Raw genomic sequence first — 56,687 nt, 5'->3', positions numbered from 1 at the left:
TGATCACGCCGGCGATCTTGTCCAGCGGGAAGGTCGGATGGGCAACGTAGTACTTCGAACCCAGCAGGCCGGATTCTTCCAGGGTCACCGCCAGGAACACTACCGAACGCTCCGGCTTCGGATCCTGGTGGGCCATGGCTTCGGCCACTTCGAGGATGCCGGCCACGCCGGTCGCGTTGTCGACCGCACCGTTGTAGATGTTGTCGCCGGTTTCACCCTCGTGCTTGCCCAGGTGGTCCCAGTGCGCCATGTACAGCACGGCCTCGTCAGCGCGCTTGCTGCCCGGCAGCACGCCCACCACGTTGCGCGACTGCTTCTGCGCGATCTGGCTCTTCAGGTCGACCGCAGCGGTGGCCTTCAGCGGCACCGGCTTGAAGCCGCGCTTGCTCGCATCCTTGTAAGCCTGCGCCAGGTCCAGGCCGGCACCGGCAAACAGCGCCTTGGCGGCGTCGGCGCTCAGCCAGCCCTGTACCGGGATGCGGGCTTCCGGGTCATCCTTGGCCGGCAGGTCGTACTGCGGGCCGGCCCAGGAGTTCTTCACCACGTCCCAGCCATAGGATGCGCCGGCGGTGTCGTGCACGATCAGTGCCGCGGCGGCGCCCTTGCGCGCGGCCTCCTCGAACTTGTAGGTCCAGCGGCCGTAATAGGTCATGCGCTTGCCGTCGAACAGCGCCGGGTCGTCGACGTGGAAACCCGGGTCGTTGACGAACATCACGACCGTCTTGCCCTTCCAGTCCTGGCCGGCGTAGTCGTTCCACTTCTGTTCCGGTGCGTCGACGCCGTAGCCGACGAACACCAGGTCGCTGGCATCGATCTTGACCTCCGCCTGGCCGGTCCGGGTACCCACCACCATGTCGGTGCCGAACTTCAGTTCGGTGGTCTTGCCGCCCTGGGTGATCTTCAGCACGGTCGATTCGTCGGCCGTGGTCTCGGTCATCGGCACGTCCTGGAACCAGCTGTCACCGTTGCCGGGCTGCAGGCCGATGCGCTGCATCTGGTCGCGGATGTAGTTGACCGTCAGTTCTTCGCCCTTGCTGCCCGGGGCGCGGCCCTCGAACTCATCCGAGGCCAGGGTCTTGACCATCTCGGCGAAGTCGCCGGCATTGATTTCCGGCGAGAACTGGTGGGCGGCGGGCTTCGCCGCAGCGGTATCGGTGGCCGGCGCGGTGGCCGGCGTGTCTTCGCCTTTGCAGGCGCTGAGCGCGGCCGCAGCGGCCAGGCACAGGAGGAGTTTGCGGGGCATCGTCGATTCCTGGAAAACAAAGGGCGGCCGCACCCAGGCGCGGCCGGTACACGCGAGTATCACCGAAGCGGCGGTTCCGGCGGGTTCAGTCGGCCGGGGCGGTTTCGCTGTCGAACGGGATCGGCTCGGCACCGGTGACTGGGCCGATGCGCGCGGTGCGATGCACGTACAGCACAACTTCGCGCTCGAACTGCAGCGGGCCACGGACCACCGCGTTGGGGCCGATGATCACGCGGGGCTTGCGGCTGGCGGTCAGCGAGATGCTGAAGTTCGGCTTGCGCACATGCACGCCGCCGTTGACCTGCGAACCGATACCGACGGTGATGTCACCATTGACGGTCTCCACATCCTTGCCGACGCGGCTCTCGACCAGGCCGATGCCGCCGTTGACGGTCTCGACGCCGCCTTCGATCTGGCTGCCGCGATCGCTGAAGATGCTGCCGTTGACGGTGCTGACACCGCCGCTGGCAATCACCTCGCGCCCCAGCCGCACACCGCCGTTGACCGTTTCGATCTTGCCGGTGCGGGCGCGGTCGGCAACCTTCACCCCACCGTTGACGGTGTCGATGCTGCCGGTCTCTACGCCTTCGCCGATGCGGATGCCGCCGTTGACGGTGTCCAGCTTGCCGTAGCGTTGACCCGGTTCGGCGCTGATGCTGCCGTTGACCTTGCTGATGTTCTCCTGGGCACAGACCGGCCCGGTGGCCAGCAGTACGCCCAACAGCAGCGGAATGGAAAGAGTTTTCATGGAGACCTCGAGAGATGTGCGGCTGGCAGGCCGCGTGCGGAGATGTCACCATTCCCCGGTAGCCCCCGCAACTGCCTGAAGTCACTGGAAAGCCCTTGCGCGACAACGTCTTCCCATCACGCCGACATCACATCGCCGCTGCCCGCGGCGGTCGCTGCCTGCTGCTGGGGCTGGCCATGGCGCTGGCCCTGCCGCTGCCGGGTGCTGCGCAGACCACCCGCGAGACCGAGCGCAAGCTGCAGAAGCTGCGTACCGAACTGAAGGGCGTGGCGCAGGAGCGACGGCAGATCGAGGGCCAGCGCGGGCAGGCGTCGCAGCAGCTGCGCGAGGCCGACGAGAAGGTGGCACGCACCGGGCGCGCGCTTGCGCAGACCGAAGCGGCGCTGCGCGAGCAGGCCCAGGCCCTGGCCCAGGCCGAGCAGCGCCGCAGCACCCTGCAGAGCAACCTCGCCCAGCAGCACCGCGAACTGGCCGGACTGCTGCGCGCGGCTTATCAGCTGGGCAACCACGCACCGCTGAAACTGCTGCTGTCGCAGGACACCGTGGCCGATGCGAATCGTGCCCTGGCCTACCATCGTTACCTGCAGCGCGAGCGGGCACAGCGCATCACCGCGTTGACCACTGACCTGAAGGAGCTGGAAGCGCTGCAGGCGCAGATCGCCGAGCGCAAGCAGAAGCTGCAGGGCGCGCACCAGGACCAGAAGCAGCAGGCTGCGGCGCTGGAGGCCGACCGTCGCGATCGCGCCAGGACCGTGGCCTCGCTGGACGAGCGCTTCAAGGACCAGCGCGAGAAGGAACAGGCGCTGGGCCAGGACGCCAAGGCGCTGGAAACACTGCTGGCCAACCTGCGTGCTGCTGCGGCCCGTGCGGAGGCCGAGCGCCGGGCCGCTGCGCGCCGCGCGGCTGCGGAGAAGGCCGCCGCCGAGCGTGCCGCGCGCCAGGCCGCGGCACAGGGCCGGCCACCGCCGCCGCCGACCAAGGTGCCGCCTGCGGTGGCATCGGCACCGGCGCCGAAGGTCGGTGGCCTGGGCTGGCCGTTGTCCGGCAACCTGCTGGCGCGCTACGGCGGCAAGCTGCCCGACGGCCGCACCAGCAGCGGCGTGCTGATCGGCGCGCCAGCCGGCAGCACGGTCACGGCCGTGGCCGATGGCACCGTCGTGTTCTCCGACTGGATGACCGGCTACGGCATGATCCTGATCGTCGACCACGGCAACGGCTACATGAGCCTGTACGCGCACAACGACACCCTGCTGAAGGATGCCGGCGCACGGGTCAGCCGTGGCGATGCGGTGGCCAAGGTCGGCAATTCCGGCGGCCAGGGCGTGACCGCGCTGTACTTCGAGCTGCGCCGTGGCGGGCAGCCGGTCAATCCGGACAGCTGGCTGCAGCGGCGCTGAACCCGGGCTCGCCGCATGCACGGCGGATTCAACGGGAATTTAGCCGTGCTTCGCGCATAATCGGCCCATGTGCCTTGAGCACGATGCCAACGTCGACAGGAGTGCTCCATGCGCGCAGCCCGTACCGCCACCCTCTTGCTGGCCCTGTTGCCAGCGCTGTCCTGGGCGCAGCAGACCGCGCCCGCTCCGAGCCAGGAAACCGGCGGGCAGGCAGCGAACAGCGAGGAGGCGGTGACCTCGAAGGTGCCGCTGGAGGAAATCCGCCGCTTCGTGGCCGTCTACAACGCGGTGCGTGCGGCCTATGTCGATCCGGTCGATGACAAGAAGCTGATGCAGTCGGCCGTGCGTGGCCTGCTGCTCGACCTCGATCCGCACAGCACCTACTTCAACAAGGAAGATGCGCAGGCCTTCGACGAGCAGGCCAATGGCGCCTACGAAGGCATCGGTGTCGAGCTGCAGCAGCAGCCGGACAACGCCAGCATGAAGGTGATTTCGCCGATCGACGACACGCCGGCGGCCAAGGCCGGCATCCTTGCCGGTGACCTGATCATCGCCATCGACGGCAAGCCGATCAGTGCGATCGATGCCAGCGAGCCGTTGCGCGGCCCGGCCGGCAGCAAGGTGGTGCTGACCATCGTGCGCGAAGGCAGGCCCAAGCCGTTCGATGTCAGCCTCACCCGCCAGACCATCCGCGTGACCAGCGTGCGCAGCCGCCTGCTCGAGCCGGGCTATGGCTATATCCGCCTGAGCACGTTCCAGGCCGATACCGGTTCGGACTTCCAGAAGCACGTGCAGCAGCTGCAGAAGCAGTCGGGTGGCCAGCTCAAGGGCCTGGTGCTGGATCTGCGTAGCAACCCGGGTGGCCTGCTGACGGCCGCCGTGCAGGTGGCCGACGATCTGCTCGACAAGGGCAACATCGTCAGCACCCGTGGCCGGATCAGCATCAGCGACGCCCGTTTCGACGCGACCCCGGGCGACCTGCTGAAGGGCGCGCCGGTCGTAGTGCTGGCCGATGCCGGCTCGGCCAGTGCATCGGAAGTGCTGGCCGGTGCGCTGCGCGACAACAAGCGCGCGCGCGTGGTCGGCAGCCGCACCTTCGGCAAGGGCTCGGTGCAGACGGTGCTGCCGCTGGACAATGGCGATTCGGTGAAGCTGACCACCGCGCGCTATTACACGCCCAGCGGCAAATCGATCCAGGCCACCGGCATCGTGCCGGACGTCGAGCTGAAACCCGCCGCCACGCCGGCCGAGGATGCACTGCCGGCCAGCCTGAGCGACTACAGCGAAGCCACCCTGCCGGGCCATCTGCGCGGCGATGACGAAGGCACCGAGGGCTACCACGCCGGTGCGGTGCTGCCGGGCGACGGCCCGATCAACGACGCGCTGGCCGAGCTGAAGAACCCCGGTTCGGTGGCCGCACGGTTGAAGGCCGAAGCCGCGAAGGCGGATGCGGCCAAGGCGGCGAAGGCCGCTGCGGCGAAGCCGGAAGCGAAGGTCGAACCTAAGCCGGAAGCAAAGCCGGAAGCAAAGCCGGAAGCAAAGCCGGAAGCAAAGCCCGCACCGGCCCCGGCCAAGCCCTGACGGTAGCGCCGGGCCGTGCCCGGCGGACGCCCTGTTCATCCGCAAGGCGGCGCAGCCGAGGTGTCGCCCGATAGAATCGGTCCATGGATCATTCGAACCTCGCGACCACGATCAGCCAACTGCTTGGTCGCGATCCGTTGCCGGTTGACCGGGCCGTTGCGCTGCTGGAATCCCTGGCGGGTCGCCACGGAATCGATCCGCGCCGTGTTTATTGGTGGGCGGGCATAGCGACGGCTGATCAGACCATCCAATACGACGACAGCGATGAAGGCCTTTCCTGCTTGGCAGAACTGCTGGTGGAAGTGAACGGCGAAATGTGTCTGGTAGCGTCAGACGAGCGCGCATTGCCGTGGCCAATCTGGACTCTGCAGGCAAGTGAACTGATTCCCTTGCTCGGCGAATTGCCGTTCTTCGAATATTTCGTGGTGCTGGATGGCGGAGCCACGCTGCTGTTCGATACCCACCACAATGCGTTGGTGGTCAGTCGCGAGTGACGCTTTCGGCCTCATCACGGACCGAGCAGATCCATATCAATGAAGGAGTCGAGCACGCATAACGCCACGGGGAGTGGCTGAGCGTGGAGCCGGCCAGCGGCCGGCACTACCAGGGGTCAGAAGTGGAGCCGGCCAGCGGCCGGCACTACCAGGGGTCAGAAGTGGAGCCGGCCAGCGGCCGGCACTACCAGGGGTCAGAACCCGTGGCGCTTGCGCAGGCGGCGCGCGATCGCAGCCCGCACGTAGACTCCGTACACGACGCCGAACACGAAACCGCCGATGTGCGCCCACCACGCCACCATGCCGAAGCTGGGACCGATGTGGGCGAACACCACCTGCAGCGCGGCCCAGACACCGATCAGCAGGTAGGCCGGGGCCCGTACGAACTCCAGGAACAGCCCGAGCGGAATCACCACGCCCAGCCGCGCACCCGGGAACAGGGCCAGATACGCGCCGATCAGCGCCGACACCGCGCCGCTGGCGCCGATGATGATCTGGTCCGGGCTGCCCATGGTGTAGATCGCCACCAGGTTCGACACCGCGCCGCCGACCAGGAACAGCAGCAGCAGCCGCCACGGCCCCAGCACCCGCTCGGCCGGCAGGCCGAAGATCAGCAGGAACACCAGGTTGCCCAGCAGGTGCGACCAGTCGGCGTGCAGGAACAGGGCGGTGAACAGGCGCAGCACGCTGCCGTCCTGCAGGGTCGCCCACCAGTCCAGCGGGTGGGTCAGGCCGGTGGACAGGGCGCCCCAGTCCAGCCAGAGGCTGTTGCGGGCGTCGTCCGGGCGCGAGATCGACCACAGGAACGCCAGCCACAGTGACGCGAACAGCACGGGCGTGGCCCAGCGCAGGGCCGCCTTCTTGCGGGACGGGAGCGAGACGAACATGCCAATAGCCTAGCGTGCGCCGCTTTCGGCGGGGACGGTCCTGTTCAGCTTTCGAGACGGGAAAACCGCCTGCGCTGTTATTGTTTCATTAACGGCTCTGGGTAATACTCGCATACGGCGTCGTATGTCGGGAGGGGAATCCGGCGCGCTCCGAAGGGCTTCAGGGCCGGCCGGGCGCAGGCGCACTCAGAGCACCATCACCGCTTACCGGAGAGAGAGAACTACGATGCAAACCGCTTCCACCATTGCCCGACTGACCCTGCTGGCCGTCGGCGTTGCCGGTGCGCTGGCCGCCGCCGATGCCAATGCTGCCGCCTTCCAGCTGAAGGAAAACAGCGCCAAGGGCCTGGGCCGCGCGTTCGCCGGCTCCACCTCGACCGAAGGTGACGCCTCGGTCATCGCCACCAACCCGGCGTCCATGCGCCTGCTCGACGGCACCCTGGTCCAGGGCGACGTCAGCGCCATCAGCTTCGGCGCCAAGTTCCGCGGCCAGGGCCAGTACGCCAACGGCGCGCCGATTTCCGGCGGCAACGGCGGCGACGCCGGCATGATCGCCCCGGTTCCGGCCGCGTACTTCCACGTGCCGTTCGGCGAGAACGACAACATGCACTTCGGTGCTTCGCTGACCGTGCCGTTCGGTTTCAAGACCGAATACGACCGCGACTGGGTCGGCCGCTACAACGGCGTCAAGACCGAGCTGCAGGCCATCGACCTGGGCGTGGCGTTCTCCTATGACGTCAACCCGTACCTGTCGTTCGGTGCTTCGGTGTTCGCCGAGCGCCTGAACGTCGACCTGACCAACGCTGTCGACACCGGCACCGCGATCAACGCCACTGCCCAGCGCACCGCTGCGGCGCGTGTGCTGGCTGCCGGCGGCACCGCGGCCCAGGCTGCGGCGGCGTCGCAGGCGGCTGCACGCCAGGCCGCCCAGCTCGGCTTCTCGCCGGGCACCGCCGATGGCTACCTGCGCATCAAGGGCGATGAAGTGTCGGTCGGCTACACCCTGGGCATGACCGTCACCCCGGTGGAAGGCACCAACATCGCCTTCAGCTACCGCTCGAAGGTCGAGCACAAGATCACCGACGGCAAGGCGGACTTCACCATTCCGCAGAATGCGGCGGCCTTCCTGGCCACGGCTGCCCCGGGTACCTTCATCGACAGCAATGGTCGCGCGACCATCACCCTGCCGGCCAGCGCCACCGTGGGCTTCACCCACCGCGTGAACGACCAGTGGCAGATCATGGCTGAAGTCACGCGCACCGCGTGGAGCAAGTTCGACCAGGTCGTCGTCGATTACGACTCCAACCAGCCGGACAGCGTGCTGCCGTTCCACTACCGTGACACCACCTTCGCGTCGATCGGTACCGATTTCCGCGTGAACGACAAGCTGACCCTGCGCGGCGGCCTGGCCTATGACCAGACCCCGACCACCGATGCCCACCGCGACGTGCGCGTGCCGGACACCACCCGCAAGTGGCTGTCGCTGGGCATGACCTACGCCGCTTCGGACAAGATGGAATACAGCGTGGGCTACACCCACCTGTTCACCAAGGATCCGAACATCACCTCGACCTCGGCCACCGGCAACACCGTGACCGGCAAGTACAAGGTCAGCGGCGACGTGCTGGCGGCTTCGCTGCAGTACAAGTTCTGATTCGGGCGATGGCCTGACGCAGCACACGGAGGGCCCCGCGCGAGCGGGGCCTTTTTTTCGTCAATGCCAAGCCTTGAGGTCAACGAACGTTCTTCCGTCGTTCGTTCCAATGAACCAGCGGCCGTCATTGGAATGGATACCTATGTCAGTCCTGCCGTCCCTGTTCCAGTCACCGGCAAATGGTGTGAATGGAGCACCGCCAGGGTCGGACAGATCATCGCCAAAGCCGCTCAGAACCTGACGGGTAGCGATGAAGCTCAGGCCATCCCCGTCGGCAAGAAACCATCTTCCATCACGGGACTTCACGCCGACATCGGCCTTGCCATCGCCGTTCCAATCACCAACAACAGGCAGGAATGGCGCTCCTGCGGGGTCGAGCAGATCATTGCCGAAATTCGCGAGCGCAAGACGCTCATAAGTAAACCCTGTGCCAGTGCTGGTTGCCATGTACCAACGACCGTCCGAGGTCTTTGCGCCTAGGTCCGTGCGTCCGTCACCATTCCAATCGCCGCTGAGCACATGAACGCCCCCCCCTCCATTGTCGATGTTCTCGTTAAGGAAGTTGGAGAGCACAAGTGCGGGGTTTCTGAATCTGCTACCGTCGCTGAAGGCGACGTACCAACGCCCGTCCCTTGCCTTCATGCCGATATCTGTGAGTCCGTCGCCATTCCAATCTCCTGCAATCGCTACGAAGTCCCCTGCAGGGTCGGAATGGGTGTTGCCAAATCCAATCAGCCATTCGCCGGGCCTGCCAAACTTCCGGCCATCGCCCAATGCCACGAACCAGCGTCCATCCTGACCCTTCACTGCGATATCCGTGGTTCCGTCGCCATTGAAATCTCCAGTGAGTCGCTGGAAGGGTGCAGCACCCGGGTCCTTTTGATTGTCACCGAATTCCGAGAACCACTGCGCGGGGACCGAGGGCGAATTCCCAATGAGCGAGACTTGCCAGGTCCCTCGATCCGACGCAGCAAGCAGGTCGGAGCGCCCATCCCCATTGAAATCGCCGGTCATAGGCTTCCAGTGGAAGCGCGCATCGTTTGCTCCCATCATGTCCTGTGCGCTCGTTAGCACATGGATAATGTCGTTGTCCTCGCCAGGATCGATGCTGTACTGGACCATCTCAGGGTGATAGCCGGGCCGGCCATACTCGCGCGATTCCCAGTTCCAGGCTGTTGCCAGGTCTATGCCAAGGTAGTGCCTTGCAAGGATGGTGGACATTGGAGTGTCGTGCAGGTTGTTGCTCGACCAAGCCGTTCCACCGGGCACGCCAAACTCGCCGATCCAGAGCGGCTTTCCCATCGTTACGGCAATGCCATTGAAGTACCTGAGAATCTCCCCGGCATTCAATGTCCTACCGCTAACGTCCTGCAAGTCGAACTGGCTGTAAAGATGTACGGTGACGATATCGACATTGGGGCTGGCGTTGTAGTAACGGAAGTAGTCGCCAGCATCGTTGAACGTCCCGGCAACATCCCCCAGAGGAAGGTCTCCGTCTCCTTCCTGCATTGCGCCGGTTGCGATCAGGTGATTGCCATCGATGGCCTTGATGGCGGCAGCCAGTTCATCGAAATACTCCCTGATCTGTTCGCGAGTGACGCAGAGATCCTGGGGATTCCTGTGCTTTGCGGCAAGATTGCCCTCGTTGGTGAGCTCCCAGAACAGGACGACCCGAGAGTCACGATAGCGACTGACCAGGCCCAGAGCGAACGACTTCATACCAGCGCGATTCTCGCTACCCGGTAGCATTGGAAGAGAGAAAGGGTAGCGTGCACAGGCCCAGCCCGAGGGACGCAGCCGCTCATCAGGATCGTAGTAGCCGGTGACAAGAGCGGGGACCAGCACGATCCCAAGTACTTCGGCATCCTGCACGAGTTGGTCGTACGCTGCGAAGTACCCGGCCCGCGTATCTGCAGATTTCCAGCGCTCAACCGCAGGGAATCGGGTCGTGGCTTCGTTGTATGTGCCAGCAGCAAAGAAGCGGACCATCCGGAAGCCAGCGGCCCGCGCTCGGGTCAGTTTTGCCCGCCCTGATGCAGGCTCGGTCATGTACAAGTGAACAAGATCAAACATGTTGATCGATGGGAGCTCAGGAATGGTTCCGTCGATATCGAGCGCGCCGTTGGTCACCCGTAGAAAGCCAGTGCTAGTGGCCTTTCCCACGTCGGCCGCGAGAGCCGCAAATGGAGCAGATAGCGAGAGCGCGACTGCCAGCACTCCCATACCAAAACGATGCATTCCGTCGTCCTCGTTGGTTGGAGTATTGAGTCTCCAAGGGATCTCGAGGGAGTTCAAGGTCTGGAACTCGTGATTCCGCCAGATGACACGTGGGCGTATTCTGCGCAGCACGGGCGGGTGACAATGGCGCCATGAACCTGTCCGATCCGAACTTCCAGCTGGAGCTGGCTGCCAACATCGCCGTTGCCGGCTCGATCCTGCTGGCCGGCCGCAACAACGTGCATACCTGGTGGCTGGGCATCGTTGGCTGCGCACTGTTCGCCGCCGTGTTCGAACGCTCGCACCTGTACGCGGACATGGTGCTGCAGTTCTTCTTCATCGCCATCAGCGTGCTGGGCTGGTGGCAATGGCTGCGTGGTGACCATGGCGCGCCGCTGCCGATCACCGCGCTGCGCCCACGTGCCTGGGCCTGGCTGGCGCCGCTGGCGGTAGTGGCCACCTTAGGCTACGGCTGGATGCTGACCCGACTGACCAACGCCTATGCGCCCTACATCGATTCGGCAGTGCTGGTGTTGAGCGTGATCGCGCAGATCCTGATGATGCGACGCAAGCTGGAATCGTGGTGGGTGTGGCTGCTGGTGAACACCGTGGCGGTGCCGCTGTACTACAGCCGTGGCCTGCACCTGACCTCGATCCTCTACATCGGTTTCTGGATAAACGCGCTGGTCGCCCTGCGCCATTGGCGCCATCTGATGCAGACCGAGGCCAAGGCAGCCGATGCCGCCGCCTGAGCGCGTTGCCCGCGGCCTGGTGGTGGGCAAGTTCTGCCCGCTGCACCTTGGCCACGAGCGCCTGATCGAATTCGCTTCCACCCGTTGCCAGCAGCTGCTGGTGATCGGGTGGTCGCAGCCGGGCTTCCCCGGCTACAGCGCTGTGCGCCGCGAGCGTTGGCTGCGCGCCCGGTTTCCGCAGGCCACGGTGGCGGTGCTTGACGATGTTCGACTGGCGGCATTTTGCGTGCAGCGGGGCGCAGCGGTTCGCACGTTGCCGCAGGACAGCGACGATGAGCACGTGCAGCGCGAGTTCACCGCTTGGCTGTGCCTGAGCCTGTTCGGTGGGCCGGTGCAGGCGGTGTACACCGGTGAGGACTACGGCGACGGCTTCGCGCAGGCGCTGGCCATGCACTTCGATGCGCCGGTACGTCATGAACGGCTGGAGCGCACGCTGGATGTCGGCCAAGCCAGCGGCACCCAGCTGCGTGCCGATCCACATGCGCATCGGCGCAGCCTTTCTGCCGAGGTGTATGCGGACTACGTGCAGCGCGTGGCCTTCATTGGTGGCGAGTCCAGTGGCAAGACCACGCTGGCGCGGGTGATGGCCGAGCGCCTGCAGACCGCGTGGGTGCCGGAGTATGGCCGCACGCTCTGGGAGCAGCAGGGCGGCGACCTGGTGCCGGACGATCTGCTTCGCATCGCCATGACCCAGCCACAGCACGAAGAAGAAGCTGTGCGGCGTGCGCATCGCTGGCTGTTCTGCGATACCACGCCGCTGGTGACGCTGGGCTACAGCGGCTGGATGTTTGGCACGGCGCCGGAGGCACTGCGGCAGGCTGCAATGCGGCCGTATGACCTGCTGTTCGTGTGCGCGCCGGATATTCCGTTCGACCAGGACGGCACCCGGGTAGGGGCGGCATTCCGTGCGCAGCAGCATGCCTGGTACGTGCGCGAGCTGCAGGCGCGGGGAGTCGACTATGTGCTGCTGGAGGGCGACCTGGAAACGCGCATCGCACGCGTGCAGCGCGAGCTGGCGACGCGGGCGGACAATCGGTTCAGTGTGGCCCAGCCTCTGTAGAGCCGAGCCCACGCTCGGCCGCGCCGGGAAAGCCGAGCAGGAAGCAAGGCACAAAAAACCCCGCGTTCGCGGGGTTTCTTGTTTGCCGCATCAAGCCGGCGATCAGTCGCCCAGGGTCAGCAGCGAGGCGTTGCCGCCGGCGGCGGTGGTGTTCACCGTCACCGTCTTTTCGGTGGCAAAGCGCAGCAGGTAGTGCGGGCCGCCGGCCTTCGGGCCGGTGCCGGACAGGCCCTGGCCGCCGAACGGCTGCACGCCGACCACCGCACCGATCTGGTTGCGGTTGACGTAGACGTTGCCGACATGGACGCCATTGCTGATGCGGTCCACGGTCTCGTCGATGCGCGAGTGCACGCCCAGGGTCAGGCCGTAGCCGGTGGCGTTGATCTGGTCGATCACCGCATCGAGCTGGTCGCCCTTCCAGCGGATCACGTGCAGGACCGGACCAAACACTTCCTTCTGCAGCTGGCCCAGGTCCTTCAGTTCGTAAGCGCGCGGCGCGAAGAAGGTGCCGTGGGCGGTGTCGGCCGACAGCTCGGCAGCGGCGATCAGACGTGCTTCGCGGTCCATGCGCTCGGCGTGGTCCTGCAGGATCTTCAGCGCATCGGCGTCGATCACCGGGCCGACGTCGGTGGACAGCAGGCCCGGGTTGCCGACCTTCAGTTCCTTCATCGCGCCGGCCAGCATGGTCATCACCTTGTCGGCGATGTCGTCCTGCACGAACAGCACGCGCGCGGCCGAGCAACGCTGGCCGGCGGAGGTGAAGGCCGAACCGATCGCGTCCTTGACCAGCTGTTCCGGCAGCGCCGAGGAGTCGGCGATGAAGGCGTTCTGGCCACCGGTCTCGGCGATCAGCACGCCGATGGCGGCGTCACGCGCGGCCATCGCGCGGTTGATCGCACGGGCGGTATCGGTGGAGCCGGTGAAGGCCACGCCGGCCACGCGCGGGTCGGCGGTCAGCGCGGCACCGACGGTGGCGCCGTCGCCCGGCAGGAACTGCACCACCTCGGCCGGCACGCCGGCGTCGTGCAGCAGCTTCACCGCGTAGTAGCCGATCAGGTTGGTCTGCTCGGCCGGCTTGGCGATGACGCTGTTGCCGGCGGCCAGGGCAGCGGCCACCTGGCCCAGGAAGATCGCCAGCGGGAAGTTCCACGGGCTGATGCAGACGAATACGCCGCGGCCATGCAGCTGCAGTTCGTTAGACTCGCCGGTCGGGCTGGGCAGCTTCTCGGCGTGGCTGAACTGCTCGCGTGCCTGCTTGGCGTAATAGCGCAGGAAATCCACGGCTTCCCGCACTTCGGCGATGCTGTCGGGCAGGCTCTTGCCGGCTTCCTTCACGCACAGCGCCATGAACTCCGGCATGCGCGCTTCCAGCTGGTCGGCGGCGTGCTCGAGGATGGCGGCGCGGCTGGCGGCCGGGGTGCGGTTCCAGGCCGGCTGCGCAGCCACGGCGTTGGCCAGGGCCTTCTGCACGGTGGCGGCATCGGCGGCCAGCCACTGGCCGACCACCTCGCGGGTGTCGGCCGGATTGGTCACCGGCAGCGCGGCGCCGGCCGGGCTGGCGCCCGGCACCAGCGGGGCAGCCTGCCACGGCTTCACCGCGGCGTTGATCTGCTCGGCCAGGGCGCGCAGTTCGTTGTCGTTGGCGAGGTTGACGCCCATGGAATTCTTCCTGTCGTGGTTCTGGCTGCGCAGCAGGTCAACCGGCAGCGGGATCTTGGGATGCGGAATCGAAGCGAACGAGGCGACCATCTCGACCGGATCGCGGATCAGGTCGGCGATCGGCACGCGCTCGTCGGTGATGCGGTTGACGAAGCTGGAGTTGGCGCCGTTTTCCAGCAGGCGGCGCACCAGGTACGGCAGCAGGTCTTCGTGCGAACCGACCGGGGCGTACACGCGGCAGGGCAGGCCCAGGCGGTCGGCCGGCACCACTTCGGCGTACAGGTCGTCGCCCATGCCGTGCAGCTTCTGGTGCTCGTACACGCCGCCGTTGGCGATGCTGCGCACCGCGGCGATGGTGTGCGCGTTGTGCGTGGCGAACATCGGGTAGATCGCGTCGGCATGGGTGAACAGCCGCTTGGCGCAGGCCAGGTAGGACACGTCGGTGTTCTGCTTGCGGGTGAACACCGGGTAGCCCGGATAGCCTTCGATCTGCGCGCGCTTGATCTCGGCATCCCAGTAGGCGCCCTTGACCAGGCGCACCTGCAGGCGGCGACCGGCGCGGCGCGCCATGTCGGCCAGGTGGTCGATCGTGTACGGCGTGCGCTTCTGGTAGGCCTGCACGACCACGCCGAAGCCATCCCAGCCGGACAGCGAGGCGTCGGAGAACACCTGCTCGATGATGTCCAGCGACAGTTCCAGGCGGTCGGACTCTTCGGCGTCGACGGTGCAGCCGATACCGTAGCTCTTGGCCAGCTGTGCCAGTTCCAGCACGCCCGGCACCAGGTCCTTCAGCACGCGCTCGCGCTTGGCGTGCTCGTAGCGCGGGTACAGCGCCGAGAGCTTGATCGAGATGCCCGGCGCGTTGTTGACGTCGCCGTCCGGGCGGCCGCCGCGCGACTTGTGATCGCCGCCGATGGCGTGGATCGCGCGACGGTAGTCTTCCAGGTAGCGCAGCGCGTCCTTCATGGTCAGCGCGCCTTCGCCCAGCATGTCGAAGGAATAGCGGTAGCTGGCGTTGTCGCCCTTGTGCGAGCGCGCCAGGGCTTCGCTGATGGTGCGGCCCATGACGAACTGGTGGCCCATGATCTTCATCGCCTGGCGCACGGCCAGGCGCACCACCGGCTCGCCGACGCGACCGACCAGGCGCTTGAACGCGCTGGGCGCGTCGGCGCGGGTGGCGTCGTTCATCTGCACCAGCTTGCCGGTCAGCATCAGGCCCCAGGTGGAGGCGTTGACCAGCACCGAGTCGCTGCCGCCGAGGTGTTTTTCCCAGTCGGCATCGGCCAGCTTGTCGCGGATCAGCTTGTCGGCGGTGTCCTGGTCCGGAATGCGCAGCAGTGCCTCGGCCACGCACATCAGCAGCACGCCTTCCTCGCTGCCCAGGTCGTACTGGCGCATGAAGGCTTCGATGGCGCCCTGGTCCTTGGCGCGCACGCGCACGCGGCCGACCAGGTCGGCGGCCAGCGCCTGCACCCGGGCCTGTTCCTCGGCGGGCAGGCGGGCCTGCGCCAGCAGGTCGCGGACGTGGCTGGCCTCGTCCTTCAACCAGGCGTCGGTGATGGCCTGGCGGAACGGGTTGGGGGACGCCGGCAGTTCCGGCGACAGCAGCGCGCCCGGACGCGGAGCGTCGCTGGCGGCAGGGGAGGAGGAAGGTGCGTTCATGCCGGTCCGGCCAATGGAAAACTTGGCGATTTTAATCATTTTTGCGGGTTCCGGAAGTGCCCCGAAGCGCCCTTCGTGAAGGGCTCATAGCCCGTAGCGGTGGTGGATTCAGCGTGTTCAGCACGCCCGTCAATTTTTGTGCTGAATTCGTCATTCGCGCCGCCGGCCTCATGCTGTGTTGCAGCATCGGAAAAAGTGTGAATGCACCCTTGCTACCGGCGAGAGGGCGGGGCTACCATCGAGACGTTTCCCGCGGCAGGAACGCGGTTGCGACATGATCGAGGTGCTTCCAGCTCCGGATGGGTCAGGTACGCAGCTGCGGCTGCGTCCCCCACGGGCGCTCGATGCCCGGCAGTTCGTCCTGTTGTTCACCGTGTTGTCGGGTGCGATGTGGCTGGTGTCCGCCCTCGGGTGGTGGGCCGGCAATGCATTCGCCCCCCTGTTCGCGCTGCTGTACAGCCTGGTGCTGGCGGCCGCGTTGCGTGCCTTGTGGCGCAGCGGTGAACGGCAGGAGGAGATCCGGGTAGTACCGGCGTACGTGGAGGTCATCCCCGTACCCGGTGGATCGCCGGTGTTCCGGGCCCACCCGCACTGGGTGCGCCTGCTCACCGACGATGAGAGGGTCCGGCTGGCATCCAGCGGCCGGCAGGTGGAGGTGGGGAGTTTCCTCGCGCCGGCCGAACGCCAGACGCTCGCAGAGACACTTGAAAGCTTGCTCGCCGCCAGCGATGGCGGCCACCGACGACGCTAAGGGTCTAGGCAATGAAGCAAAGCAGCAGGCGGGGCACGAAGTGCGTTGCAGCGGTCGCCGCCATGGTGGCCGGGGGATGGGTTCCGGCGTTGGCCTGGGCCCAGGCGGCCGATCCCAAGCCGTGGCAGCTGAACATGGGCAAGGGGGTGACCCAGACCTCGCGCCTGGCCTGGGAATCGAACAACCTCTCGTTGATCATCTGCACGGTGATCGGCGTCATCGTGTTCGGGGCGATGGCCTACGCCATCTTCAAGTTCCGCAAATCCAAGGGCGCGGTCGCCGCCACCTTCAGCCACAACACCAAGGCCGAAGTGATCTGGACGGTGATCCCGGTGATCATCCTGATCGTGATGGCATGGCCGGCCACGGCCAACCTGATCAAGATGTACGACACCCGCGATGCCGAGATGACGGTGAAGGTCACCGGCTACCAGTGGATGTGGAAGTACGAATACCTCGGCGAGAACGTCACCTTCACCAGCCGCCTGGACCGCGAGTCCGACCGCGTACGGCAGAGCGGTATCGTGCCGACCCGCGAAAGCCATCCGCATTACCTGCTGGATGTCGACAACCGGCTGGTGCTGCCGGTCGATACCAAGGTCCGCTTCGTCATCACTTCCGACGACGTGATCCACGCCTGGTGGGTGCCGGCGCTGGGCTGGAAGCAGGACGCCATCCCCGGCTTCATCAACGAAGCCTGGACCCGCATCGAGCAGCCCGGCGTCTACCGCGGCCAGTGCGCCGAGCTGTGTGGCAAGGACCACGGCTTCATGCCGATCGTGGTCGAGGCGGTGTCCAAGGAGGACTTCAAGCAGTGGCTGGCGCAGCGCAAGCCGGCGCCGGCTGCCGAGCCAGCCACGCCTGCGGCACCTGCCGAACCGGCTGCACCGGCGGGCGAGGCACCGGCTGCGCCTGCTGCTGCAGCAGCGGGCAGCGCACCTGCCACCGCAGCCAGCGGCGCGTGATGTAAAGCCCGCGGCCGCCCGCGGCCGTGGTGACAACCGATTCTGAGAGGTGTTTTGCAATGGCGCACTCGGCAGTTGGGCACGACGATCACCATCACCAGCAGAGTTTCTTCGAGCGTTGGTTCTTCTCGACCAACCACAAGGACATCGGCACGCTGTACCTGGGTTTCAGCTTCATCATGTTCATCATCGGTGCGGCGATGAGCGTGGTGATCCGCGCCGAGCTGGCACAGCCGGGCCTGCAGTTCGTCAAGCCCGAGTTCTTCAACCAGATGACCACCGTGCATGCACTGGTGATGATCTTCGGCGGCGTGATGCCGGCTTTCGTCGGCCTCGCCAACTGGATGATCCCGCTGCAGATCGGCGCGCCGGACATGGCGCTGCCGCGCATGAACAACTGGTCGTTCTGGTTGCTGCCGGTGGCCTTCAGCCTGCTGCTGCTGACCCTGTTCCTGCCCGGTGGTGCACCGGCCGGTGGCTGGACGCTGTATCCGCCGCTGTCGCTGCAGGGTGGCTACAACGTTGCCTTCAGTGTGTTCGCCATCCACGTGGCCGGCATCAGCTCGATCATGGGCGCGATCAACATCATCGCCACCGTGCTCAACATGCGTGCGCCGGGCATCGACCTGCTGAAGATGCCGATCTTCTGCTGGGCCTGGCTGATCACCGCCTTCCTGCTGATCGCGGTGATGCCGGTGTTGGCCGGTGCGGTCACCATGCTGCTGACCGACAAGTTCTTCGGCACCAGCTTCTTCAACGCCGCCGGTGGCGGTGACCCGGTGATGTACCAGCACATCTTCTGGTTCTTCGGGCATCCCGAGGTCTACATCATGATCCTGCCCGCCTTCGGCGTGGTCAGCGAGATCATCCCGACCTTCAGCCGCAAGCCGCTGTTCGGCTACCAGGCGATGGTGTACGCCACCGCCGCGATCGCGTTCCTGTCGTTCATCGTCTGGGCCCACCACATGTTCACCGTGGGCATGCCGCTGGGCGGCGAGATCTATTTCATGTTCGCCACCATGCTGATCTCGATCCCGACCGGGGTGAAGGTGTTCAACTGGGTCAGCACGATGTGGCGCGGCTCGCTGACGTTCGAGGCGCCGATGCTGTGGTCGGTGGCCTTCGTCATCCTGTTCACCATCGGTGGCTTCTCCGGCCTGATGCTGGCGATCGTCGCCGCCGACTTCCAGTACCACGACACCTACTTCGTGGTCGCCCACTTCCACTACGTGCTGGTGACCGGCGCGGTGTTCGCGCTGATCGCTGCGGTGTACTACTGGTGGCCGAAGTGGACCGGGCGCATGTACAGCGAGAAGTGGGCCAAGGTGCACTTCTGGTGGTCGATCGTGTTCGTCAACCTGCTGTTCTTCCCGCAGCATTTCCTCGGCCTGGCCGGCATGCCGCGCCGCATTCCCGATTACAGCGTGGCCTTTGCCGACTGGAACCTGATCAGTTCGATCGGCGCGTTCGGCATGTTCGTCACCCCGTTCATGATGGCCGCGATCCTGCTGTCCTCGCTGCGCAACGGCGAGAAGGCCGAGGCCCGTTCCTGGGAAGGCGCGCGCGGGCTGGAGTGGACGCTGCCGTCGCCGGCACCGGCACACACCTTCACCACGCCGCCGACCCTCCGCCCGGGGGACCTGGCACATGACGACATCACGCATTGAGGTGGGGCATGCATAACGAGAGCCCGCTCCCGATCGGTAGAGTCGAGCCATGCTCGGCGGATGAGAAGCAGCCGACCAGCGGTCGGCTCTACAACAACGAAAAGCAGCCGACCAGCGGTCGGCTCTACCAGGGCGGAAGCATCGAGCAGCAGCGCCAGCGTGCGAAGCGCACGGCGATGTGGGTCGGCGCCATCGCCGTACTGGTCTATGTCGGCTTCATCCTCAGCGGGGTGATCGGGCGATGAGCGAGGCGCCGGCCAGCACGCCCTCACCCAGTGCCGGGCTGCCGCGCCTGATCGGCGTGGCGGTGGCGGTGTTCCTGCTGACGTTCTCGCTGGTGCCGCTGTACCGCATCGCCTGTGAGAAGGTTTTCGGTGTGCGCCTGGAGCGCGGTCCAGGAGGGGAAGCCAGTGCAGGCGCGGCGGCGGGCAAGCGCACCGTGCGCGTGGAGTTCGACGGCGGCGTCAATTCGCGCCTGCCGTGGTCGTTCCATCCTGAGCAGCTGACCATGGACGTGGTGCCCGGCGAACTCAACGAGGCGCTGTACTTCGCCCGCAATGACAGCGCAGCTGCCGTGGTCGGCAGCGCGGTGCCTTCGGTGGCACCGGCGCGTGCGTCGGGCTTCTTCAGCAAGACCGAATGTTTCTGTTTCACCGCGCAGACGCTGCAGGCCGGCGAGAAGCGCGACATGCCGGTGCGTTTCATCGTCGATCCGGACCTGCCGCCGGAGATCAAGACGATCACCTTGTCCTACACCTTCTACCGCAACGACGCGTTGTCCGATCGGCTGGCCCCGGCCGCCACCTCGGACGGCGCGCACGCCGCACCCTGACCCGGATACCGACATGGCCCAGACACCGACCGACGCCAACGTGTACTTCGTCCCGGCCCAGAGCAAATGGCCTTTCGTGGGGTCCATTGCGATGATGGTGACCATGGTGGGCGTGGCCAGCTGGCTCAACGATGCCGGCTGGGGGCGCTGGACGTTCTACGTCGGCATCGCGATGCTGGTGCTGACCCTGTTCTGGTGGTTCAGCGACGTGGTGCGCGAGTCACAGGCGGGCAGCTACAACCACCAGGTCGATGGTTCGTTCCGGATGGGGATGATCTGGTTCATCTTCTCCGAAGTGATGTTCTTCGGTGCCTTCTTCGGCGCGCTGTTCTACACCCGCAACCTGGGCCTGTCGTGGCTCAGTGGCGAAGGCCGCGGGGTGATGACCAACGAGCTGCTCTGGCAGGGTTATTCCGCCGGATGGCCGACCAATGGCCCGGCGGCGATCGGTGGTGCGTTCCAGACCATCCCGGCCTGGGGCCTGCCGCTGATCAACACGCTGATCCTGCTGACCTCCGGCGTGACCCTGACCATCGCCCACCACGCACTGAAGGCCGGCAACCGCCGCCAGCTGCTGGTCTGGCTGGGCATGACCGTGGTGCTCGGCCTGGGCTTCCTGACCCTGCAGGCAGAGGAGTACCTCCACGCCTACAAGGAACTGAACCTGACGCTGGGCTCGGGCATCTACGGTTCGACGTTCTTCATGCTGACCGGCTTCCACGGCGCGCACGTGCTGCTGGGCACGATCATGCTGGTGGTGATGTGGCTGCGTTCGGCCAAGGGGCACTTCACCCGTGACAACCATTTCGGTTTCGAAGCCGCTGCCTGGTACTGGCACTTCGTCGACGTGGTGTGGCTGATGCTCTTCATGTTCGTCTACGTGCTTTGATCCCGGCGGCTGCGGCGTCAGCCGCCGATGCCGTGCGGTTTGATCCAGCCCATGTAGATGCTCACGATCACCAGCAGGATCAACGCGACCGACACCGCGATGCGACGTGTCAGCGCGTTGACCGTGCGCTTGGTCTGGCCGCGGTCGACCAGCAGGTAATACAGGCCGGCGCCCAGATTCCAGACGATGACGATCAGAAACGCGATTACCAGCAGGGTCTTCAGCGAATCACTCATGCGCGGCTCGAGGGCAGGGTGGATGCGCCTATCTGACCGCGTTTGCGCGGACTTGTCATGATGCGCCAGCACACGCGCGTGATCGGGTGGCTTCTGGCCGTGCTGGCGATGGCCGGATTCACCGCATTGGGGCTGTGGCAGCTGCAGCGCATGCATGCCAAACAGGCGCTGTTGGATGCGCAGGGGCCAGCGGTGGCTCAGGCGCTGTCGCTGGCCCAGGCGCTGGCCGCACCGGGCGCGTTGCATGGCGTGGCCGACCATGGCCGCTTCCTGCCCGGCGTGGTGCTGCTGGACAACCAGACCCGGCACGGCCGCGCCGGGGTAAAGATCTACCGCCCGTTCCGCAGTGACGAAGGTCGCGTGCTGCTGGTCGACCTCGGCTGGCGCGCGCTGCCGCCGGACCGCACGCTGCCGGAGGTGCCGTCGCCGCCTTCGCCGGTGGCCGTGCGCGGGCTGTTGGCGCCGCCGCCGTCGGCCGGGCTGGCGCTGGGGCCGGCGTTTTCTGCCACCGGTGAGGCCGGGCGCTGGCTGGCCAGCCGGTTGCCGGCGGAGGGCCTGGCGGCGGCGCTGGGCCTGCCGGCCTTGCCCGAGCGCGTGCTGCGCCTGGATCCGGCGCTGCCCTTCGGCGACGAACGCGACCTGGACCTGCTGCCCAACACGCTGCCGCCGCAGCGCCACCTGGGTTACGCCGTGCAGTGGTTCGGCCTGGCGCTGACCGTGCTGGTGGTGGCGCTGGTGCTGGAGTGGCGCAGGCGACGTGCCGTGGCCCGGTAGTGCCGGGCGCTGGCCGGCATCCCCCGCAATCCTGGATGCCGGCCAGCGGCCGGCACTACCGGGGTACCGCACCCGCATCCCTTGCCCAACCATGAGAAAATGCCCCGCATGAACACTGCTACGTCCCCGCAGGCGCGCGGTTCCGGCCGCCGGACCCTGGTGCTGCTGTTTGCCGTGTTCTTCGGGGCGATGGCACTGGCGGCGGTGCTGCGCTTCTCCGGCTGGCAGCCGACCGGGCACCGCAACGCCGGCCAGCTGCTGCAGCCGCCGGTGGACCTGCGCCAGCAGGCACCGACCCTGGCCAATGGCCAGCCGTACCCGTGGAACCCCGAAGCCCGTACCTGGCGCCTGCTGGTGGCCCCGCCCGGTGCCTGCGACGCGCAGTGCGTCACTTTGTCGCAGGGACTGGGCAAGGTGTGGCAGCTGTTCGGCCATAACGCCGATAATGTCGAGATCCTGTGGCTGGGAACGCCACCGGCGTCGATCGCCTCGCTGCCCGCGCTGCGGCCGCTGGCTCCGTCGCCAGCCCTGCGCGCGGCGCTGCCCGGCGTCGATGATCCGGCTGGACTGCCGGTCTACGTGATTGATCCGAACGGCTTCGTGATCATGCGCCATGCCCCCGGCACCGACCTGGGTGGCCTGCGCAAGGACATGGCCACGTTGCTGAAACTGAAGTGAGTCCCGTTTGATGAGCCTTTCCGCGCGTCCGGCGCTGCACCGCAATTTCCACCGCCTGGCGTGGTTCGCCATGATCATGACGGCGAGCACGATCATGTTCGGCGCCTTCGTGCGCCTGTCCGATGCCGGCCTGAGCTGCCCGGACTGGCCGACCTGTTACGGGCAGGCCACCTGGCCGCAGCACGTGGAAGAGACCATCGGCCACCCGGCGGCGGAGATCCGCCCGCTGGAGACCCACAAGGCCTGGCGTGAGCAGGTGCACCGCTTCCTGGCCGGCGCGCTGGGCATCGAGATCCTGACCCTGGCCCTGCTGGCCACGCGCAAGCGCCGCTTTGGAACCACGGCGGTGGTGACCGCCTGCGTGCTGGTGGCCGCCGGCATACCGCTGTACATGATGGGCTGGCATGGAACGGCCAGCGCGCTGGCCCTGATCGGCGAGGCGATCCTGCTGATCGCCGCGCTGCGCTGGAGCAACATCGACCTGGCGCGCGCCGCACTGCTGACCCTGGCGGTGGTGATCTTCCAGGCCCTGCTGGGCATGTGGACGGTGACCCTGCTGCTCAAGCCGATCGTGGTGATGGGCCATCTGCTGGGCGGCATGCTGATGTTCGCGCTGCTGGCCTGGATGGCGTGGCGTGCCACGCACATGCCGATCACCCTGGCCGAGGCGCCGAAGCTGAAGTGGCTGCTGCGCATCGGCCTGGCCGTGCTGGTCACCCAGATCGCCCTGGGCGGCTGGGTCAGCGCCAACTACGCGGCGCTGGCCTGCGGCGGTGGCAGCGCCTCGCTGGACAACTTCCCGCGCTGCGCCAACCAGTGGTGGCCGCAGCACAACTTCGTCGAGGGCTTCACGCTGTGGCGTGGCATCGGCGTGGATTACGAAGGCGGCGTGCTCGATGGCGCCTCGCGTATCGCCATCCAGATGGCCCATCGCCTGTTCGCCGTGGTGGTGGCCGTCTACCTGCTGTGGCTGGGCGTGCGCCTGTTCCGTTTGCCGAGCATGCGTGGCTGGGCCAGTGCGCTGATCGCGCTGCTGGTGCTGCAGGTCACGCTCGGCATCCTCAATGTGAAGCTGGCACTGCCGCTGGAAGTGGCCGTGGCCCATAACGGCGTGGCCGTTGCCCTGTTGTTCGTGCTGGTCAGCCTGCTGGCCCGCCTGCGTGCCCCGGACTGATTCCATGTTTTCCAATTACCGCCAGTACTGGGACCTGACCAAGCCCAAGGTCGTCGCCCTGATCGTGTTCACCGCGCTGGTCGGCATGGTCCTGGCCATTCCGGGCGTGCCCAGCTGGGAGCAGGTGCGCGCCGGCCTGCTCGGCTTCCTCGGCATCTGGCTGGCGGCCTCGGCCGCGGCCGCGATCAACCAGCTGCTGGACGCGCACATCGATGCGCAGATGGCGCGCACCTCGTGGCGGCCGCTGGTGGTGGGCAAGGTCAAGCCATGGCAGGTGCTGGTGTTCGCCGGCGTGCTCATCGTGCTGTCGATGACCCTCCTGGTGCTGTGGGTGAACCTGATCACCGCGGTGCTGACCTTCGCCTCGCTGATCGGCTACGCGGTGATCTACACCGTGTACCTCAAGCGTGCGACCTCGCAGAACATCGTCATCGGCGGCCTTGCCGGGGCGATGCCGCCGATGCTGGGCTGGGCCGCGGTGACCGGCATGCAGGGTTCGTCGGACTGGGCGTACTCGTCGCTGCTGGTGCTGATCATCTTCATCTGGACCCCGCCGCATTTCTGGGCGCTGGCGATCTTCCGCCGCGAGGATTACGCCAAGGCCGAGATCCCGATGCTGCCGGTGACCCACGGCGTGGTGCACACCCGCAGGCAGATCATGGTGTATTCGGTGGTGCTGGCGCTGGTCTGCCTGCTGCCGTACCTGGTGGGCATGAGCGGTGCGTTCTACCTGGGCGGCGCAATCGTGCTCAATGCCGTGTTCCTCTGGTACGCCTGGCGCATGCTGGACCCGCCGGACGAGCTGTTCTCGATGAAGATGTTCTATTACTCCATCGTCTACCTGATGGCGCTGTTCGCCTTCCTGCTGGTGGACCACTGGATCCTGCCCTGGTTGTGACCTCGGGGTCGGATCCCCGAAGGGGCTCTGACCCTACCTGTTCGCGCGGACATCCACGCATGGCGTGGATCTACGCCGGATCACCGGCATCAGCCAAGCATGGGCTCGGCTCCACAGTAGATCCACGCCATGCGTGGATCATTCCCCGGATGGTCAGGGCTTGCGCCGCGCATAACGCTGCGCGATCACGCCGCAGACGATCAGCTGGATCTGGTGGTAGATCATCACCGGCAGCACGATGGCGCCGAGACTGCCGCCGGCGAACAGGACCTTGGCAATCGGCACGCCGGTGGCCAGGCTCTTCTTCGAGCCGCAGAACACGATGGCGATCTCGTCCTCGCGGTTGAAACGCAGGCGGCGGGCGATGAAGGTGATCAGCGGCATGGCGATGCCGAGCAGCACGGCGGCGACCACCGCCACCGCCAGCAGCGACAGCAGCGGCGTCTTGCTCCACAGGCCTTCGGTGACGGCTTCGCCGAACGCCGAATACACCACCAGCAGGATCGTGCCCTGGTCGGTGTAGCGCAGCAGCGCGCGCTGCTTTTCCACCCAGCCGGCGATCCACGGCCGCAGCAGGTGGCCCGCCACGAACGGCACCAGCAGCTGCAGCATGATGCCGCCGATCGCATGCAGCGGGTCATGCACGCCGCCGGACGTACCGGCCAGCGCGGTCAGCAGCAGCGGGGTCAGGAACACGCCGAGGATGCTCGACAGCGAAGCGCTGCACACCGCCGCTGGCACGTTGCCGCGCGCCATCGAGGTGAACGCGATGGACGACTGCACGGTGGAGGGCAGGGTGCACAGGAACAGCACGCCCAGGTACAGCTCCGGGGTCAGCAACCAGCCTGACAGCGGCTTGAACATCAGCCCCAGCAGCGGGAACAGGAGGAAGGTGCAGGCCAGGATGGTCAGGTGCAGCCGCCAGTGCAGCATGCCGCCGATGATCGACTCGCGCGGCAGACGCGCGCCGTGCAGGAAAAACAGCGCGGCGATGGCGACGGTGGTGACATCGTCGAGCACGATGGCGGCGGCGCCCTTCATCGGCAGCAGCGAGGCCAGGCCGACGGTGCACAGCAGGGCGAGGGTGAAATTGTCCGGTCGCAGGCGCGACCACCAGCGGGTCATGGTGGGCAGTGTCCTTGGTGCGGAGGGTTCAGGGCGAAGTGACCGGTGTGGCCAGGCGCTGGCGGGTGGCGGTTTCCAGCGACTTCAGGCCGGCGCGCTGGCCAAGCCGCAGGGCCTGTTCGGGGCTGGCGTGTTCGTAGCGTGCGTTGACCAGGCCGAGCACGGCGCCAGCACGGTTGCCGGACGCGCAGTGCAGCAGCACCGGCCCCTGGCTCTGCTGCAGGGCCTGGTGCACGGCGCGCACGTTGGCGGCATCGAGCCCGTCGGCGCCGGCCACCGGGATGCGCACATAACGCAGGCCGAGTGATTCGGCGGCACAGGTTTCGTCGAAACCGCGATCCTCGCCAGGCTGGCGCAGGTCGATCACGGTGCGCACCCCCTGCGCGGCCAGGGCCCGCAGCTGTGCAGCGCTGGGCTGGCCGCCGGCATACAGGCCAGGCCGGACCTCGTTGAGGGATGCCTCTTCGGCCAGGGCCGCCAGTGGCAGGCAGAGCGACAACAACAGCAGGCAGGTCAGGCGCAGCAGCATGGTCTTCTCCGTGGGAACGGTCTGCCGCTACAGGCGCAGTCCGGCGCGCGCCTTCAGCAGCTCGCGCAGCTCGTACTTGTCAGTATCGTCCAGACCCTGCTGGCGCTGCTTTGCCAACAACTCCTCCAGACGTTGCACCAGCAGCTGTTTCTCCAGCTGGGCCACCGCGTCGTGCAGCTCCTGGGTCCAGCTGGCTTCGGTGCCGGGCAGCGTCTGTGCGGCCAGCGTATGCAGCGAAGCCTGTTCCTCACGCCCGTCGAAGTGTTCCAGCAGGGCGCCGGTGCTGATGTCCGGGCGCTGTTCGACCAGCCCCAGCAGCTCCAGCAGCAGCTCCACGCCTGGCAGGCGCAGGCCCTGGAAGTGATGCTGGCCACCCAGGGTCAGCGCCAGCGACGGTTGCTGCAGCAGCACGGCGATCGCGCCGCGCACCAGGCTGCGCTTGGCCACCGGCTGGATCGTCCGCTGTGGCTGGCGTTGCGGCATCGGCGCGCGCGCAGACTGCGCGTTGCCGCCGAGCCCGGTCAGCTGCGCCAGCTGCTGCTTCATCAGGTCGCCGAAGGCACCATCGGGAATCTGTGCCAGCATCGGCTTTGCCCGCTCGGCCAGGCGCGCCTTGCCATCGAGCGTGCCCAGATTGATCTCGCGGGTGAGCTCGTCGAAGAAGAACTGCGACAGCGGTGTGGCCTGCTTCAGGCGTTCGTTGAAGGCCTCGGCGCCTTCCTTGCGCACGATGGTGTCCGGGTCCTCGCCATCGGGCAGGAACAGGAAGAAGGCCTGGCGGCCGTCCTTCATGCGCGGCAGCACCGACTCCAGCGCCTTCCAGCCGGCGCGGCGGCCGGCGGCGTCGCCGTCGAAGCAGAAAAACACGTCCGGCGCGTTGCGGAACAGCAGCTCGGCATGGTCCGGCGTGGTGGCGGTACCCAGCGTGGCCACCGCCTGGGTGACGCCGAACTGGAACAGCGAGACCACGTCCATGTAGCCCTCGACCACGATCAGCCGCTCGATCTTCTGGTTGGCCTGGCGCACCTGCCACAGGCCGTACAGCTCCCGGCCCTTGTGGAACAGCGCGGTCTCGGGCGAGTTGAGGTACTTGGGGCCGTCGTCCTTCTCGAACACGCGGCCGCCGAAGGCGATCACCCGGCCACGACGATCGAAGATCGGGAACATCACCCGGTCGCGGAACTTGTCGTAGACATGGCCGCGATCGTTCTTGGAGAACAGGCCGGCACGGTCGAGCAGCTTCATGCGCCGCTCGTCCTTGCCCAGCGCATCGCGCAGGCCGCTGTACCCGTCCGGGGCGTAGCCGATCTGGAAGCGCGCGCGGTTCTCTTCGTCCACGCCACGCCCATCGAGGTAACTGCGTGCCTTGTCGCTGCTTTCCAGGTTCTTCTGGAAGAACCGGGCGGCGGCATCCAGTGCCGAATACAGCTCGCGGCTGTCGTCCTGCTGCTGGGGGCTGCGCGGGTTCTCGTTGCGCGGCACCTCCATGCCGGCACGCTTGGCCAGCTCATCGACCGCATCGAGGAACTCGAGGCGGTCGTAGTTCATCAGGAAGCTGATCGCGGTGCCGTGCGCGCCGCAGCCGAAGCAGTGATAGAACTGCTTGGTGGGCGAGACCGTGAACGAGGCCGAGCGCTCGTCATGGAACGGGCAGCGCGCGGCGTATTCCTTGCCCTGGCGCTTCAACGGCACGCGGCTGCCCACCACCTCGACGATGTCGGTGCGGGCCAGCAGGTCGTCGATGAAAGCGTCGGGGATACGGGCCATGGGCAACAGGGCAGGGCGCGGTGCAGGACCACGCGACGGAACCGGGGGCGGTCGCCCTAGTTTACCCCCTGTCGGGCACCTGGCTGGCGGTTGCCGGATCAATGCCGGCTGCGGCCAGGTGGTGGCGCGCGCGCAGGCGCTCGTCGATCACCGCCGTCATCAGCGCGCCCACGAAGAACACGACGGTGGCGTAGTAGATCCAGACCAGCGAGATCACCAGCGCACCCATCGAGCCGTAGGCGCTGCCCGGTGCCACGGTGGCGATGTAGACGCCGATGCCGTAGCGGCCCAGTGCGAACAACGCCGACGTGATGGCACCGCCGATGAAGGCCTGGCGCCACGCCACGCGACGGTCGGGCAGGTAGTGGTACATGAAAGCGAACCCCACCGCGTACAGCAGCAGGCTGGTGGCGTAGCCCAGCGCCGGCAGGATCGAAGGCAGCTGTGCGAAGGCCACCTGCAGCACCGTGGTGGCAGTCATCGACAGGATCAGCAGGAAGCCCAGGGCCAGCACCACGCCGAACGAGAACACGCGCTTGCGCAGCCAGGCCTTGATGCCCTCCAGGCGCTCGCCACTGGTGCGGAAGATCAGGTTGAGCGCGTTCTGCAGCTGCGCGAACACGGCCGTGGCGCCCACGAACAGCAGCAGCGTGCTCCACAGGCCCGCCAACGAGCCGACGTCCGGTTGGTTGTCGGCATTCTTCAGGACGGTTTCGGCCACGGTCGCGGCACTGCTGCCGGCCACCGAGCTGATCTGCTCGATCAGCGCCTGCTGTGCCGGCGGGTACAGCGAGGCGGTCAGCCACAGCAGCAGCACCAGCAGCGGTGCCATCGACAGCAGGGCGTAGAACGAGACGGAGGCTGCCTGGGTCAGCACGTCGACGTCGATGAAGCGCTTGGCCACCGCCATCGGAAAGCTGTCCTGCAGGCGCTTGAGGTACTTGTGCAGGGACACGGGAACGTTGGGCTCGGGTTCAACCATGTGTGCGGTTGTAGCAGGCAACCGACGAAGGTGCGGTGAAGCGGGTGCATCAATGGGGTCAGAGCCCTTCCGCGCTGCGGAAGGGATCCGACCCCGCGTGCCGGGTTACGCCAGCTGCTGCTTGACCAGCTTGGACACCAGGCCCATGTCGGCCTGGCCGGCGAGCTTGGGCTTCAGGGCGCCCATCAGCTTGCCCATATCGGCCGGGCCGGACGCACCGGTCTCGGCGATGGCGGCCTGGATGGCGGCCACGATCTCGGCCTCGCCCATCTTGGCCGGCAGGTAGGCTTCGATGACCACGATCTCGGCGCGTTCGATCTCGGCGAGGTCTTCGCGGTTGGCGGCTTCGTACTGGCTGACCGAGTCCTTGCGCTGCTTGACCATCTTGTCGAGCACGGCGATCACGGCGGTGTCGTCCAGCTCGATGCGCTCGTCGACTTCGCGCTGCTTGATGGCAGCGTTGATCAGGCGGATCACGCCCAGCTTGTGCTTCTCGCCCGCCTTCATGGCGGCCTTCATGTCTTCGGTGAGCTGCTGCTTCATGCTCATGAGGAACCTCGTGGTGGTAGGTGGGGCGGGGCGGCTGCCCGAACCCGGAAACGCAAAAAGCCGGCGACGCTCGCGCGTGCCGGCTTCGGCTCCCTCGCGACAGGCAGGCCCGCCGCAATGAAGATGCGTCCGATCAGTACAGGCGCTGACGCTTGGTGACGTCGCGCGACGAGCGGCGCAGCTGACGCTTCACAGCAGCGGCGGCCTTGCGCTTGCGCTCCTGGGTCGGCTTTTCGTAGAACTCGCGCTTGCGGGTTTCGGCCAGCACACCGGCCTTTTCGCAAGTGCGCTTGAAGCGGCGAAGAGCAAACTCGAAGGGCTCGTTCTCGCGGACTTTGACGCTGGGCATGGAATCTCCGGGACACAGTAGAACCGGGTCACGCCCGGCGAGCCGCACATTATAGCGGCGAATAGACAAACTGCAAGCGGCCAACCCTGAATACGGGCCGGGGGTTCGAAAGCAGTGAGATCTGCACGTCCCCCGAGGGGGCGGCAGGGGCGTCATAATAGCAGGCATGCGAGTCCTTGGCATCGAATCTTCCTGTGATGAGACCGGCGTGGCGGTGTATGACACCGACCTGTCCGGCAGCGCGGCCCTGCGCGCCCACGCGGTCTACAGCCAGATCGCCCTGCACGCCGAATATGGGGGTGTGGTGCCTGAGCTGGCCAGCCGCGACCACGTCCGCAAACTGCTGCCGCTGGTGCGCCAGACCCTGGCCGACGCCGGCCTCGGCGTGGGCGATATCGATGGCGTGGCCTACACGGCCGGTCCCGGCCTGGTCGGCGCGCTGCTGGTCGGCGCGGGCGTGGCCCGCTCGCTGGCCTGGGCGCTGGAGGTGCCGGCAGTGGGCGTACACCATATGGAAGGCCACCTGCTGGCGCCGCTGATGGAAGACGACCCGCCGGAAGCGCCTTTCGTGGCGCTGCTGGTGTCCGGTGGCCATACCCAGCTGGTGGCGGTGGACGCCATCGGCCAGTACCGGCTGCTGGGCGAGACCCTGGACGATGCGGCCGGCGAGGCCTTCGACAAGACCGCCAAGCTGATGGGCCTGCCGTACCCGGGCGGCCCGCAGCTGGCCAGGCTGGCCGAGCAGGGCACGCCGGGCGCGTACCGCTTCGCGCGGCCGATGACCGACCGCCCGGGGCTGGATTTCAGCTTCTCCGGCCTGAAGACCCAGGTCCTGATGGCCTGGCGCGACAGTGACCAGAGCGAGCAGACCCGCGCCGACATCGCCCGCGGCTTTGAAGACGCCGTGGTCGAGACCCTGTCGATCAAGTGCGAGCGCGCGCTGGAAGCGGCTGGAACCAATGTGATCGTGGTGGCCGGCGGCGTCGGCGCGAACAAGCGCCTGCGTGCGCGCCTGCAGCAGATGGCCGAGCGCCTCGGCGGCCGTGCCTGCTTCCCGCGGCCGGCGCTGTGCACCGACAACGGCGCGATGATCGCCTTCGCTGGCGCGCTGCGGCTGCAGGCCGGCCAGCACAGCCCGCCGAAGGTGGACGTGACCCCGCGCTGGGACATGGCGACGCTGCCGGCGGTATGAGCCGGACGCGCCGGGACTCGCCCGGCGGACGCATTACGGACGCCCTGCCCATGGCGATTGCGCCAACACCGTCGTCGCACGCTCATGGCGCTGCAGCCAGCCCAGGGTGTGCGGGCAGCGCGCGTGGATCAGCTGCGGTAACGCAATCTTCAAGCCCCGCGTCCAGATGGCTCCCTCGAAGCGCCGGGTGAAACGCTGCGGGCGACGCCGCCGCGTCAGGCAGCCACGATCTGCATCGTGTGCTTCGGGACTCGCGGCTGGATTCCAGCTCCCGCCGGGGACGTTGAGAGGTACCAAAGGGCCCCGCCCAGCAGGGCCCTTTGTCTTTTCCGGGCCGCCTCACGCCGGCCGCCCACCGCCCGTTCCGGGCAGGCTCACCGCCGTGCCGTTACCATGGCCGCCTGTATTCGTGCCGGTACGCGCAATGGACAAGGTTTTCATCGAAGGGCTGACGATCGACGCCCTGATCGGTATCTACGATTGGGAACGACGGATCCGCCAGGACCTGGTGTTCGACCTGGAAATGGGCTTCGACAACCGACGCCCCGCGGCCACCGATGACATCGCCCACACCCTGAACTACAAGGCAGTGAGCAAGCGCCTGGAACAGTTCGTGCGCGAGTCGGAATTCGGCCTGGTCGAAACCCTGGCCGAGCGCTGCGCGCAGATCGTGCTGGACGAGTTCGAGGTGAAGTGGCTGCGCCTGAAGCTGAGCAAGCCCGGTGCGGTGCGCGGTGCGCGCGCGGTGGGCGTGATCATCGAGCGCACGCGCGACTGACCCGGCAAACCGGCCACCGGCCGGAAACCCCGGTAGTGCCGGCCGCTGGCCGGCAATCTTGGTAACAACGAAACAGACAGGAGACAACGGATGGTGGACGCGGTGGTGGCGGTACAGTGGCTGGAACGGCTGCAGAACACACTGGAACCCTATCCTGGCGCCTACCTGGCGTTGATGATCTCGGCCCTGCTGGTCGCTGCAGGCCTGGCCAACTGGGTGACCAAGCGCATCCTGTTGCGTGGCCTGCGGCGCCTGCTCAGCCGGCTTCCCGGCGCCGATACCGGCCGCGGCAGCCACCTGATGCGGGTGATCTCGCGGCTGTCGAACGTGGTCCCCAGCCAAGTGATCGCCTCGGGTATCCGCATCGTGCCGGACCTGCCGCCGGGGCTGGTCAGCTTCATCATCGGCGCCTGCCAGGCGTGGGCGATCCTGACCGTGGTGCTGGCCCTCTCGCATGCGCTGGATGCGGCCAATGATCTCTACGAGCGCCGCCCCGAGGCACGCAACAAGCCGATCAAGGGCTACCTGCAGGTCGCCAAGATCGTCATCTTCGTGATCGCGGGACTGTCGATCGTCGCAACCCTGGCGGGGGTCGATCTGCGCTACCTGGTCACCGGCCTGGGCGCGGCCACGGCGGTGCTGATGCTGATCTTCCAGGACACCATCCTGTCGCTGGTGGCCAGCGTGCAGATCAGTGGCGATGGCCGCGTGCGCATCGGCGACTGGATCGAGATGCCCAGCCAGAATGCCGACGGTGACGTCATCGACATCGCGCTGCACACCGTCACCGTGCAGAACTTCGACAAGACCATCACCACCATCCCGACCAAGAAGCTGGTGACCGAGTCGTTCAAGAACTGGCGCGGCATGCAGGAGGCCGGCGGGCGCCGGATCAAGCGCGCGCTGTACCTGGACCAGCACAGCGTCGGCTTCCTGGACGAGGGTGACCTGGCCTTCCTCGGCGAGTTCGCGCTGCTGCGCGACTACCTGCGCGAGAAAGCGCAGGAGCTGGGGCAATGGAACGGACGCCTGCGCGAGCAGGGCGTGGCCGAGGTCAACAGCCGCCGGGTGACCAACCTGGGTACCTTCCGCGCGTATGTGGAGCGCTACCTGCGCAGCCATCCGGGCATCCATACCGACATGACCCTGCTGGTGCGGCAGCTGCAGCCGACCACCGAGGGCCTGCCGCTGGAGCTGTACTGCTTCACCCGCAGCACCGCCTGGGGCGAGTACGAGGCCGTGCAGTCGGACATCTTCGACCACCTGCTGGCGATCCTGCCGGCCTTCGGGCTGCGGGTGTTCCAGGCGTCCAGCGACGCCATGTTGATGGCCGGGCGGCGCCAGCTGGCCGGGTCGGAGTAAGCTGCGGTGCCCCTGACGGGCGCCTGCGGGTCCCGCCGGGGGAGGAAGCTGAATGACGAAACCTCTCGCAAAATCGCCCGGGATCGCTAGAATGCCGGGCTTGTAAACGTTTTCATCAAGGACTGCCGGTGGCCTCCGATCGCATCGAATCCCTCATTGCCCAGATGACCGTCGAGGAAAAGGTCGGCCAGCTGGGTGTCTTCGCGGACATGGTCCGCCCGTTCGCCCCGGACGTGAACCCGGAAGCCAACGTGCGCAATGCCGACCAGGTGCTGCAGCAGGTGCGCGAGGGCAAGGTCGGCTCGCTGTTCAATGGTGTGGGCGCCGAACTGGGCCGCCGCATCCAGCAGGTCGCGACCGAAGAGAGCCGCCTGGGCATCCCGGTGATCCTCGCCGCCGACGTGATCCACGGCATGCGTACCGTGTTCCCGATTCCGCTGGGCGAGGCCGCCAGCTTCGAGCCGGACCTGGCCGAGCGCACCGCGCGCGCCACTGCGATCGAAGCCACCGCTGCCGGCCTGCACTGGACCTATGCGCCGGCCGTGGACATCGCCCGCGACCAGCGCTGGGGCCGTGGCGCCGAAGGCGCCGGCGAGGACGTGGTGCTGGGCTGTGCGTTCGCCGCCGCCCGCGTGCGTGGCTTCCAGGGCAGCGACCTGCGTGCGGCAGATTCGCTGCTGGCCACGCCGAAGCACTTCGCCGCCTATGGCGCGGTGATGGCCGGCATGGAGTACAACATGGTGGACATCTCGCCGCAGACCCTGCGCGATGTGCACCTGCCGCCGTTCAAGGCCGCCTTCGATGCCGGCGCGATCACCGTGATGTCCTCGTTCAATGACATCAATGGCGTGCCGGCCAGTGCCAATGCCGAACTGCTGACCGACATCCTGCGCGGCGAATGGAAGTTCCCGGGCGTGGTGATCTCCGACTACACCGCCGACATGGAACTGGTCGCGCACGGCTACGCCGCCGATGACCGCGATGCCACGGCCAAGGCGTTCACCGCCGGCCTGGACCTGAGCATGCAGAGCGGCTTCTACGCCGAGCACCTGCCGGGCCTGGTCGAGAGCGGCGAGGTGCCGATGGCGGTGCTGGATGAGGGCGTGCGCCGCATCCTGTGGCTGAAGGAGACCATCGGCCTGTTCGACGACCCGTACCGGTCGCTGGACCCGGCGCGTGAAGCGGATACCTCGCACCTTGCCGCGCATGATGCACTGTCGCGCGATGCTGCGCGGCGTTCGATCGTGCTGCTGAACAACCGTGACAACGTGCTGCCGCTGCAGAAGACCGGGCAGAAGATCGCGCTGATCGGCCCGTTCGTGCAGGACCGCGAGAACATCGAAGGCTGCTGGACGCTGTTCGGCGACAAGCAGCGTTACGTGGACCTGGAAACCGGCGTGCGTGCCGCCATCGGCGACGAAGCGCTGCTGGAAATCGTGCCGGGTTGCGAACTGGAAGCCGCGATTCCCGGCGGCACAGAAGCCGCTGTGGCTGCCGCACTGCGTGCTGACGTGGTGGTGCTGGCGCTGGGTGAACCGCAGCGCTACAGCGGTGAAGCGCAGTCGCGCGTGGAAATCACCCTGCCGCCGGCACAGCAGGCGCTGGCCGAGGCCGTGGCGATGACCGGCAAGCCGCTGGTGGTGCTGCTGCGCAATGGCCGCGCGCTGGCATTGCAGGGCGCGGTGCGCAATGCGCAGGCCGTGGCGGTGACCTGGTATCTGGGCACGCAGACCGGCCATGCCGTGGCCGATGTGCTGTTCGGCGACTACAGCCCGTCCGGCCGCCTGCCGGTCAGTTTCCCGCAGGTGTCCGGCCAGCAGCCGTACTTCTACAACCACCCGCGCACCGGCCGCCCGGAACTGCCGACCATGTCGGAGTTCAAGGCCCGCTGGCGCGAGATTCCCAACGAACCGCTGTACCCGTTCGGCCATGGCATCGGCTACACCACCTTCGCCTACGGCGTGCCGCAGCTGAGCACGGCACAGCTCGGCTGGGACGACACCCTGACCATCACCACCGTGCTGACCAACACCGGCCGCGTGGCGGGCGAGGAAGTGGTGCAGCTGTACGTCCACGATCGCGTGGCCAGCCGCGTGCGTCCGGTGCGTGAACTGAAGGACTTCCGCAAGGTGGCGCTGCAGCCGGGTGAGTCGACCGAAGTGGTGTTCACTTTGACCCGCGAGCAGCTGGCCTTTACCGGCCGCGATGGCGTGCTGCGTGCCGAGCCGGGCCAGTTCGACCTGTGGGTCTGTGCATCGTCGGCCGCCGGCGAAGCGGTGCAGTTCGAACTGCTGAAGGCCTGATCAAGAAAAAGGGGACGGAGGGGATTAAGTCGTTTGTGCCACTAACGACTTAATCCCCTCCGTCCCCTTTTTGTTGTCCTCACTGTGGCGGCGCTACCATCGGGCTTCCTGTTTCGATGGAGTGCGCGCATGCGCCGGATGGCCTACCTGATTCCCGCCCTGCTGCTGGCGGCCTGTTCGCAGCCTGAGCCGCCGGCGCAGCCTGCGGTGGATGCGCCGCCGCCGATGGAAGCGAACGCGGCAGCGACGCCTGCCGCTGAACCGGCGGCGCCGGCTGCCGAACCCGCTGCTGCACCTGCTGCACTTACCGCACCGGCAGCCGAGGCGTCCGCCGAGGATGCGCGTGCGCGCATCGAGTCGCTGCTTGGGGATGCCGCGCAGTTCGAGAAGGTCTTCAATGCGTTCAAGGCCGCCGTGGTCGGTGGAGATCGCGCTGCGGTGGTCGAGGAAGTGCGATTCCCCTTGAACATCAGCGGCGGAAAGAAGATCTCCGGCCCCGGAGAGTTCCAGCGCAACTACGAGAAGATCATCACGCCGGAGGTGGTCAAGGCGGTGTCCGAGCAGGACTTCGGCAAGGTGTTCGTCAACCAGCAGGGCGTGATGATCGGCAGCGGCCAGGTGTGGTTGAGTGGCCAGTGCCTGGACCAGGCCTGCACGAAGACCGAGGTGAAGGTCATCACCATCCAGTGATTGCAGACGACCCCGCGTGCGGGGCCGTCTGGCAAGGGTAGTGCCGGCCGCTGGCCGGCCACCGCAGGGTGCTGGAAGGATCCAGGTTGCCGGCCAGCGGCCGGCACTACCTGCCGTCTTCCAGCAGCCACAGCGCACCGTCGGATGCGCTCGCCCATCACGAAGACCGAAGTGAAGGTCCCCCGCATGCGGGGCCGTCTGGCAAGGGTAGTGCCGGCCGCTGGCCGGCCACCGCAGGATGCCGGAAGGATCCAGGTTGCCGGCCAGCGGCCGGCACTACCTGCCGTCTTCCAGCAGCCACAGCGCACCGTCGGGTGCGCTCGCCCATCACGAAGACCGAAGTGAAGGTCCCCCGCATGCGGGGCCGTCTGGCAAGGGTAGTGCCGTCTTCCAGCAGCCACAGCGCACCGTCGGATGCGCTCGCCCATCACGAAGACCGAAGTGAAGGTCCCCCGCGTGCGGGGTCGTCTGGCAAGGGTAGTGCCGGCCGCTGGCCGGCAACCGCAGGATGCTGGAAGGATCCAGGGTGCCGGCCGGCGGCCGGCACTACCTCAGGTCTTCGGCGTGAGCTTCAGCAGGCGTGCCTTGCTGCCGTCTTCCAGCAGCCACAGCGCGCCGTCCGGGCCCTGTTCCACTTCGCGGATGCGCTCGCCCATGTTGAAGCGCTCGGCTTCGCGTGCACTGTCGCCGTCAAAGGCCACGCGCACCAGCGAGGTGGACGACAGGCCGCCGATGAAGCCGCTGCCCTTCCACTGCGGGAACAGGCTGCCGCTGTAGATCACGAAGCCGGCCGGCGAGATCACCGGCGTCCAGGTCACCTTCGGCGCGGCGAATTCCGGGCGCGTGTCGTGGTCGGGAATCGGGCGGCCATCGTAATGGTCACCATTGGAAACGATCGGGTAGCCGTAGTTGGCGCCGCGCACGACCAGGTTCAGTTCGTCACCGCCGGCCGGGCCCATCTCGTGAGCCCACAGCTTGCCGCTGGCATCGAAGGCCATGCCGAGGATGTTGCGGTGGCCCAGCGACCACACCTGTGCGGCCACCCCGCCCTGCGAAGCGAACGGGTTGTCCGCCGGCAGGCTGCCATCGTCGTTCAGGCGGATGATCTTGCCGAGGTTGCTGCCCATGTCCTGGGCCGGATCGAACTTCTGCCGCTCGCTGGAACTGATCCACAGCTTGCCGTCCGGGCCGAAGGCAAGACGATGGCCGTAGTGGCCTTCGCCGCTGACCTTGGGGCTCTGCCGCCAGATCACCTTCAGGTCCTTCAGCTGGCCACCGCCGTTGGCATCCAGCGCCAGGGTGGCGCGGGCCACCGCCGCACCGCGCGTATCCAGCGTGCCTTCCTCGGCATAGCTGAGGTAGATAACGTGGTTGCGGGCGAAATCCGGGTGCAGGATCACGTCGCCGAAACCGCCCTGGCCACCATAGGCGACCTTCGGAACACCGGTGATCTCGTGCTTCTGGCCGCTGGCCAGGTCCAGGTGCTGCAGTTTGCCGCGCTTCTCGGTGACCAGCAGGCTGCCATCAGGCAGGAAGGTCATCGCCCACGGCTGGTCGAAGCGGCTGACTTCGGTGGCGGTGAACGGGCGCTGGTCGGCAGCGGTGGAGGCTGCGGGCGCTGCGGTCTGGGCGCCGTTGGCGGCCGGGTCGGCGGCATTGCAGGCTGAGGTGGCAAGGATCGGCACCAAGCCGAGGGCGAGCAGCAGGGGCGTGCGGGTCATGGGTATCTCCAGGGCGGGGATGCGGATGGCCGGGCGTTCCCTTGTATACCACCGGTGCCGTGAGCGTCGTGGCCCGAAGGTCCTGCGACCCCTGTGCGAGCGCAGCGCGATCGTCTAGGGTGGGCACGCCCGGGCAAAGCGTGCCCGCCTGCCTGCCAAGGACCTGCAATGAACACTGCAATACCCCACAAGCCGTCCACCGCCTTCATCGCCGCCTCGTGGGTGGCGCTGCTGCTGGGGGCGGCGGCGTACCTGATCGGCCTGTTCAACGCCACGATGGCACTCAACGAGAAGGGCTACTACCTGACCCTGCTGCTGTTCGGCCTGTTCGCGGCGGTCTCGCTGCAGAAGAGCGTGCGCGATCGCGTGGAAGGCATTCCGGTGAGCGGCCTGTACTACGCGCTGTGCTGGTTCGCGCTGCTGTCGGCGCTGATGCTGCTGCTGGTCGGCCTGTGGAATGCCACGCTGGCACCCAGTGAAAAAGGCTTCTACGGCATGGCGTATGCGCTGTCGCTGTTCGGTGCGGTGGCGGTGCAGAAGAATACCCGCGACCTGATCGCCGCCGGTGGTGGCGAGAGCAAGCGCAGCGCGATCGTGCCGCCGCTGCCGGAACAGGAGTGAATGTGTAGAGCCGAGCCCATGCTCGGCTCTACAGCAGCAGGGCGCTATCGCTTCAATTGCGGATCCGCCAGCTGTGCATCCTCCCAGCCACGACGCACCGCATTGCGTGCCTGCGCCCATTCCAGGCGGCTGCGGCCGCGTTCGTTGGCCCAGCGTGATTCGAGTTCGGCCTCGACCTGTTCATAGGCGCGGATGATGTCCTGTGCACGCGCGGCGTGGCCGATGCGGTAGGCCGGCTCGTAGTCCTCGAAGAACAGCTGGTCGTCGTAGTACGGTTCGGCGGTGTAGCGCTCGCGCCAGTAGTTGCTGATCGCATCACGCGGGGTGCTGTCGTCCGGCACGCGGCCGGGAATCTGGTACTCGGTCATGGAGGGCTCCGTGGTGGACGAAACCCGATCATGCCGGCCCGATGGTTAATGGCCCGGTCCAGCGACGTGATTGCCAGATCAATCCGACCGGCACGGCCTGATGCGGCCGGTCACCCGGTGCTGGCATCCTTGCGCGGCAGCGTGTAGATCACTGCGCCGATGGCAAACGCGACCAGTGCGGCGGCAGTGTTCTGCCAGCTGGCGCTGGCAAACAGGGCCACGCACAGCAGCAGTGCCAGCACCGGAATCAGCGGTCCACCGGGCAGCTTCAACGCGCCCGGGCGGTCGGCGTAGCGCTTGGCCAGGACCAGTACCGCCGCGGCGGTGCCGATGTAGGCGAACAGGCGCGTGGTCATCGACAGCAGGGCCAGCTGCACGAACGACCCGGACAGGGCCAGGCCGAGCGCGATCAGGCCCTGGCACAGGATCGACGCGGCCGGGGTATGGAAGCGCGGATGCACCTGGGCCAGGATCTTCGGCCCATAGCCATCGCGTGCCAGCGCGAACAGGAAACGCGGGCCCATCATCATCGTGTTGCTGTTGGTGCCGAGGATGGAGATGGTGGCACCGACGGTCAGGATCAGCGCCAGTGCTTCGCCACCGAATCCAGCGGCGGCATCGGCCAGCGGCGTGGCCGAGCTGGCCAGGCCGGCCAGCGTGCCCTGTGCCACCACCTGCACCGCGCCGTAGATGACGGTGACGGTGATGATCATGGTGATCAGCGCGAATGGAATGTCGCGGCGCGGATTGCGGTACTCGCCGGCGGCGGCGGGAATGTTCTCGAAACCGGCGTAGGCGTACAGCAGCAACAACGCGGCCTCGCCCATGCGCTGCAGGTCGTGCGGGTCCGGGCGCTGGCCGGAGAAGGCCAGCTTCGGGTCGATGTAGAACGCACCGATGGCCACGAACAGCAGCAGCGGCAGCATCTTGCCGATCACCAGCACCACGCCGGTGCGCGCGGCCGAACGCACGCCGATGATGTTGATGCCGGTGAGGAAGCCCAGCGACACCACGATCACCGCGATGCGGCCCAGGCCGGCACCGGCCCATGGCCAGAAGCGCGCGACCGCATCGGCCAGCGCATTGCTGAGTGCGGCCGCCGAACTGATGCGGGTCAGCCAGATCATCCAGCCGATCTCGAAACCGGCGAAGCGGCCGAAGGCCTCGCGTGCATACAGGTAGCTGCCGCCGGGTTCATCGAAGTAGCTGGCGGCCTGCGCATAGCACAGCACCAGCAAGGCCACGACGATGCCGGCGGCGACCACGCCCCACAGGCTGAAGGGGCCGAGCAGGGCGACGGTGGCGGCCGGCAGCAGGTAGATGCCGCTGCCGATCACATCGTTGATCGACAGGCCGACGATCTGCCAGCGGCTGACCGCGCGCTGCAGCTGCGGCTCGTCCTGCGCGCTCAACGGCCGTCTCCCTTCAGTGCAGGCAGCTGCCACTGCGCCTGCAGTCGCTTGTACTCCGCGCGCGGCAGCAGCACGAAACGCGGCGCGTCCTGCGGCCGCAGCCAGTCCAGCAGTGCCTGCATGCGTTCCTGCGGCATGGCCGTGCAGCCGGCGGTGGCCTCGCCGGGCTGGCGCCACAGATGGGCGAAGATGCAGCTGCCCTTGCCGGGCTGGTTGTCCGGGTTGTGGGCAATCACGAAGCCTTCCCGGTAGCGCACGTCGCCCTTGTTGTGCAGGTCCAGCCGCATCGGCTCGGTGGAGCCCTTGACCGCTGCGCTGCCGACCTTCTTCTCATCCACGATGCGGTTGTAGAACGGCGAGGCGGGCACGTCCATGCAGTAGCTGCTGTCCAGCATCGGCTGGTAGGGCAGGGCGGTGCCGGGGCGGGTGACCGCATAGCCGAACGCGCTGCCGAGCGCGAATATGCCGGCCGGGCTGCGGCCATCGCCTTCCTGCTTCTGCGGGCCATCGGCCTGTGCCGGATGCAGGCCCAGGCCCCATGCGCTGCCGGTGCGGCCAAGCGCCACCGGGAACGCCTGGCCATGCGGGTGCCAGCCCTTGCCGTCGCGCACATAGGCCTGCAGTTGCCCCTGGGTGCTGTCCCAGCCATCGCTGGTGACCACGATCAGCTGGCGCGCGCCATCCAGCGGCGCCGCGTGAACGGACACCGCTGCGGCAAGCAGCAGTGCAGTGGTGGCAAGGCGGACCAGCGATCTCATCAACATGCGCTCCGGTCAGGAATCCAGCAGGTGGTCGATCCGCTCCAGGTTCACCGCAAGCTGCTGCTGGCGATCCGGATTGGCATGGCAGAGCAGCACGAACAGGAAATCGAGCAGGGCGTGCATGGCGCTACGGTACAGCAGCTGCGCGACCTGCGGCGTGCGGTCGTGGGCGCAGACCGCCAGGGCCGCATCCGCATGCGCGCGCAGCGGGTTGGCGGTGTGGCGGGTGATGCAAATCACCTTGCCCCCCATGTCCTGGAACTGCCGCGACAGCTGCGAGAGCTGGGGCAGGTTGCCGAACTCGGAGAACACCAGCAGCGCGTCACCGGGCCGTGCGGCCGAGAGGTTGGCCAGCATCAGGATCGGGTCGGTGTGGGGTACCACCAGCAGCCCGAGCAGCGACAGCCGCATGGCAAACTCGCGGGCGAACAGGCCGTCGTCTCCCAGGCCGTACACGAACAGCTTGGGCGCACCGTCGAGCAGCTGCACGATGCGCTCGATCTCCGCGCGTGGATTGGCCTGGCGTGTTTCCTCTTCGGCCTGCGCCTTGCTGCGGCGCAGGGCCTCGCCCAGGCGCAGGTAGTCATCGCCGCTGTCGGGTTCGTCGGGCGCCTGCTGCGGATCGGCACCGGCGCGGGCGACGTCCTGGCCGATGGAGTACTTCAGGTCCGGGTAGCCCTTGAAGCCGAGCTTCTGGCTGAACTTCACCACGCTGGACTGGCTGATGCCCAACGCGCTGGCCAGTTGCTGGGACGAGTAGTCGCGCAGCAGGTGGGCGTTGTCGAGGATGAAGTCGGCGATGCGGCGCTCGATGGCCGACATCTGCCCGCGCTCGGTGCGGATCTTCAGCAGGGGCGGCATGCGGGGTGTCCGAGGGGCGTCCGTTGGAGCATAGGGGAACGCGTTGCGGTTGGCAGCGTAGAGCAGGTCATGGAGTGGGTCGGGCGGGTGGGGTTTGCAGGGGACGCCGTGAATCCGTCCATGGAGGCTTGGCCGCGCTTGCTCGTTTGCGCTGTCCTGCGCAAACGGCAAGACCGGGGTTGGGCGTCCTGCCCAACCCGCCCGAGGCATGCCTCGGGCCCATGGCGCGGACACCCCTGCAAGCCCCACCCGCCCGACCCCGGACAGATCGCGCGCGTGCCAGCCGCGAAGGGGATACGGGGTAGAGCAGAAGCAAGAGCAAAAGCATCCACGCATGGCGTGGATCCACGGGATGCCGTTGTTGCCTTTGACGTTGAGTCCGCCTTTAAGCGAGCCGAGCACCGCAGGTCCGGCGAGGGCGAAGAGGCGCGGGTGTCTGAGCGCAGCGAGTTCCGCGCCTTCCCTCGGCGGACCGAAGAGCGCAGGGCACCGGCGTGCGCAGCACGTCGGCTCGCGGCCGGCGGAGCGTTTCTTTTGGTTACTTTTCTTTTCGCGAAAAGAAAAGTAACGCCCGACCCAACGTCAGTTGTACGCCAGGCCAGCCGCAAGGCACAGATCAACCCAGCATCTCCAGCCCACGCACTTCAGTGATGCCCAGCCCCGGCACGTCGCTGATGCTGATCTCCGATTCGTTGAAATGCACGCCGCCGCTGACCGGGTCGAACTGGCCCAGCGAAGGGCCGTCCAGATCGACCTTGGTGATCACATCGCTCTTGGCCACGGCCAGGTGCACGGCGGCAGCCACGCTGATGCTCGATTCGATCATGCAGCCGATCATGCACGGCACGCCGTAGATGCCGGCAATGTCGGCGATGCGGATCGCGTTGGACAGCCCGCCGGTCTTCATCAGCTTGATGTTGATGATGTCGGCCGCGCGCTGCTGGATCAGGTCCATCACCTGGCTCGGGCTGAACACGCTCTCGTCGGCCATCACCGGCGTGTTGACGCGGTCGGTGACGTACTTCAGCCCGCTGATGTCGGCGGCTTTCACCGGCTGCTCCAGCAGTTCAAGCACCACGCCGGCGTCTTCCAGCGTACGCATCGCATGCACCGCCTGCTTGGCAGTCCAGCCCTGGTTCGCATCCAGGCGCAGCAGGGCACGGCCTTCCACGGCGGCGTGGATGGCCTTGACCCGTTCGATGTCCAGTCCGATGTCCTTGCCGACCTTGATCTTCAGCGACTCGAAGCCGCGCTCGATCGCCGACAGCGAATCGGCCACCATCTTGTCGATGTAGTCCACGCTGATGGTGATGTCGGTGGTGATCACCGGGTCGCCGCCACCAAGCATCTGGTACAGCGGGGCACCGTGCAGCTGCGCCCACAGGTCGTACAGTGCGATCTCCACCGCCGCCTTGGCGCTGGTGTTGCGCTCCATCGCGGTCTGCACCAGCGTGCACAGGTGGTTGAGGTTGACCACGTCCTGGCCGATCAGGCGCGGGGCGATGAAGTGGCGGATCGCTTCGATGATCGAGCCGTGCGTATCGCCGGTGATCACGGCGGTGGCGGGGGCTTCGCCGTAACCGGTGTTGCCGGTATCGGTACGGATCAGGACGACCACGTCCTCGACGGTTTCCACCGTGCGCAGGGCCGTCTTGAACGGTGTCTTCAACGGCACGCGCAGCATGCCCAGTTCGATGGCAGTGATCTTCATTCAGGGGGTCTTGGCCCGCAGGCGCTGGATGTTGGTGATGCGGTCGATGTAGCGGACGGTATCGCTGGCCATCATCGGCTCCAGCGGCGTGACCGAAACACCATTGAGATGGGCCTGCACACGTCTGCCGTCGGCACCGAACCAGCTGCCGCCTGCCGTATCGTGGATCACCCAGGTGCGGCCGTAGACGTGGCCGATGGCCATCATCACGTGGCCGGGAATGTAGACCAGGTCGCCAACACGGAGGTCGGTGACGGCGCGGTCGCGCACCGCCTTGCCGTCCTTGCCGGTGAACGGTAGTCGATCCAGCGCGGGGCTGACCGCCTGCGCGCTGGTATTGCGCGGCAGCAGTACGCCGAAGCTGCGGTAGATCTCGGACACAAAGCCGCTGCAGTCGCGGGTGTCGTAATCGTGGCCCCAGCCGTAGCGTTCGCCAAGGAACTTGAACGCCTGCTGCAGCAGCAGGCGCGGGGTCAGCGGCAGGTAGTCGGCGGCAGTGTCCTGCGAGCGTGGCAGCAGCGCCGGCACCAGCTTCAGGCGGCCATCGGCTTCCCGCACGGGCAACTGCACCACCCACGATGCGTGCGCCTGCTGGCCGTTCACCGGGTCGGCAGCCGGCCAGTCGGCCAACACCGGCAGGCGCACGCCCATGTCCAGCTGCAGGCGCGAGACACGCGGCTCTTCCGGGGTGTAGGCGGTCTGCGCGGTGGCACCGGTGACGATCCGGTACGGGCCCTTCGTGCCGTAGCCGAGCACGGTGGCCTTGTCGCCGCTGGCGATGGCCTCGGCCTCGATCCACGCGCTGTAGCGCTCGCTGTGGACGAACAGCCAGCGGCCGTCGGCGCTGCGATGGACCACGGCGACCTTGTCGCCGGGGAACAGTGCCGATTCCTGGAAACGGTCGATATCGGTGTCACCGACGCTGCTGAAGACGCGCTCGCGGGTGGGGAAGGTACGCAGTGCCGCGCGCTTCACCACCAGCCCGTAGGCCGGTGCCACCTCGGCCGGGACCGCATCCAGGCCGAGGTTGGCTTCGATCGCGCTGCGCAGCGCCGGCGCGATCGGCTGGCCCTTGTCGTTGTAGAGGGCGCGTGCGGGCCAGCGCGACAGCGCGGTGATGCTGGCACGCACTGTCGCCGCATCAAGCTGCGCCGGCAACGCCGCGATGTCCTGGAGGTGGCTGTCCTGCGCCCGCATCCGCGCGTTCTGCGCCTCGATCTGCGCGCGGTCCAGGATCGGCGCATCGGCGTTGTCCAGACGCGCGGCCCAGTATTGCGGGGTCAGGTAGGCCTCGTGCAGGCCGATCACATACGGCAGCGGCGCACCTGGGTCGGGTGGTGGTGCCGCCGGTGCAAAGGCCGGGGCGGCCAGCAGGCACAGCGCCAGGGACACGCGGCGCGGCCAACGCCGGTGCCGTTCGCGGGAAGCCAGGATCATGCGCTGCACACCCTCCTCGAATGCCTGTTGGAATATTTATTCCTTTCGGCGGCGAAAGCAAGAATAAATTATTGACCGGCATCCCGGCCCGTGTTACACAGCCGTTACCACCCGCGCTGGGGAAGTGTCGCTGTGGATCCTGCCGTTCGCAAACCACGTCTGCCTGCTGCTGCCGGCCTGTGTGCCGCGCTGCTGCTGTGGGCGTCTGCCGCGCAGGCCACGGATGGGAATAGCCGCCAGCAGCGGACGCGCCAAGCGCAGGTGATCGACCTGATCGACAGCGGTCGCTTCAGCGATGCCCAAGCGCTGCTGGCAACGGCAGGCGATACCGCCGACGGGGCCTTCCAGCGCGAGCGCATGCGCCGCATCCGCTTGGATTTCAGCCTCGACCAGGCTGCCGCCAAGGCCGCCGTACGCCGCTGGATTCCCGACCTGACCGACGAGGAATTCGCGCGCTGGGACCAGCTTGGCCTGATCGAGCATCTCGATATCGACGGCGAGCGTTGGTACTTCAAGCGCGCGCCGTCGAATCTGTTCCTGCTCAGCGACGAAGCACGCGCGCGCCGCCGCGCCGATGCGCCGATGCCCGCTCCGGGCCCGAACGAAGTGCTCAACGCACACCACGCGCGCGTGGTGGCCGCGTCCGAGCAGCGTGGCAAGGCGTCGGTGCTGCCGCAGCGCATCGAATTCATCCAATCGCTGACGGTGAAGGCCGATGCGGTGCCGGCCGGCGAGACCGTGCGTGCCTGGATTCCGTACCCGCGCGAGATCCCCGGCCAGCAGGAGCAGGTGCAGTGGCTGGGCAGCACCCCGGGCAAGGCGCGCGTGGCTCCGGCCCATACCCAGCAACGCACCGCCTACCTCGAAGCCAACGCGGTGGCCGGGCAGCCGACCCGCTTCGAGATCCGCTACGCGGTCACGATCTTCGCCCGGCATACCGCGATCGACCCGGCCGTGGTGCAACCGACCCCGGCCGATCCGGCCCTGAAGCCCTATCTGGCCGAACAGCTGCCCCATGTGCGCTTCACCCCGGCGCTGAAGCTGTTCTCCGACCAGGTGCTGCAGGGCGAGACGCGCCCGTATGAAGTGGTGCGCAGGCTGTTTGCCGCGGTCGACCGCATTCCGTGGGCCGGTGCGCGCGAATATTCCACGCTCAGCAACATCAGCGATTACGCGCTGCGTGCCGGCCATGCCGACTGCGGGCAGCAGACGTTGCTGCTGATCGCGCTGCTGCGCCTGAACGGCATCCCCGCACGCTGGCAGTCGGGCATGGTGTTCTCCGACGATGGCAGTGGTTACAACAATCTGCATGACTGGGGACAGGTCTACTTGGCGCCGTATGGCTGGCTGCCGATGGACGTGACCACTGGCGCGCTGGCCAGCGATGTACCGGCGCTGCGCGACTTCTATCTGGGTGGCCTCGATGGCTACCGCATCGCCTTCAACGATGATTTCGGCCAGCGCTTCGTGCCGGCCAGACAGCATTACCGCTCGGAAACGGTCGACTCGCAGCGTGGCGAGGCCGAGTGGGCAGGCGGCAACCTGTACTTCGACCAATGGAGCTACGACTTCCAGTGGCGGGTACTGCCAGCCAGGCAACGCTAGCGCGACACCTCGCATTCCACACCATTCAATTCTTGCAGGAGAGAGCAGGGGATGAAGGCTTACAGCATCAAGCGGGCGGCGTTGTGCGTCGCTCTCGGGGCGTGTCTGGGCGTGATCGCGCCCAGCGCATTCGCACAGGATGGTTCAGTGGTCGGCCGGCTGGTCAGCGATGCCGGCCAGGTCCCGGCCGGTGCCACGGTGACCGTACGCAACCCGGCAACGGGCTTCGTCCGCTCCGTGCAGGCCGACGCCAACGGCAGCTACCGCATTCCGCTGCTGCCGGTCGGCACCTATGACATGGAGGTGAGCCTGCCCGGCGGAGGGGCCAGCCGCGTCGGCCAGGTGACGGTCAGCCTCGGCAGTGCCACCACGGTCAACGTGCCGCTGGGTGCGGTCAGTACCCTGGGCACGGTCGAAGTGCGGGCGCCGCAGGTGGTGTCGATGGTGGACGTGAAGTCCACCGAGTCGGCCACCAACATCACCCGCGAGGAGCTGTCGCGCCTGCCGGTGGACCGTGACATCACCGCCGTAGCGCTGCTCGCGCCGGGAGCCGTGAAGGGCAAGGGGTCGCTCGGCGGGCAGGGCATTTCCTTCGGCGGATCGTCGGTGGCCGAGAACACCGTCTACATCAATGGCCTGAACGTCACCGACTTCTACAACCGGGTCGGCTTCTCGTCGGTGCCGTTCTCGTTCTACCAGGAATTCCAGGTCAAGACCGGCGGCTACTCGGTCGAGTTCGGGCGCAGCACCGGTGGTGTCATCAACGCGGTAACCCGCTCGGGCAGCAACGATTTCAAGGCCGGCGCCGAGCTGGTGTTCGAGCCGCGGGCATGGCAATCGCAGGCACGTGATCGCTACGACGGCAGCGGCAGCCGCTACATCACCGCCAGCCGCGACGACTACAGCCGCAGCGCGCTGAATGTGTTCGCCTCCGGTGCGCTGGTGCAGGATCGCCTGTTCTTCTTCGGCATGTACGAGGCGCGCGACTACCGCCCCACCTCGACCAATGACGCCGGCACGCGCCTGAGCCAGGGCAAGGCCGATGATCCGTTCTGGGGCGGCAAGATCGACTGGCAGATCACCGACAACCAGATGCTGTCGCTGTTCGGCTTCTCGGACAAGAGCAAGACCCTCACCGACGTCTACGCCTACGATTACGCCACGGGGCAGACCGTGGGCGAGCGCAGCAACCAGATCTACAACACGGTGGGTGGCAAGAACTGGTCCGGTACCTACAGCTGGCAGGTCAACAACGACCTGACCATGAAGCTGATGTACGGCGAGAACAAGCGCAACCGTGTGCAGAGCTCGTTGATGGACGAGAACTGCAACCGCGTGTTCGACAACCGCACCGCCAGCCAGGGCGTGCCGCCATCGCTGCAGGGTGACCGCGGCTGCACCAGCAGCTCGCAGCTGGAATCCGCGCTGGACACCCGCAAGGCTGCACGCGCCGATTTCGAATGGACGCTGGGCAACCACCTGCTGCGCTTCGGCCTGGACCGCGAAGAGAACACCTCCGACTACAGCCGTGCCTACCCGGGGCCCGGCGGCCTGCGCTATGACATCTATGCCCGCACACCCGGCAGTCCGCTCAATGGTGGCGTGGTGCCGGCCAGCGGCCTGGTCGCGCGCACCCGTCGCTATGAAGTGGAAGGGGCCTTCGAGACGATCAACTCGGCCTACTACCTGGAAGACAACTGGCAGGTGACGCCGAATCTGCTGCTGAACATGGGCCTGCGCCTGGAAGCCTTCGACAACAAGGGCGGCGACGGCAGCAGCTACATCAAGATCGACGACATGCTGGCCCCGCGCCTGGGCTTCTCCTGGGACGTGCGCGGCGATGGCACGACCAAGGTGTTCGGCAACCTGGGCCGATACTTCCTGCCGGTGGCCAACGTCATCAACATCAAGCAGGCCGGTGGCTTCCTCGACGAGCGGACCTGGTATGAGTTCCTCGGCTACAGCGGCGCGGCCAACAACATCCCCAACCTGGGCGCACAGATCGGGCCGGTGGACAACTCGCAGGGCGACGGCAGCGTGCCGGACCTGCGTGCCGAAGTGAACCGGGACATGGACCCGGTCTACCAGGACGAAGCGATCCTCGGTTTCCAGCAGATGATCAACGAAGCCTGGTCGGTGGGGGCGAGCGTGACCTATCGCCGCCTGCACAATGCCATCGATGACATGAACATCACCGCGACCGGCCAGTGTGGTGCCATCGACGGGGTGTGGATCATGGGCAACCCCGGGCGCACCAATACCGTCTGGGGCGACACCGACTGCGATGGCCGCAACGACGGCTGGATCAGCATCGATACGTCGAAGGAAGGCTGGGCACTGTACGACGACAACGGCAACTACGTCGGCCAGCGCGGCTGGGTGAAGCCCAAGCGTGACTACAAGGCGCTGGAACTGCAGGTCGACCGCGCCTGGGACGGCAAGTGGGGCTTCAACGCCTCCTACACCCTTGCATACGGTCGCGGCAACGCAGAAGGCCCGGTCAACTCCGATACCGACTTCGCCGACGCAGGGCGCACCGAGAACTTCGACAACCCCTGGGTCAACTACCGCGGCTACGGCTATCTGGCCAACGACCGCCGCCACCAGTTCAAGTTCCGTGGCAGCTACGCATTGACCGAGAACCTCAGCGTGGCGGCCACGCTGGGCGTGCAGTCGGGCAGCCCGATTACCCGCTTCGGCGCCGGTAATCCGTTCGACGACACCGACTTCCACAGCTACTACGTGTGCGTGTCCAACTGCCAGTCGACGGTTCCGTCCCAGCGCGTGTTCGTGCATTCGCCACGCGGTGGCGACGGCCGCACGCCCTGGACCTATGACCTGGACGTGAGCGTCTCGTACAAGGTGCCGATTCCCACCGATCTGCGCCTGAAGCTGGCGGTGTACAACGTGCTCAACCAGCAGCGCGTGGTGACCGTGGACCAGGACTACGAGCCGCAGGACAGCATCGGCACGCCGAACCCGCTGTACCGCTACGGCACCGGCTTCCAGTCGCCGCGCTACGCGCAGCTGACCGTCACCTGGGCCTACTGAGGCCCGGTGCCGGGACCATGCGCATGCAGGCACTGGGGATGCTGGCCGCGCTGGTGGCTTTTCCGGCGGCGGCGGTCGATACCGCTTCCGTCGAGGCCGATGTCGCCGCCGTGGTCCGGCACGAGCACCTGCCCGGGCTGGCCATGGCGGTGGTCGACAACGGGCAGGTGGTCTATCGCCACGCCGAGGGCGCGCGTGGCGATGGCGGCCGCATCGACGAGGACACGCTGTTCAAGATCGCCTCCAACAGCAAGGCGATGACTGCCGCGCTGCTGGCGCGGCTGGTGCAGCAGGGCAGGCTGCGCTGGGATGATCCGGTGCAGCGGCATCTGCCGGGCTTCCGCATGCACGATGCATGGGTGGGCCAGCAGATGCAGGTGCGCGACCTGCTGATCCACAACAGCGGCCTGGGCCTGGGCGCCGGGGACCTGATGCTGTGGCCGGAACCGAACGCATTCACCCGCACCGACATCATCGCCGGATTGGCGCACCTGACGCCGGTCAGCAGCTTCCGCAGCCACTATGCCTACGACAACCTGATGTACGTGGTGGCTGGCGAAGTGGCCGCTGCGGCGGGCGGCAAGCCGTACGACCAGTTGATGCGCGAGCAGGTGTTCGAACCACTGGGCCTGTCGCGCTGCCAGGTGGGGGCGTGGTCGGTGAAGCGCGTGGGCAACGTGGCGCAGCCGCATGCCTGGCGCGGTGATCGCAACGCGGTAGTGAATGAGGATGGAGCGATCAGCCCGGACCTGCCGTCGATGGCCGCTGGCGGCATCCGGTGTTCGCTGCGTGACATGACGCGGTGGATGCAGGTGCTGCTCGATCCCACCCTGGCGCCCGGCTGGCTGGATACGGAGCAGCGCCGCACGCTGTGGACCCTGCACATGCCGATGCCGCTGGGCGAGCGCCAGCGGCGCTGGGACAACGCGCATTTCTACGGCTACGGCTATGGCTGGCGCGTGTCCGACATGGACGGCCAGTGGAAGGTGGCGCACACCGGCACGCTGTCCGGCATGTATTCGTCGCTGGCGCTGCTGCCCGACCGCAAGGTGGGCGTGGTCATGCTGATCAACGGTGATGGGGAGGACGCGCGTACCGCGTTGATGCAGGCCGCGCTGAAGCGCTTTACGGCGCCGGACGATGCGCGTCCGGCGCTGGAGTACCTGGCCGAACTGAAGGCAGACCAGGCGGCGCGCGCGGCAAGCGGCCATCAGCGGCCGGCGACGTCGGAGGCACGGCCGACATCGGACGCCGATCTGCCGCGTTGGCAGGGTCGCTACACCGATCCGTGGCTGGGGCCGGCCTCGCTGTGCCCGGGCAAGGACGGCCTGCGTTTCAGCGTGGACAAGTCGCCCCGGCTGCAGGCGGCTGTGCTGCAGCTGCAGGGGCGCTGGCTGCTGCGCTGGGATACGCTGGGCGACGACGCACAGGCCTGGCTGCAACCCGGGGACGGTGCGTCGCCCACGCTGGACCTGCGCGCCATCGATCCGGACATCGACTTCAGCTATGACTTCCAGGACCTGCATTTCACTCGTACTGGCGACTGCGCTGGCGGCGACCACCGGCGCCGCTGAGCCACCGCGCGTTTCACCGGCCACCGACGCGGCCAGTGCCGGACTGGTGGAGATCCGCACGGTGTCGCCGCGCATCGACCTGGATATCCGCTATGCCGGCGCCAACAACTTCACCGGCGCGCGCGTGCCTGGCTACGAGGCGCCTTCGTGCTACCTGCTGGCGCCGGTGGCGAAGGCACTGGCACAGGTGGAACAGGACCTGCGCGCCGATGGCTTCGGCCTGCGCCTCTACGACTGCTACCGGCCGGTGCGTTCGGTGCAGGCCTTCATGGCCTGGGTGAACGATCCACACGAACGCTCGCGCAAGGCCCTGCAATACCCTGACCTGGACAAACCGCGCCTGCTGGCCGACGGCTACATCGCAGAGCGCTCCGGCCACAGCCGCGGTGCCACGGTGGATCTGGGCCTGCTGGATTGCCGCAGCGGGACGTGCACGCCGTTGGACATGGGCACGGACTTCGATTTCTTTGGCCCGCGTGCGCATACCCAGACCCGCGGGCTGGGCGCTGCGCAGCAGGCGAACCGCCGTCAGCTGGTGCAGGCGATGGCGCGCCACGGTTTCGTCAACTATCCGCAGGAGTGGTGGCACTACACCCTGCAGCCCGAACCGGATCCCGGCACCGCATACGACGTGCCGGTGCTTTAGGGTTTGTTGGCAGGGGGCGCCCTCGACAATTTCCCGCTGCTCTTGGTAGCTGTCGACCTTGGTCGACATGGTAGATCCACGCCATGCGTGCGTGCTTTCCGTCCAGCCCCGGAGACATTCGATCTCGATGGAGATTCATCCACGCATGGCGTGGATCTACCGGGGCCAGCGGATTGGGTCCGGGGCAGATCCCTTACACTGGCTGCCATTCCACTGTTGCCCACCCGATGAACCTTCCCCTGCACTTCGGCCTGCTCGGCACCTTGGAAGCGGGCGCCATCGCCCTGCTGGTCGGCCTGCTGGTGTACCTGCTGTGGTCGCGGCTGTGCCGGCTGCTGCACTGGTCGATGGGCCATGCGATCGGCTGGGCCTGCGTCATCTCGGTGGTGATCTCCGCCGGCATCGATGCGTGGAAGCTGTTCTACATGGGCATCGTGCGGCTGGAATCACCGCTGTACGCGCGCCTGTTCCTGGCCACCATCCACGATCCGAACGAACTCGGCAGCCGGGTGGTGCTGGAAATCGCCGGCGCGCTGGCCGGGGTCGCACTGGGCTGGGTGATGTTCAGTTCGCGGTCATCGGAAAAAACCGTCGACTGACGCAGGTTTTTCGTTGCCTGCCGGTTAAATGCAGAGGCGCTGAATGCGCAACTTATGAGCCGCTCACTTCACTCTAACCACCGCGCTAAAGCATGCGTGGCGGCGAGTGGTTAATCGTGTGTGTGCATGCCAGTCGCGGGGCAAAATCGATTCAGAAACGCGGTGGCAGGGTAGGTGCCGTGCGGAAACAACAGGCCGCGCAACACCACCCAACAGGTAGGAGACACCCCTGATGACTATTCGCAACCGCAAGCCCCTGATCGCCCTGATCGTCGCCGCCGCCAGCGTGCTGGCCCTCCCGGCGATGGCCCAGTCGGCCAAGCAGCAGGCCGCGCATGCGCAGAATGAAGCCGCGCAGGCCCAGCAGGCGGCGGCACAGGCGGGCCAGGCGGCCGACCAGGCCTCCAACGCGGCTGCAGCGGCCTCGGCGCAGGCCAACGGCGGTGGCCAGAGCTGGGCCAGCATCGATACCGATGGCAACGGCACCATCAGCAAGTCCGAGGCCCAGGTGAACGCGGGCCTGGCCCAGGTGTTCGACCAAGCCGACAGCAACAAGGACGGCGAGCTGAGCGCCGATGAGTACAAGGCCTACGTGGCCGCCCAGCAGGCCGGCGCGGATGCCGGTGCGGCGCAGGGCCGCTGATCCAGACCCGATTCGGGAAGACCGGTGCATGGAACCCGGGCGGCGGTGGCCGCCCGGGTTTTTCCCGTCATCGCGGCCCCTGTATCCTTGGCCGATGAACACCTCCATGCCTGCGCCGTCGCGCGCCATCGGCCTGGTCGGTTTTGACGGTGACGATACGCTGTGGAAGAGCGAGGACTACTACCGCAAGGCCGAGCAGGATTACCTTGACCTGTTGTCGCGCTACGTCGACGTGCACGACACCCAGACCGCGCGCCACCTGCTGGAAGTGCAGCAGCGCCACCTGGGCACCTTCGGCTACGGCGTGAAGAGCATGACCCTGTCGATGATCGAAGCGGCCATCGACATCACCGGCCAGCGCATCGAGGCCCGGGACATCCAGCGCATCCTCGATATCGGCCACGACACCCTGCGTCACCCGGTGGAGCTGATCGACGGGGTACGCGACGCGGTGGCGGCCATTGCCGAGCACTACCCGGTGGTGCTGATCACCAAGGGTGACCTGTTCCACCAGGAGGCGAAGATCAAGGTCGCCAACCTGGGCGAGCTGTTCCCGCGCATCGAGATCGTCTCCGAGAAGGACCCGGAAACCTACGCTCGCGTGCTGGCCGAGTTCGACCTGCCGATGGAGCGCTTCGTAATGGTCGGCAACTCGCTGCGTTCGGATATCGAGCCGGTGGTCACCCTCGGTGGCTGGGGCGTGCATACCCCCTACGCGGTGACCTGGGCGCACGAGACCCAGCACGGCGTGGCCGATGACGAGCCGCGCATGGTCACCGCCGATACCGCCCGCGACTGGCCGGCTGCGCTGGCGGCGATCGAGGCCAAGGCCGCCGCGGCGGCCTGACAGGGCGCGGCGGCTGCGGCAGAATCGGGGCATGAACCACCGACTGCGCGCGCTGTTGCTGTCCCTGCTGCTGGTGCCGGCCACCGTGCTGGCCCAGCAGACCGCCGAGCGTTCGGCGGACTACACGGTGGAAACCGGTGACCGCTGGATCGATGCCCAGCTGCAGGACATCAACCACTACGCCGAACGCTACCCTGACGCCTTCCTCGATGAAGTGTCGCGCTACGCCGATGTCCCCCGCGGCTACATCAATGCGCTGTTCACCACCCATGGCTGGCAGGCCGGGGATATCTATTTCGCCTGTTTCTGGGCCAAGGCCAGCGCACAGACCTGCCGCGACAGCGTGCGCGCCTTCAGCCAGAACCCGGAGGGCGGCTGGGAGGCCGTGGTGAAGCGCATGCCCACCAGGCCGGAGAACCTGCATTACCGCGCCGTGCGCCACGCCATCGTGGCCAGCTACCGGCACTGGGACCGGCCGATTACCCTGGATGCCACGCTGAAGCGCCAGTTGAAGCGGTAGTGCCGGGCGCTGGCCGGCAACTGCACCCTTCCAGGCATCAGGAGGTTGCCGGCCAGCGGCAGGCACTCCCCGGTCATGTTGCTCTGCATATCGCCGCCGCACCGCGCTCCGGCGACAATACGGGTCCGAGCTGTTCCCTGTTCCCGTGATCGAGTGACTGATGAGCGCCTCTTTCGTTTCGCCTGATGTGATCCGCCGCCTGTTCGCGCAGGCCATGTCCCGCATGTACCGCACCGAAGTGCCGCTGTACGGCACGCTGGTGGAACTGGTGGAGCGGATCAACGCGCAGGTGCTTGCCCAGGACCCGGCACTGGCCGCGCAGCTGCAACGCAACGACGAGCGTGCGCGCCTGGACGAGGAGCGCCACGGCGCGATCCGCGTCGGCACCGCCGAAGAGCTGGCCACGTTGCGCCGCCTGTTTGCAGTGATGGGCATGTACCCGGTCGGCTACTACGACCTGTCGGTGGCCGGCGTGCCGGTGCACTCCACCGCGTTCCGGCCGCTGACCGGCGCGGCGCTGGCGCAGAATCCGTTCCGCGTGTTCACCTCGCTGCTGCGCCTGGAGCTGATCGAAGACGAAGCCCTGCGTGCCGAATCGGCGAAGATCCTGGCACGCCGCCGCATCTTCACCGACGGTGCGCTGGCGCTGATCGACCAGGCCGAGCGTGACGGTGGGCTGTCGCAGGCCGACGCCGAGCGCTTCGTCGATGAAGCCCTGGAGACCTTCCGCTGGCACGGCGATGCCACGGTCGACCTGCCGACCTACCACGCGCTGCACAACGCGCACCGGCTGGTGGCCGACGTGGTCAGTTTCCGCGGCCCGCACATCAACCATCTGACCCCGCGTACGCTGGACATCGACGCCGCGCAGGCGGCGATGATCGAGCACGGCATGGCGGCCAAGGCGGTGATCGAAGGCCCGCCGCGCCGCGCCTGCCCGATCCTGCTGCGCCAGACCAGCTTCAAGGCGCTGGAAGAGGCCGTGCATTTCCCGGATGCGGACGGTGGCGATGCCGGCACCCACACCGCGCGCTTCGGCGAGATCGAACAGCGCGGCCTTGCGCTGACCCCGAAGGGCCGCGCGCTGTACGACCAGCTGCTGTCGCAGGCACGTGATGCCGGCGGCGAAGGCAGTACCGGTGGCGACTACGGCCAGCGCCTGCAGGCGGTGTTCGCCAGCTTCCCGGATGACCATGACACGCTGCGCCAGGAAGGATTGGGCTACTACCGCTACCAGCTGACCGACGCCGGCCGCGCCGCGCCGGAGCGCGTGGCCGATCTGCCGGCCGAAGTGCTGGTGGCCGCGGGCCTGGCCACGGCTGACCCGATCGTCTACGAGGATTTCCTGCCGGTCAGTGCCGCGGGTATCTTCCAGTCGAACCTGGGCGGCGAAGAACAACGCGCGTATGCCGCACATGCCAACCGCGAGGCGTTCGAGCAGGCACTGGGCGTGGCGGTGAATGACGAGTTCGAGATCTACGAGCGGCTGCAGGCCGAATCGCTGGCGGCGTTGCGCACCGCGTAAAGGCAGAGCCGGCCGCTGGCCGGGCACCGCGTGAAGGTAGAGCCGGCCGCTGGCCGGCTGTAGGGGGAGCCGGCCAGCGGCCGGCTCTACCCGATGTCCGGACCCGGGGTCAGCCCTTCATCGTGCCGGTATCCAGCCAGCGCTGGTGCCACGACAGCGCTTCCGGCAGCAGGTGCGGGGTGTGCTTGCCGTAGCTCTCGCGGCTGGCACGGTCGAAGTAGTCCTGCAGCTGCGGTCGGAAATCCGGATGCGCGCAGTTGTCGATCAGCACCTGCGCGCGCTTGCGCGGGGTCAGGCCGCGCAGGTCGGCCAGGCCCTGTTCGGTGACGATCACCGACACGTCGTGCTCGGTGTGGTCGACATGGCTGGCCATCGGCACGATCGCCGAGATGGTGCCATTCTTGGCAGTGGACGGGCTCAGGAACGCCGACAGGAAACCGTTACGGGCAAAGTCACCCGAACCGCCAATGCCGTTCATGATCCGCGTGCCCATCACGTGCGTCGAATTGACGTTGCCGTAGATGTCCACCTCGATCATGCCGTTCATGCCGATGCAGCCGAGGCGGCGCACCAGTTCGGGATGGTTGGAGATCTCCTGCGTGCGCATGATGATGCGCTCGCGGTAGAAATCGATGTTCTCCTTGAACGTCTCGTTGGCCTGCGGGCTCAGCGCGAAGCCGGTACACGAGGCGTAGCTCAGCACGCCATCGCGCAGCAGGTCGAGCATGCCGTCCTGGATCACTTCGGTGAACGCGGCCAGGTCGCGGAAACCGCTCTTGGCCAGGCCGGCCAGCACGGCGTTGGGGATGTTGCCCACGCCCGACTGCAGCGGCAGCAGGTTCGGCGGCAGGCGGCCCTTCTTCACTTCGTGCTTGAGGAACTCGATCAGGTGCGAAGCGATCTGCTCGCTGGTCGCATCGATCGGGCTGAACGGGCTGTTG

51 protein-coding genes (2 of these 51 running past the window's edge) are annotated in these 56,687 nt (G+C 67.0%); 31 read left to right on the top strand and 20 right to left on the bottom strand.

What is annotated here, in order from left to right; all coding sequences use genetic code 11:
- Both AC5P9I_RS16700 and AC5P9I_RS16695 read right to left on the bottom strand, forming a co-directional pair.
- A protein-coding gene (locus AC5P9I_RS16700) for a M28 family metallopeptidase (protein ID WP_057494740.1) crosses the window boundary here: on the bottom strand, positions 1–1,243 show its 5' portion. The gene continues 467 nt to the left of window position 1, outside the view; only the first 1,243 of its 1,710 coding nucleotides appear in the window; it begins with the start codon at positions 1,241–1,243; the stop codon falls past the left edge of the window.
- Positions 1,244–1,328: 85 nt separating this feature from the next.
- Positions 1,329–1,991, bottom strand: coding sequence for a DUF4097 family beta strand repeat-containing protein (locus tag AC5P9I_RS16695; RefSeq protein ID WP_049471493.1), 663 nt, complete (start codon positions 1,989–1,991; stop codon positions 1,329–1,331).
- A 176-nt stretch (positions 1,992–2,167) separates the two neighbouring features.
- Between AC5P9I_RS16695 and AC5P9I_RS16690 the strand changes: the two genes are divergently transcribed.
- The 3 genes from AC5P9I_RS16690 (at position 2,168) to AC5P9I_RS16680 (ending at position 5,463) form a co-directional block, all read left to right on the top strand.
- Complete coding sequence (locus tag AC5P9I_RS16690) at positions 2,168–3,388, top strand: murein hydrolase activator EnvC family protein (protein ID WP_262103231.1); 1,221 nt, start codon at positions 2,168–2,170, stop codon at positions 3,386–3,388.
- Positions 3,389–3,496: 108 nt separating this feature from the next.
- Positions 3,497–4,969 (top strand): S41 family peptidase, encoded by a 1,473-nt coding sequence (locus AC5P9I_RS16685; RefSeq protein WP_187756879.1) that lies wholly within the window; start codon positions 3,497–3,499, stop codon positions 4,967–4,969.
- 83 nt (positions 4,970–5,052) lie between these two features.
- Positions 5,053–5,463 (top strand): hypothetical protein, encoded by a 411-nt coding sequence (locus AC5P9I_RS16680; RefSeq protein ID WP_049471497.1) that lies wholly within the window; start codon positions 5,053–5,055, stop codon positions 5,461–5,463.
- A gap of 194 nt (positions 5,464–5,657) precedes the next feature.
- Here the strand turns inward: AC5P9I_RS16680 and AC5P9I_RS16675 are convergent, their stop codons facing one another.
- Positions 5,658–6,350, bottom strand: a complete 693-nt coding sequence (locus AC5P9I_RS16675; RefSeq protein WP_049471500.1) for a rhomboid family intramembrane serine protease — start codon at positions 6,348–6,350, stop codon at positions 5,658–5,660.
- A 226-nt stretch (positions 6,351–6,576) separates the two neighbouring features.
- On the opposite strand from AC5P9I_RS16675, the gene AC5P9I_RS16670 reads away from it, so the two are divergent.
- The gene (locus AC5P9I_RS16670; RefSeq protein ID WP_235645348.1) at positions 6,577–8,004 is read left to right on the top strand and encodes an outer membrane protein transport protein; all 1,428 of its coding nucleotides are present in this window, start codon (positions 6,577–6,579) and stop codon (positions 8,002–8,004) included.
- A gap of 60 nt (positions 8,005–8,064) precedes the next feature.
- On the opposite strand, the gene AC5P9I_RS16665 is transcribed toward AC5P9I_RS16670, so the two are convergent.
- Positions 8,065–10,299 (bottom strand): FG-GAP-like repeat-containing protein, encoded by a 2,235-nt coding sequence (locus tag AC5P9I_RS16665; protein ID WP_130768623.1) that lies wholly within the window; start codon positions 10,297–10,299, stop codon positions 8,065–8,067.
- Between the two features lie 74 nt (positions 10,300–10,373).
- On the opposite strand from AC5P9I_RS16665, the gene pnuC reads away from it, so the two are divergent.
- Together pnuC and AC5P9I_RS16655 are read left to right on the top strand one after the other, a co-directional pair.
- Positions 10,374–10,973 carry a nicotinamide riboside transporter PnuC gene (pnuC, locus tag AC5P9I_RS16660; RefSeq protein WP_049471510.1) on the top strand — a complete coding sequence of 200 codons (600 nt, stop codon included), beginning with the start codon at positions 10,374–10,376 and terminating at the stop codon, positions 10,971–10,973.
- Positions 10,960–12,033: an AAA family ATPase gene (locus AC5P9I_RS16655; RefSeq protein WP_049471505.1), complete on the top strand. Its 1,074-nt coding sequence runs from the start codon at positions 10,960–10,962 to the stop codon at positions 12,031–12,033. Before pnuC ends, AC5P9I_RS16655 begins: the two co-directional genes overlap by 14 nt.
- A gap of 102 nt (positions 12,034–12,135) precedes the next feature.
- Here AC5P9I_RS16655 and putA read toward each other — a convergent pair whose 3' ends face one another.
- On the bottom strand, positions 12,136–15,354 hold the full coding sequence (gene putA, locus AC5P9I_RS16650; RefSeq protein WP_049471506.1) for a bifunctional proline dehydrogenase/L-glutamate gamma-semialdehyde dehydrogenase PutA: 3,219 nt from the start codon (positions 15,352–15,354) through the stop codon (positions 12,136–12,138).
- A 274-nt stretch (positions 15,355–15,628) separates the two neighbouring features.
- Here putA and AC5P9I_RS16645 point away from each other — a divergent pair, with 274 nt between their 5' ends.
- From AC5P9I_RS16645 to AC5P9I_RS16620, 6 genes are read left to right on the top strand one after another with little or no spacing between them, the layout of a single operon-like run.
- Complete coding sequence (locus AC5P9I_RS16645; protein WP_049471508.1) at positions 15,629–16,105, top strand: DUF2244 domain-containing protein; 477 nt, start codon at positions 15,629–15,631, stop codon at positions 16,103–16,105.
- Between the two features lie 11 nt (positions 16,106–16,116).
- Positions 16,117–17,070: a cytochrome c oxidase subunit II gene (gene coxB / locus AC5P9I_RS16640; protein ID WP_088476389.1), complete on the top strand. Its 954-nt coding sequence runs from the start codon at positions 16,117–16,119 to the stop codon at positions 17,068–17,070.
- Between the two features lie 59 nt (positions 17,071–17,129).
- Complete coding sequence (gene ctaD / locus AC5P9I_RS16635) at positions 17,130–18,737, top strand: cytochrome c oxidase subunit I (RefSeq protein WP_049465376.1); 1,608 nt, start codon at positions 17,130–17,132, stop codon at positions 18,735–18,737.
- 8 nt (positions 18,738–18,745) lie between these two features.
- Positions 18,746–18,982, top strand: a complete 237-nt coding sequence (locus AC5P9I_RS16630; RefSeq protein WP_049465374.1) for a hypothetical protein — start codon at positions 18,746–18,748, stop codon at positions 18,980–18,982.
- Positions 18,979–19,569 (top strand): cytochrome c oxidase assembly protein, encoded by a 591-nt coding sequence (locus AC5P9I_RS16625; RefSeq protein WP_049465371.1) that lies wholly within the window; start codon positions 18,979–18,981, stop codon positions 19,567–19,569. The genes AC5P9I_RS16630 and AC5P9I_RS16625 overlap by 4 nt, the downstream gene beginning before the upstream one ends.
- Positions 19,570–19,582: 13 nt before the next feature.
- Positions 19,583–20,458: a cytochrome c oxidase subunit 3 gene (locus AC5P9I_RS16620; RefSeq protein WP_057494750.1), complete on the top strand. Its 876-nt coding sequence runs from the start codon at positions 19,583–19,585 to the stop codon at positions 20,456–20,458.
- Positions 20,459–20,475: 17 nt separating this feature from the next.
- Here the strand turns inward: AC5P9I_RS16620 and AC5P9I_RS16615 are convergent, their stop codons facing one another.
- Complete coding sequence (locus AC5P9I_RS16615; RefSeq protein WP_005412025.1) at positions 20,476–20,694, bottom strand: twin transmembrane helix small protein; 219 nt, start codon at positions 20,692–20,694, stop codon at positions 20,476–20,478.
- 57 nt (positions 20,695–20,751) lie between these two features.
- Here AC5P9I_RS16615 and AC5P9I_RS16610 point away from each other — a divergent pair, with 57 nt between their 5' ends.
- The 4 genes from AC5P9I_RS16610 to cyoE all read left to right on the top strand — a co-directional run bounded on the left by AC5P9I_RS16610 (position 20,752) and on the right by cyoE (position 24,218).
- The gene (locus AC5P9I_RS16610) at positions 20,752–21,468 is read left to right on the top strand and encodes an SURF1 family protein (protein WP_049465366.1); all 717 of its coding nucleotides are present in this window, start codon (positions 20,752–20,754) and stop codon (positions 21,466–21,468) included.
- 108 nt (positions 21,469–21,576) lie between these two features.
- On the top strand, positions 21,577–22,146 hold the full coding sequence (locus AC5P9I_RS16605) for a redox-active disulfide-containing membrane protein (protein ID WP_049465364.1): 570 nt from the start codon (positions 21,577–21,579) through the stop codon (positions 22,144–22,146).
- A 10-nt stretch (positions 22,147–22,156) separates the two neighbouring features.
- Positions 22,157–23,320 carry a COX15/CtaA family protein gene (locus AC5P9I_RS16600; protein WP_053505031.1) on the top strand — a complete coding sequence of 388 codons (1,164 nt, stop codon included), beginning with the start codon at positions 22,157–22,159 and terminating at the stop codon, positions 23,318–23,320.
- A 4-nt stretch (positions 23,321–23,324) separates the two neighbouring features.
- A complete protein-coding gene (gene cyoE, locus AC5P9I_RS16595) occupies positions 23,325–24,218 on the top strand; it encodes a heme o synthase (RefSeq protein ID WP_049465359.1) in 894 nt (297 codons plus the stop codon).
- Positions 24,219–24,371: 153 nt separating this feature from the next.
- Here the strand turns inward: cyoE and AC5P9I_RS16590 are convergent, their stop codons facing one another.
- From AC5P9I_RS16590 to rpsU, 6 genes are all read right to left on the bottom strand, one after another.
- Positions 24,372–25,343, bottom strand: coding sequence for a bile acid:sodium symporter family protein (locus AC5P9I_RS16590; protein WP_005407800.1), 972 nt, complete (start codon positions 25,341–25,343; stop codon positions 24,372–24,374).
- A gap of 28 nt (positions 25,344–25,371) precedes the next feature.
- Positions 25,372–25,872 (bottom strand): protein tyrosine phosphatase family protein, encoded by a 501-nt coding sequence (locus tag AC5P9I_RS16585; protein WP_235645332.1) that lies wholly within the window; start codon positions 25,870–25,872, stop codon positions 25,372–25,374.
- A 27-nt stretch (positions 25,873–25,899) separates the two neighbouring features.
- Positions 25,900–27,639 carry a DNA primase gene (gene dnaG / locus AC5P9I_RS16580; protein ID WP_049465355.1) on the bottom strand — a complete coding sequence of 580 codons (1,740 nt, stop codon included), beginning with the start codon at positions 27,637–27,639 and terminating at the stop codon, positions 25,900–25,902.
- Between the two features lie 61 nt (positions 27,640–27,700).
- Positions 27,701–28,621 carry a YihY/virulence factor BrkB family protein gene (locus AC5P9I_RS16575; protein ID WP_049465353.1) on the bottom strand — a complete coding sequence of 307 codons (921 nt, stop codon included), beginning with the start codon at positions 28,619–28,621 and terminating at the stop codon, positions 27,701–27,703.
- Positions 28,622–28,726: 105 nt separating this feature from the next.
- The gene (locus AC5P9I_RS16570) at positions 28,727–29,170 is read right to left on the bottom strand and encodes a GatB/YqeY domain-containing protein (protein WP_005415013.1); all 444 of its coding nucleotides are present in this window, start codon (positions 29,168–29,170) and stop codon (positions 28,727–28,729) included.
- Between the two features lie 133 nt (positions 29,171–29,303).
- Positions 29,304–29,519 carry a 30S ribosomal protein S21 gene (gene rpsU / locus AC5P9I_RS16565; RefSeq protein WP_002808376.1) on the bottom strand — a complete coding sequence of 72 codons (216 nt, stop codon included), beginning with the start codon at positions 29,517–29,519 and terminating at the stop codon, positions 29,304–29,306.
- Positions 29,520–29,685: 166 nt separating this feature from the next.
- On the opposite strand from rpsU, the gene tsaD reads away from it, so the two are divergent.
- The 5 genes from tsaD to AC5P9I_RS16540 all read left to right on the top strand — a co-directional run bounded on the left by tsaD (position 29,686) and on the right by AC5P9I_RS16540 (position 35,844).
- Positions 29,686–30,711 (top strand): tRNA (adenosine(37)-N6)-threonylcarbamoyltransferase complex transferase subunit TsaD, encoded by a 1,026-nt coding sequence (gene tsaD, locus AC5P9I_RS16560; protein WP_049465351.1) that lies wholly within the window; start codon positions 29,686–29,688, stop codon positions 30,709–30,711.
- A 424-nt stretch (positions 30,712–31,135) separates the two neighbouring features.
- Positions 31,136–31,489 (top strand): dihydroneopterin aldolase, encoded by a 354-nt coding sequence (gene folB / locus AC5P9I_RS16555; protein WP_049465349.1) that lies wholly within the window; start codon positions 31,136–31,138, stop codon positions 31,487–31,489.
- 90 nt (positions 31,490–31,579) lie between these two features.
- A complete protein-coding gene (locus AC5P9I_RS16550; RefSeq protein ID WP_130768626.1) occupies positions 31,580–32,851 on the top strand; it encodes a mechanosensitive ion channel family protein in 1,272 nt (423 codons plus the stop codon).
- A gap of 128 nt (positions 32,852–32,979) precedes the next feature.
- Positions 32,980–35,154, top strand: coding sequence for a glycoside hydrolase family 3 N-terminal domain-containing protein (locus AC5P9I_RS16545; protein WP_130768627.1), 2,175 nt, complete (start codon positions 32,980–32,982; stop codon positions 35,152–35,154).
- A gap of 129 nt (positions 35,155–35,283) precedes the next feature.
- Complete coding sequence (locus AC5P9I_RS16540; protein WP_130768628.1) at positions 35,284–35,844, top strand: hypothetical protein; 561 nt, start codon at positions 35,284–35,286, stop codon at positions 35,842–35,844.
- 551 nt (positions 35,845–36,395) lie between these two features.
- Here AC5P9I_RS16540 and AC5P9I_RS16535 read toward each other — a convergent pair.
- Positions 36,396–37,565: a PQQ-dependent sugar dehydrogenase gene (locus tag AC5P9I_RS16535; RefSeq protein WP_130768629.1), complete on the bottom strand. Its 1,170-nt coding sequence runs from the start codon at positions 37,563–37,565 to the stop codon at positions 36,396–36,398.
- A 168-nt stretch (positions 37,566–37,733) separates the two neighbouring features.
- Here AC5P9I_RS16535 and yiaA point away from each other — a divergent pair, with 168 nt between their 5' ends.
- Entirely contained in the window at positions 37,734–38,186 is a 453-nt protein-coding gene (gene yiaA / locus AC5P9I_RS16530) for an inner membrane protein YiaA (protein WP_057494759.1), read from the top strand.
- Positions 38,187–38,230: 44 nt separating this feature from the next.
- Here the strand turns inward: yiaA and AC5P9I_RS16525 are convergent, their stop codons facing one another.
- The 6 genes from AC5P9I_RS16525 to AC5P9I_RS16500 form a co-directional block, all read right to left on the bottom strand.
- Positions 38,231–38,554: a hypothetical protein gene (locus AC5P9I_RS16525; protein WP_049468574.1), complete on the bottom strand. Its 324-nt coding sequence runs from the start codon at positions 38,552–38,554 to the stop codon at positions 38,231–38,233.
- 110 nt (positions 38,555–38,664) lie between these two features.
- The gene (locus AC5P9I_RS16520; RefSeq protein ID WP_130768630.1) at positions 38,665–39,966 is read right to left on the bottom strand and encodes an APC family permease; all 1,302 of its coding nucleotides are present in this window, start codon (positions 39,964–39,966) and stop codon (positions 38,665–38,667) included.
- Positions 39,963–40,724, bottom strand: coding sequence for a L,D-transpeptidase family protein (locus tag AC5P9I_RS16515; RefSeq protein WP_130768631.1), 762 nt, complete (start codon positions 40,722–40,724; stop codon positions 39,963–39,965). The genes AC5P9I_RS16520 and AC5P9I_RS16515 overlap by 4 nt, the downstream gene beginning before the upstream one ends.
- 15 nt (positions 40,725–40,739) lie before the next feature.
- Positions 40,740–41,588 carry a MurR/RpiR family transcriptional regulator gene (locus AC5P9I_RS16510; RefSeq protein WP_130768632.1) on the bottom strand — a complete coding sequence of 283 codons (849 nt, stop codon included), beginning with the start codon at positions 41,586–41,588 and terminating at the stop codon, positions 40,740–40,742.
- A gap of 616 nt (positions 41,589–42,204) precedes the next feature.
- Positions 42,205–43,299, bottom strand: a complete 1,095-nt coding sequence (locus AC5P9I_RS16505) for a dipeptide epimerase (protein WP_014645715.1) — start codon at positions 43,297–43,299, stop codon at positions 42,205–42,207.
- Positions 43,300–44,736, bottom strand: coding sequence for a C40 family peptidase (locus tag AC5P9I_RS16500; RefSeq protein ID WP_130768633.1), 1,437 nt, complete (start codon positions 44,734–44,736; stop codon positions 43,300–43,302).
- Between the two features lie 132 nt (positions 44,737–44,868).
- On the opposite strand from AC5P9I_RS16500, the gene AC5P9I_RS16495 reads away from it, so the two are divergent.
- From AC5P9I_RS16495 to hglS, 9 genes are all read left to right on the top strand, one after another.
- Positions 44,869–46,341, top strand: a complete 1,473-nt coding sequence (locus AC5P9I_RS16495; protein WP_187756875.1) for a transglutaminase domain-containing protein — start codon at positions 44,869–44,871, stop codon at positions 46,339–46,341.
- Between the two features lie 51 nt (positions 46,342–46,392).
- A complete protein-coding gene (locus AC5P9I_RS16490) occupies positions 46,393–49,392 on the top strand; it encodes a TonB-dependent receptor (protein WP_049468634.1) in 3,000 nt (999 codons plus the stop codon).
- A gap of 23 nt (positions 49,393–49,415) precedes the next feature.
- Entirely contained in the window at positions 49,416–50,966 is a 1,551-nt protein-coding gene (locus AC5P9I_RS16485; RefSeq protein ID WP_049468668.1) for a serine hydrolase domain-containing protein, read from the top strand.
- The gene (locus tag AC5P9I_RS16480; RefSeq protein WP_049468635.1) at positions 50,899–51,612 is read left to right on the top strand and encodes a M15 family metallopeptidase; all 714 of its coding nucleotides are present in this window, start codon (positions 50,899–50,901) and stop codon (positions 51,610–51,612) included. The genes AC5P9I_RS16485 and AC5P9I_RS16480 overlap by 68 nt, the downstream gene beginning before the upstream one ends.
- Positions 51,613–51,839: 227 nt before the next feature.
- Positions 51,840–52,211, top strand: coding sequence for a hypothetical protein (locus AC5P9I_RS16475; protein ID WP_049468636.1), 372 nt, complete (start codon positions 51,840–51,842; stop codon positions 52,209–52,211).
- 232 nt (positions 52,212–52,443) lie between these two features.
- Positions 52,444–52,854, top strand: a complete 411-nt coding sequence (locus AC5P9I_RS16470) for an EF-hand domain-containing protein (RefSeq protein ID WP_187756874.1) — start codon at positions 52,444–52,446, stop codon at positions 52,852–52,854.
- 94 nt (positions 52,855–52,948) lie between these two features.
- On the top strand, positions 52,949–53,701 hold the full coding sequence (locus tag AC5P9I_RS16465) for an HAD family hydrolase (protein ID WP_049468641.1): 753 nt from the start codon (positions 52,949–52,951) through the stop codon (positions 53,699–53,701).
- Between the two features lie 31 nt (positions 53,702–53,732).
- Entirely contained in the window at positions 53,733–54,221 is a 489-nt protein-coding gene (locus tag AC5P9I_RS16460; protein ID WP_049468643.1) for a hypothetical protein, read from the top strand.
- A gap of 160 nt (positions 54,222–54,381) precedes the next feature.
- Positions 54,382–55,746, top strand: coding sequence for a 2-oxoadipate dioxygenase/decarboxylase HglS (gene hglS / locus AC5P9I_RS16455; protein WP_053461998.1), 1,365 nt, complete (start codon positions 54,382–54,384; stop codon positions 55,744–55,746).
- Between the two features lie 109 nt (positions 55,747–55,855).
- Here hglS and scpC read toward each other — a convergent pair whose 3' ends face one another.
- Positions 55,856–56,687, bottom strand: the 3' portion of a protein-coding gene (gene scpC / locus AC5P9I_RS16450) for a succinyl-CoA:acetate CoA-transferase ScpC (protein WP_049412239.1). 683 nt of this gene lie beyond the right edge of the window; only the last 832 of its 1,515 coding nucleotides appear in the window; its start codon lies off the right edge, out of view — the gene reads right to left on this strand; it ends in the stop codon at positions 55,856–55,858.

It is taken from the genome of Stenotrophomonas sp. YJH_SMC_29 (genome assembly GCF_059371235.1).
Note: the sequence above shows the minus strand (reverse complement) of the source record. Positions and strands in the feature narration are given on the sequence as shown.

Bases quoted from the DNA above. Each gene is read 5' to 3' on its own strand.
- AC5P9I_RS16605 (WP_049465364.1), top strand. From the start codon at position 21,577: ATGAACACTGCTACGTCCCCGCAGGCGCGCGGTTCCGGCCGCCGGACC.
- AC5P9I_RS16525 (WP_049468574.1), bottom strand. From the start codon at position 38,554: ATGACCGAGTACCAGATTCCCGGCCGCGTGCCGGACGACAGCACCCCG.
- ctaD (WP_049465376.1), top strand. From the start codon at position 17,130: ATGGCGCACTCGGCAGTTGGGCACGACGATCACCATCACCAGCAGAGT.
- hglS (WP_053461998.1), top strand. From the start codon at position 54,382: ATGAGCGCCTCTTTCGTTTCGCCTGATGTGATCCGCCGCCTGTTCGCG.
- AC5P9I_RS16585 (WP_235645332.1), bottom strand. From the start codon at position 25,872: ATGCTGCTGCGCCTGACCTGCCTGCTGTTGTTGTCGCTCTGCCTGCCA.
- AC5P9I_RS16600 (WP_053505031.1), top strand. From the start codon at position 22,157: ATGAGCCTTTCCGCGCGTCCGGCGCTGCACCGCAATTTCCACCGCCTG.
- AC5P9I_RS16490 (WP_049468634.1), top strand. From the start codon at position 46,393: ATGAAGGCTTACAGCATCAAGCGGGCGGCGTTGTGCGTCGCTCTCGGG.
- cyoE (WP_049465359.1), top strand. From the start codon at position 23,325: ATGTTTTCCAATTACCGCCAGTACTGGGACCTGACCAAGCCCAAGGTC.
- AC5P9I_RS16505 (WP_014645715.1), bottom strand. From the start codon at position 43,299: ATGAAGATCACTGCCATCGAACTGGGCATGCTGCGCGTGCCGTTGAAG.
- AC5P9I_RS16670 (WP_235645348.1), top strand. From the start codon at position 6,577: ATGCAAACCGCTTCCACCATTGCCCGACTGACCCTGCTGGCCGTCGGC.
- AC5P9I_RS16485 (WP_049468668.1), top strand. From the start codon at position 49,416: ATGCAGGCACTGGGGATGCTGGCCGCGCTGGTGGCTTTTCCGGCGGCG.
- pnuC (WP_049471510.1), top strand. From the start codon at position 10,374: ATGAACCTGTCCGATCCGAACTTCCAGCTGGAGCTGGCTGCCAACATC.
- AC5P9I_RS16645 (WP_049471508.1), top strand. From the start codon at position 15,629: ATGATCGAGGTGCTTCCAGCTCCGGATGGGTCAGGTACGCAGCTGCGG.
- yiaA (WP_057494759.1), top strand. From the start codon at position 37,734: ATGAACACTGCAATACCCCACAAGCCGTCCACCGCCTTCATCGCCGCC.
- AC5P9I_RS16515 (WP_130768631.1), bottom strand. From the start codon at position 40,724: ATGAGATCGCTGGTCCGCCTTGCCACCACTGCACTGCTGCTTGCCGCA.
- dnaG (WP_049465355.1), bottom strand. From the start codon at position 27,639: ATGGCCCGTATCCCCGACGCTTTCATCGACGACCTGCTGGCCCGCACC.
- AC5P9I_RS16680 (WP_049471497.1), top strand. From the start codon at position 5,053: ATGGATCATTCGAACCTCGCGACCACGATCAGCCAACTGCTTGGTCGC.
- AC5P9I_RS16480 (WP_049468635.1), top strand. From the start codon at position 50,899: ATGACTTCCAGGACCTGCATTTCACTCGTACTGGCGACTGCGCTGGCG.
- AC5P9I_RS16630 (WP_049465374.1), top strand. From the start codon at position 18,746: ATGCATAACGAGAGCCCGCTCCCGATCGGTAGAGTCGAGCCATGCTCG.
- AC5P9I_RS16625 (WP_049465371.1), top strand. From the start codon at position 18,979: ATGAGCGAGGCGCCGGCCAGCACGCCCTCACCCAGTGCCGGGCTGCCG.
- AC5P9I_RS16465 (WP_049468641.1), top strand. From the start codon at position 52,949: ATGAACACCTCCATGCCTGCGCCGTCGCGCGCCATCGGCCTGGTCGGT.
- AC5P9I_RS16470 (WP_187756874.1), top strand. From the start codon at position 52,444: ATGACTATTCGCAACCGCAAGCCCCTGATCGCCCTGATCGTCGCCGCC.
- AC5P9I_RS16550 (WP_130768626.1), top strand. From the start codon at position 31,580: ATGGTGGACGCGGTGGTGGCGGTACAGTGGCTGGAACGGCTGCAGAAC.
- AC5P9I_RS16610 (WP_049465366.1), top strand. From the start codon at position 20,752: ATGATGCGCCAGCACACGCGCGTGATCGGGTGGCTTCTGGCCGTGCTG.
- AC5P9I_RS16615 (WP_005412025.1), bottom strand. From the start codon at position 20,694: ATGAGTGATTCGCTGAAGACCCTGCTGGTAATCGCGTTTCTGATCGTC.
- tsaD (WP_049465351.1), top strand. From the start codon at position 29,686: ATGCGAGTCCTTGGCATCGAATCTTCCTGTGATGAGACCGGCGTGGCG.
- AC5P9I_RS16690 (WP_262103231.1), top strand. From the start codon at position 2,168: ATGGCGCTGGCCCTGCCGCTGCCGGGTGCTGCGCAGACCACCCGCGAG.
- AC5P9I_RS16675 (WP_049471500.1), bottom strand. From the start codon at position 6,350: ATGTTCGTCTCGCTCCCGTCCCGCAAGAAGGCGGCCCTGCGCTGGGCC.
- AC5P9I_RS16685 (WP_187756879.1), top strand. From the start codon at position 3,497: ATGCGCGCAGCCCGTACCGCCACCCTCTTGCTGGCCCTGTTGCCAGCG.
- coxB (WP_088476389.1), top strand. From the start codon at position 16,117: ATGAAGCAAAGCAGCAGGCGGGGCACGAAGTGCGTTGCAGCGGTCGCC.
- folB (WP_049465349.1), top strand. From the start codon at position 31,136: ATGGACAAGGTTTTCATCGAAGGGCTGACGATCGACGCCCTGATCGGT.
- AC5P9I_RS16460 (WP_049468643.1), top strand. From the start codon at position 53,733: ATGAACCACCGACTGCGCGCGCTGTTGCTGTCCCTGCTGCTGGTGCCG.
- AC5P9I_RS16500 (WP_130768633.1), bottom strand. From the start codon at position 44,736: ATGATCCTGGCTTCCCGCGAACGGCACCGGCGTTGGCCGCGCCGCGTG.
- AC5P9I_RS16510 (WP_130768632.1), bottom strand. From the start codon at position 41,588: ATGCCGCCCCTGCTGAAGATCCGCACCGAGCGCGGGCAGATGTCGGCC.
- AC5P9I_RS16575 (WP_049465353.1), bottom strand. From the start codon at position 28,621: ATGGTTGAACCCGAGCCCAACGTTCCCGTGTCCCTGCACAAGTACCTC.
- AC5P9I_RS16620 (WP_057494750.1), top strand. From the start codon at position 19,583: ATGGCCCAGACACCGACCGACGCCAACGTGTACTTCGTCCCGGCCCAG.
- AC5P9I_RS16535 (WP_130768629.1), bottom strand. From the start codon at position 37,565: ATGACCCGCACGCCCCTGCTGCTCGCCCTCGGCTTGGTGCCGATCCTT.
- AC5P9I_RS16655 (WP_049471505.1), top strand. From the start codon at position 10,960: ATGCCGCCGCCTGAGCGCGTTGCCCGCGGCCTGGTGGTGGGCAAGTTC.
- putA (WP_049471506.1), bottom strand. From the start codon at position 15,354: ATGAACGCACCTTCCTCCTCCCCTGCCGCCAGCGACGCTCCGCGTCCG.
- rpsU (WP_002808376.1), bottom strand. From the start codon at position 29,519: ATGCCCAGCGTCAAAGTCCGCGAGAACGAGCCCTTCGAGTTTGCTCTT.
- AC5P9I_RS16540 (WP_130768628.1), top strand. From the start codon at position 35,284: ATGCGCCGGATGGCCTACCTGATTCCCGCCCTGCTGCTGGCGGCCTGT.
- AC5P9I_RS16475 (WP_049468636.1), top strand. From the start codon at position 51,840: ATGAACCTTCCCCTGCACTTCGGCCTGCTCGGCACCTTGGAAGCGGGC.
- AC5P9I_RS16570 (WP_005415013.1), bottom strand. From the start codon at position 29,170: ATGAGCATGAAGCAGCAGCTCACCGAAGACATGAAGGCCGCCATGAAG.
- AC5P9I_RS16590 (WP_005407800.1), bottom strand. From the start codon at position 25,343: ATGACCCGCTGGTGGTCGCGCCTGCGACCGGACAATTTCACCCTCGCC.
- AC5P9I_RS16695 (WP_049471493.1), bottom strand. From the start codon at position 1,991: ATGAAAACTCTTTCCATTCCGCTGCTGTTGGGCGTACTGCTGGCCACC.